The organism is Gottfriedia acidiceleris (assembly GCF_023115465.1).
GTDB classification, from domain to species: Bacteria; Bacillota; Bacilli; order Bacillales; family Bacillaceae_G; genus Gottfriedia; species Gottfriedia acidiceleris_B.
On the sequence record NZ_CP096034.1, the window covers coordinates 3,459,385 to 3,517,055 of the forward strand.

The 57,671-nt window shown below is 34.5% G+C and carries 42 protein-coding genes, 2 pseudogenes and 1 riboswitch (2 of these 45 only partly in view); of the genes and pseudogenes, 11 read left to right on the forward strand and 33 right to left on the reverse strand.

The window, feature by feature from the left end; translation table 11 throughout:
* Both MY490_RS16425 and MY490_RS16430 read left to right on the forward strand, forming a co-directional pair.
* Positions 1–303: the 3' end of a GerAB/ArcD/ProY family transporter gene (locus MY490_RS16425; RefSeq protein ID WP_248266642.1), read on the forward strand. It extends 795 nt beyond the left edge of the window; the window shows 303 of its 1,098 coding nt (coding positions 796–1,098); the start codon falls outside the window, past its left edge; it ends in the stop codon at positions 301–303.
* On the forward strand, positions 300–1,424 hold the full coding sequence (locus tag MY490_RS16430) for a Ger(x)C family spore germination protein (RefSeq protein ID WP_248266643.1): 1,125 nt from the start codon (positions 300–302) through the stop codon (positions 1,422–1,424). Before MY490_RS16425 ends, MY490_RS16430 begins: the two co-directional genes overlap by 4 nt.
* Before the next feature lie 124 nt (positions 1,425–1,548).
* Here the strand turns inward: MY490_RS16430 and MY490_RS16435 are convergent, their stop codons facing one another.
* The 5 genes from MY490_RS16435 to MY490_RS16455 all read right to left on the reverse strand — a co-directional run bounded on the left by MY490_RS16435 (position 1,549) and on the right by MY490_RS16455 (position 12,535).
* Positions 1,549–5,109 (reverse strand): S8 family serine peptidase, encoded by a 3,561-nt coding sequence (locus MY490_RS16435; RefSeq protein WP_248266644.1) that lies wholly within the window; start codon positions 5,107–5,109, stop codon positions 1,549–1,551.
* Between the two features lie 726 nt (positions 5,110–5,835).
* Complete coding sequence (locus tag MY490_RS16440; protein ID WP_432707017.1) at positions 5,836–6,867, reverse strand: C40 family peptidase; 1,032 nt, start codon at positions 6,865–6,867, stop codon at positions 5,836–5,838.
* Between the two features lie 21 nt (positions 6,868–6,888).
* On the reverse strand, positions 6,889–7,974 hold the full coding sequence (locus MY490_RS16445; RefSeq protein WP_248266645.1) for a dipeptide epimerase: 1,086 nt from the start codon (positions 7,972–7,974) through the stop codon (positions 6,889–6,891).
* Positions 7,975–8,124: 150 nt separating this feature from the next.
* The gene (locus MY490_RS16450) at positions 8,125–8,442 is read right to left on the reverse strand and encodes a DUF3870 domain-containing protein (RefSeq protein ID WP_248266646.1); all 318 of its coding nucleotides are present in this window, start codon (positions 8,440–8,442) and stop codon (positions 8,125–8,127) included.
* A 505-nt stretch (positions 8,443–8,947) separates the two neighbouring features.
* On the reverse strand, positions 8,948–12,535 hold the full coding sequence (locus MY490_RS16455) for a bifunctional 2',3'-cyclic-nucleotide 2'-phosphodiesterase/3'-nucleotidase (RefSeq protein WP_248266647.1): 3,588 nt from the start codon (positions 12,533–12,535) through the stop codon (positions 8,948–8,950).
* Positions 12,536–12,666: 131 nt separating this feature from the next.
* On the opposite strand from MY490_RS16455, the gene MY490_RS16460 reads away from it, so the two are divergent.
* On the forward strand, positions 12,667–13,569 hold the full coding sequence (locus MY490_RS16460; RefSeq protein ID WP_248266648.1) for a LysR family transcriptional regulator: 903 nt from the start codon (positions 12,667–12,669) through the stop codon (positions 13,567–13,569).
* 219 nt (positions 13,570–13,788) lie between these two features.
* Complete coding sequence (locus tag MY490_RS16465; RefSeq protein WP_248266649.1) at positions 13,789–14,970, forward strand: Ger(x)C family spore germination protein; 1,182 nt, start codon at positions 13,789–13,791, stop codon at positions 14,968–14,970.
* A 746-nt stretch (positions 14,971–15,716) separates the two neighbouring features.
* Here MY490_RS16465 and MY490_RS16470 read toward each other — a convergent pair.
* From MY490_RS16470 to MY490_RS16505, 8 genes are all read right to left on the reverse strand, one after another.
* A complete protein-coding gene (locus tag MY490_RS16470; protein ID WP_248266650.1) occupies positions 15,717–16,424 on the reverse strand; it encodes a hypothetical protein in 708 nt (235 codons plus the stop codon).
* A gap of 304 nt (positions 16,425–16,728) precedes the next feature.
* Positions 16,729–17,718 (reverse strand): aldo/keto reductase, encoded by a 990-nt coding sequence (locus MY490_RS16475; protein ID WP_248266651.1) that lies wholly within the window; start codon positions 17,716–17,718, stop codon positions 16,729–16,731.
* Between the two features lie 75 nt (positions 17,719–17,793).
* Complete coding sequence (locus MY490_RS16480; protein ID WP_248266652.1) at positions 17,794–18,378, reverse strand: histidine phosphatase family protein; 585 nt, start codon at positions 18,376–18,378, stop codon at positions 17,794–17,796.
* 259 nt (positions 18,379–18,637) lie between these two features.
* Positions 18,638–19,594: an ATP-grasp domain-containing protein gene (locus MY490_RS16485; RefSeq protein ID WP_248266653.1), complete on the reverse strand. Its 957-nt coding sequence runs from the start codon at positions 19,592–19,594 to the stop codon at positions 18,638–18,640.
* 15 nt (positions 19,595–19,609) lie between these two features.
* Complete coding sequence (locus tag MY490_RS16490) at positions 19,610–20,659, reverse strand: LLM class flavin-dependent oxidoreductase (RefSeq protein ID WP_248266654.1); 1,050 nt, start codon at positions 20,657–20,659, stop codon at positions 19,610–19,612.
* A 145-nt stretch (positions 20,660–20,804) separates the two neighbouring features.
* A riboswitch (SAM riboswitch) is annotated at positions 20,805–20,911 on the reverse strand.
* A gap of 153 nt (positions 20,912–21,064) precedes the next feature.
* Entirely contained in the window at positions 21,065–22,156 is a 1,092-nt protein-coding gene (locus MY490_RS16495) for a Ger(x)C family spore germination protein (protein ID WP_248266655.1), read from the reverse strand.
* A complete protein-coding gene (locus tag MY490_RS16500) occupies positions 22,153–23,244 on the reverse strand; it encodes a GerAB/ArcD/ProY family transporter (protein ID WP_248266656.1) in 1,092 nt (363 codons plus the stop codon). Before MY490_RS16500 ends, MY490_RS16495 begins: the two co-directional genes overlap by 4 nt.
* Positions 23,245–24,609 (reverse strand): spore germination protein, encoded by a 1,365-nt coding sequence (locus tag MY490_RS16505; protein ID WP_248266657.1) that lies wholly within the window; start codon positions 24,607–24,609, stop codon positions 23,245–23,247.
* Between the two features lie 364 nt (positions 24,610–24,973).
* Between MY490_RS16505 and MY490_RS16510 the strand changes: the two genes are divergently transcribed.
* Positions 24,974–25,525, forward strand: a complete 552-nt coding sequence (locus MY490_RS16510) for a DUF3231 family protein (protein ID WP_248266658.1) — start codon at positions 24,974–24,976, stop codon at positions 25,523–25,525.
* 104 nt (positions 25,526–25,629) lie between these two features.
* On the opposite strand, the pseudogene MY490_RS16515 reads toward MY490_RS16510, so the two are convergent.
* The 6 genes and pseudogenes from MY490_RS16515 to MY490_RS16540 all read right to left on the reverse strand — a co-directional run.
* Positions 25,630–25,830, reverse strand: a pseudogene (locus MY490_RS16515) (MerR family transcriptional regulator); the annotation flags it as partial.
* 154 nt (positions 25,831–25,984) lie between these two features.
* Positions 25,985–26,749 (reverse strand): ABC transporter permease, encoded by a 765-nt coding sequence (locus MY490_RS16520; protein ID WP_248266659.1) that lies wholly within the window; start codon positions 26,747–26,749, stop codon positions 25,985–25,987.
* 2 nt (positions 26,750–26,751) lie between these two features.
* Positions 26,752–27,510: an ABC transporter ATP-binding protein gene (locus tag MY490_RS16525; protein ID WP_248266660.1), complete on the reverse strand. Its 759-nt coding sequence runs from the start codon at positions 27,508–27,510 to the stop codon at positions 26,752–26,754.
* A 66-nt stretch (positions 27,511–27,576) separates the two neighbouring features.
* Positions 27,577–27,924: a DUF1048 domain-containing protein gene (locus tag MY490_RS16530; RefSeq protein ID WP_248266661.1), complete on the reverse strand. Its 348-nt coding sequence runs from the start codon at positions 27,922–27,924 to the stop codon at positions 27,577–27,579.
* 18 nt (positions 27,925–27,942) lie between these two features.
* Entirely contained in the window at positions 27,943–28,320 is a 378-nt protein-coding gene (locus tag MY490_RS16535; protein ID WP_348983770.1) for a DUF1048 domain-containing protein, read from the reverse strand.
* A 1-nt stretch (position 28,321) separates the two neighbouring features.
* Positions 28,322–28,645, reverse strand: coding sequence for a PadR family transcriptional regulator (locus MY490_RS16540; RefSeq protein ID WP_098231526.1), 324 nt, complete (start codon positions 28,643–28,645; stop codon positions 28,322–28,324).
* A 719-nt stretch (positions 28,646–29,364) separates the two neighbouring features.
* Between MY490_RS16540 and MY490_RS16545 the strand changes: the two genes are divergently transcribed.
* The 3 genes from MY490_RS16545 to MY490_RS16555 all read left to right on the forward strand — a co-directional run bounded on the left by MY490_RS16545 (position 29,365) and on the right by MY490_RS16555 (position 31,356).
* Positions 29,365–29,700, forward strand: a complete 336-nt coding sequence (locus tag MY490_RS16545; RefSeq protein WP_248269405.1) for an ArsR/SmtB family transcription factor — start codon at positions 29,365–29,367, stop codon at positions 29,698–29,700.
* 21 nt (positions 29,701–29,721) lie between these two features.
* On the forward strand, positions 29,722–30,675 hold the full coding sequence (locus MY490_RS16550; RefSeq protein ID WP_248266662.1) for a cation diffusion facilitator family transporter: 954 nt from the start codon (positions 29,722–29,724) through the stop codon (positions 30,673–30,675).
* A 165-nt stretch (positions 30,676–30,840) separates the two neighbouring features.
* On the forward strand, positions 30,841–31,356 hold the full coding sequence (locus tag MY490_RS16555) for a DUF421 domain-containing protein (RefSeq protein WP_248266663.1): 516 nt from the start codon (positions 30,841–30,843) through the stop codon (positions 31,354–31,356).
* Between the two features lie 597 nt (positions 31,357–31,953).
* Here the strand turns inward: MY490_RS16555 and MY490_RS16560 are convergent.
* The 6 genes from MY490_RS16560 to MY490_RS16585 all read right to left on the reverse strand — a co-directional run bounded on the left by MY490_RS16560 (position 31,954) and on the right by MY490_RS16585 (position 40,128).
* Positions 31,954–32,337: a YidH family protein gene (locus tag MY490_RS16560; protein WP_248266664.1), complete on the reverse strand. Its 384-nt coding sequence runs from the start codon at positions 32,335–32,337 to the stop codon at positions 31,954–31,956.
* Positions 32,338–32,372: 35 nt separating this feature from the next.
* Entirely contained in the window at positions 32,373–33,644 is a 1,272-nt protein-coding gene (locus tag MY490_RS16565; protein WP_248266665.1) for an MFS transporter, read from the reverse strand.
* A 134-nt stretch (positions 33,645–33,778) separates the two neighbouring features.
* A complete protein-coding gene (locus MY490_RS16570) occupies positions 33,779–35,683 on the reverse strand; it encodes an alkyl/aryl-sulfatase (protein ID WP_248266666.1) in 1,905 nt (634 codons plus the stop codon).
* 37 nt (positions 35,684–35,720) lie between these two features.
* Entirely contained in the window at positions 35,721–37,238 is a 1,518-nt protein-coding gene (locus MY490_RS16575) for a long-chain-fatty-acid--CoA ligase (protein ID WP_248266667.1), read from the reverse strand.
* A 96-nt stretch (positions 37,239–37,334) separates the two neighbouring features.
* Positions 37,335–38,543 (reverse strand): iron-containing alcohol dehydrogenase, encoded by a 1,209-nt coding sequence (locus tag MY490_RS16580; RefSeq protein ID WP_248266668.1) that lies wholly within the window; start codon positions 38,541–38,543, stop codon positions 37,335–37,337.
* Positions 38,544–38,610: 67 nt separating this feature from the next.
* Positions 38,611–40,128: an aldehyde dehydrogenase family protein gene (locus tag MY490_RS16585; protein ID WP_248266669.1), complete on the reverse strand. Its 1,518-nt coding sequence runs from the start codon at positions 40,126–40,128 to the stop codon at positions 38,611–38,613.
* Positions 40,129–40,420: 292 nt separating this feature from the next.
* On the opposite strand from MY490_RS16585, the gene MY490_RS16590 reads away from it, so the two are divergent.
* Positions 40,421–41,329: a LysR family transcriptional regulator gene (locus MY490_RS16590; protein ID WP_248266670.1), complete on the forward strand. Its 909-nt coding sequence runs from the start codon at positions 40,421–40,423 to the stop codon at positions 41,327–41,329.
* Positions 41,330–41,586: 257 nt separating this feature from the next.
* On the opposite strand, the pseudogene MY490_RS16595 reads toward MY490_RS16590, so the two are convergent.
* Positions 41,587–41,730, reverse strand: a pseudogene (locus tag MY490_RS16595) (alpha/beta hydrolase); the annotation flags it as partial.
* A 235-nt stretch (positions 41,731–41,965) separates the two neighbouring features.
* Between MY490_RS16595 and MY490_RS16600 the strand changes: the two are divergent.
* A complete protein-coding gene (locus MY490_RS16600; RefSeq protein ID WP_248266671.1) occupies positions 41,966–42,523 on the forward strand; it encodes an NADPH-dependent FMN reductase in 558 nt (185 codons plus the stop codon).
* 138 nt (positions 42,524–42,661) lie between these two features.
* Positions 42,662–43,306, forward strand: coding sequence for an isochorismate family cysteine hydrolase YcaC (gene ycaC / locus MY490_RS16605; protein WP_248266672.1), 645 nt, complete (start codon positions 42,662–42,664; stop codon positions 43,304–43,306).
* 221 nt (positions 43,307–43,527) lie between these two features.
* On the opposite strand, the gene MY490_RS16610 is transcribed toward ycaC, so the two are convergent.
* The 7 genes from MY490_RS16610 to MY490_RS16640 all read right to left on the reverse strand — a co-directional run.
* The gene (locus MY490_RS16610) at positions 43,528–44,235 is read right to left on the reverse strand and encodes a response regulator (RefSeq protein WP_248266673.1); all 708 of its coding nucleotides are present in this window, start codon (positions 44,233–44,235) and stop codon (positions 43,528–43,530) included.
* Positions 44,232–45,833 (reverse strand): DcuS/MalK family sensor histidine kinase, encoded by a 1,602-nt coding sequence (gene dcuS / locus MY490_RS16615; protein WP_248266674.1) that lies wholly within the window; start codon positions 45,831–45,833, stop codon positions 44,232–44,234. The genes MY490_RS16610 and dcuS overlap by 4 nt, the downstream gene beginning before the upstream one ends.
* 273 nt (positions 45,834–46,106) lie before the next feature.
* On the reverse strand, positions 46,107–47,816 hold the full coding sequence (locus MY490_RS16620) for an NAD-dependent malic enzyme (RefSeq protein ID WP_248266675.1): 1,710 nt from the start codon (positions 47,814–47,816) through the stop codon (positions 46,107–46,109).
* Between the two features lie 230 nt (positions 47,817–48,046).
* Positions 48,047–49,015 carry a 2-keto-3-deoxygluconate permease gene (locus tag MY490_RS16625; protein WP_282439805.1) on the reverse strand — a complete coding sequence of 323 codons (969 nt, stop codon included), beginning with the start codon at positions 49,013–49,015 and terminating at the stop codon, positions 48,047–48,049.
* 222 nt (positions 49,016–49,237) lie between these two features.
* A complete protein-coding gene (locus MY490_RS16630; protein WP_248266676.1) occupies positions 49,238–49,471 on the reverse strand; it encodes a hypothetical protein in 234 nt (77 codons plus the stop codon).
* A 155-nt stretch (positions 49,472–49,626) separates the two neighbouring features.
* Positions 49,627–56,844: an immunoglobulin-like domain-containing protein gene (locus MY490_RS16635; RefSeq protein ID WP_248266677.1), complete on the reverse strand. Its 7,218-nt coding sequence runs from the start codon at positions 56,842–56,844 to the stop codon at positions 49,627–49,629.
* Positions 56,845–57,558: 714 nt separating this feature from the next.
* Positions 57,559–57,671 carry the final stretch of a S8 family serine peptidase gene (locus MY490_RS16640; protein WP_282439806.1) on the reverse strand. It continues 3,433 nt past the right edge of the window, so the window shows 113 of its 3,546 coding nt (coding positions 3,434–3,546); the start codon falls outside the window, past its right edge — the gene reads right to left on this strand; it ends in the stop codon at positions 57,559–57,561.

Below are 57,671 nucleotides of genomic sequence, written 5' to 3' on the forward strand. Positions count from 1 at the left end.
CAAAGTCTAGATATTCTCTTTATCACAATCTGGCTATCTGTGACGCTTGTAACAGCTTATATTTACTTATTTTTGTCCGCCCGTTATTTAGCATTTCTCGGTAAAAAAGAAAATCGTAACCACCCACTTTTAGTATGGATAATAGCAATTGTATGCTTCGGGGCAGGACTATTCTTCTCAAACAGACAGTGGATTCCCAAATTTTCCGAGTATCATAATATAGCAACAGAATTTATGATTATGGGCGTACCTTCATTACTTCTACTAATATCCTTTGTAAAAGAAAGGGTGGCGAAAAAATGAAAAAAGTCTTATCTTTAATTCTATTATTGCCACTATTGACTGGATGTTGGGATCGATTGGAATTAAATAAGCTTCATTTAGTTGATGTAAATGGTTTTGACCTGGACGACAAAACAGGTGAAGTTAAAGCATTATTCCTCGTTACGAAGCTTAAAAGCACTGGACAGGGAACTGGAGATCCAATCTCAGTAATGAAGGAGCTAAAAGGACCAAGTGTAGCAGAAGCAATCGGAGAATGGGAATTTACTGATCAGTCACCTTTTATAGGGATTAGTACGAGGGTCTATTTGATAAGCCAGAGCTTTGCAATGAATCATCCAGTTTCCGAACTTGATTTTTTACTCAGTGCTCCATATTCATCTATTAATACGCCATTAATCGTAGTTGATGGAGATTTGTCAAAGATAATGAAAACATCATCAAGTCACAATAAAGAGTTTACAAAAGAATTGAATGAGTTTATTATCTCAATGGAGAAGAACAGAACAATTCCAACAGTTTCAATGATGAATTTTATCCAATCCCGCAATGAACCGTGCTCTGATTTAGCGTTACCAATGTTAAGTCCTATTAATTCTGACTTCGAATTAAGTGGTGCCTTATTATTCCGCAATGGTTCACCTACAGGGAAAAAACTTGATAGAGATCAAGTTAAAATGATGATGTTACTAGAAGGTGGAAACACAGGAAGGCAAAGATTTACAGGAAATTTCTTAAAAAAACATGGTGATAAATCATCTTCTGATATGTCGTTCAAAAATAATTATGGGTTTACGGTCAAAAGAAATTTTTCAAAAATCATCCTTTCCAATACGGCAAGTAAATTACCGAAAATTAGTATTAAAGTTCAGTTACAAGTCAGTGCTTTCGAGCTTGGAGAAGAAGGACATAAGTTAAAGCCTAATTATGCTCGAGTGGAAAAAGTTCTTAATAAACATTTTGAAGAAATGGCTATGGAAACGATTAAGACTATGCAATCAGCAAACTCAGACGTTCTAGGGATTGGAAAGGAATTAAAAGCATTCCATCCAAAAGTTTGGAAATCTTTAAATTGGAGAAAAGATTATCCACGAATATCGATTGAACCGAAATTTGATATCAGCCTTCTTAATTCGAAATAACTTAAACTAGAGTCCAAACTGTTCTAAAACAAACAAAGAACCAAGAATACAATCGTATTCTTGGTTTTTATTTAAGGGGAAATGATGTTGTTAAATCTAGAAATTATCTAACAGCTAACTAAAGTTATTGAACAACTGTTACTGTTTTAGGTGTCGATGTTACTTTAAAACCATCCTTTGTCACAAGGTCTAATGTGATCGAATATGTGCCATTTGGAAGGTTTTTATCAGGTACCCAGTTTGCATGCAATGTATGTTCATTTTTCAAGTAGGATGTTTCAACAATTTGCCCGCTTGAATTTTTCACATTAATCGTCCAGTCACCTCGGTTATACGCATATCCATTAATTTTTACTGGTTTGTTTTGGTTAACACCAACAGTCGGAGATACATTCCACGTTTGAATAGCCATAGTATATTTAATATAACTTGGATCTCCCCAAGTAGTCCAAGATACATTTCCTGCATAATCAATTCCTAAAATAACAATGCTCTTCGGTTCGGTATTGACAATTTGAGATTTTGCCTCAAGGCTCGGTGTATAGGATACTCCATTTACATAAATTACGGCAGAATTATAGTCACTTGCATTATCTTCCGCATTCCAGCTAACTTCATATTTTCCATTCTTTGGCGTAACTTTAATATCTGAAATTTTTGGAGGAATGGAATCAACGATCATTGGCATTTTTACAATCTGTGGTCTTGCGTTTGGATAATCCAAAGTTGTTTTTAACACATATTGGTAGGTACCGTCTGGAACATATTGTCCAGTTGACGGGTCTTTCATATCCCATTTATAACCGTCATAATTATAAACCCCATATGACATTATATTTTTACTAAATTTAAATGGCTGCCCAGTTCCTGAATATTCACTAAAGTCTCCTAAATATTTAATGAGGTTTCCATCTTTATCTTCAATAGAGGATTCAACTTTTTCTAAATTACGTAAGGCTGTGAATCCCGCAAAGATTCCATTATTAATATAATTTGGCGAATAAGCAATATGATTCAGCTTAAATCCTTTTCCAGTATATCCTAACGGCGCACCACCTTCTGTCATATCATCCCAAAGTGCAGTATGTCCTGTAAAGTTATCATGATCCCAAGCCGGTGAATCGATATTACGTAGTTCATCCCATTTTCCATAGAATCCCATATAAGGTATAGATAGAGAAACAGCTTTATCTTGATCCTTCGATACTGGTACGAGACGAACAAATCCTTCTACAAAACTATTTTTCTTTAAGGAATCTGGTAATGAAACATTAACCGTCAGCATTTTCGTTTGACCTGGCTTAATTTTAACTAAAGCACCTGTTTTGTCTGAAACAATATTATCATTGACAGTAACAATTGCACCACTAATACGTTCGCTTGTTAATGATAAATAGTCTCTTGGTTCTGTTTGCCCATCACCATTAAAATCAAATTCTTTCGTTTCAGTTCTGTCTTTTAATAAATCAACATAGACATTGTATTCAATATCAGCACTATTATTTTTCCCTTTAGGAGCGTCAAATGCTACCATATTTAATTTAAAGCTTGTATTTTGTCCAATTTCCTTTAATGCAACAGCTCCAGCTTTTTCTAACGGTGTGTTTCTAGCTGTGACAATAACTGGTGTATTGATCGCATTTTGAATTTTCATTAAGCCAGAACCTTGAATACGTGGTGAATAAGGAACTTCACCGTTTGTTCTTGGATCAATGACAACATTAGCTGTATTCATTAAAGCCAGTTTTGCTTTTAAAACAGTATCTTCTGAATGTGTTAATCCTTTTTCATAAAGTGCTTGTAATAATAAAGCCGAGCCACCTGCAACATGAGGTGTTGCCATCGATGTACCACTCATCACTTCATAACTATTACCTGGTATAGTAGAATAGATATTTCCACCAGGAGCAGAAATTTCTGGTTTAAAATCTAATGTATGTGGAGCACCCATTGATGAAAAATAAGACATCGTGTCTTTTGCTGGATTATCTACATAAGTGCCACCTTTATATTTTAAACTTAAATATTGACCGCTTGGCATATTTTGCATTTTGTTTAATAAGGCTTCACCTAGAACTTTACTTGTTGAAGCAGTAGGTACTGCAGTTGGCGTTACTGGTAGACTAGTATAATCTGACCAACCCGCTGGTGGAATCATAATAATAGCCTTTGCTCCAGCAGCCTTTGCTGTAAATTGGATGGATGAAACAGTACTATATTGGTTTAATAGTTTTACTACTGCAATATAGCCAGTTTTACCTTTAGGATAATTTGTAGCACTCTTTCCTTCACCCACATATACCATATCATAGCTCTGATCTGCTATTAGATTATTTGAAACCTTAAAATTATAAGAAGGTGCAAATTGAGTTTGATCTCGGAAAGGTACTGATAGACCACTTTCATCACCTAATGCATACACATGCATTTTCGTATTTTCATAAGAAGCAACTGATAATGCATATGGACTCACACCTGGTGCGCCGACTGTTCCAATATCAGGATCTTGTGCATATGGTCTTAATGTAGATGGAACTAATAAATTCTGCGTACTGTATGCTGAATTTCCTGCTGCTACGACTACTAGTGTCCCCTGTTCTGTCGCTTCGCGGATCGCTTTTTGAATTGGATCATACTCTTCATCAACATAACCCGAATCTGTGCCCAAGCTCATATTAATAACATCTGCTCCCATGGTGACAGCATGCTCTATACCAGCAATAATATCATCCTCGTAGGCTCCGCTTGCATTATCTGAAAATACTTTCTCAGCTAAAAGCTGAACTCCAGGTGCAATACCAACTACTCCATCCTTCGTTTCGTCACCATTTGCTCCAATTGTTCCAGACACATGTGTACCATGCGGGCTTCCTTTTGGACCAGGAATAACATTCGTATCGTTGTCTGCCCAGTCATAGCCTGTTGGAACTTTATCAGAGTACCAAATTTCGTTTACATCGGTCTGTGCCATTTTTTGATTCATTTTATCTTGAGTCCATCTTTCTTTTGCTTTCGCATCATCAGATAGTTTCATATCTTTGTGGGTATAATCAATCCCCGAATCAACAACTCCAACAACAAGTCCTTCACCTTTATAACCATATTGCTCCCAAACTTTTTGAGCTTGTACTAATTCCTTACTTGCTGCCATATTTTCCTTGTATGTTCTAGCCACAGAAACATGTGTAACCCCTGGCATAGACTGAATCTCTTTTATATTTTTGTACTCTGTTTCTACGCTGAATCCGTTAAATCCTTCAAAATAACGATGTTTAACTTTCATTGTATCATTCGATTTAGATTTTTTTTCTTTCGTTAATTGATCGATAACTGAGTCTTGCTTTTCTGTATATAAAGCTTGTTTATTTTGAGCTGTAACCTCGTTTTCCGAAGGCTCATCTACTTGTACGATTAAATGAACAAGTTCGTCTGGTTTATAGTTATTTGTTTGAGCATCTTCATTTTGAACATCTTGATTTTGAGTATCTTTATAAAGTGAGTTTTCTTGATCAGTATCGGTGTTCCTTTGGACGACAATTGGAGTTCCTTGTTCTGCAATTTCGTCTGTCGGATTTTGGAATGATATATCATTATTTTCTGCAAAAACTGAAAAAGATGTAAAAATCAATGATGTTAAAGCTGCTGTGGACATAACTTTGAATGCTTTCAATGTTCCATTTTTCATTACTAACTCCCCCAAAAATTTAATCTATATTTATATGGCATTTTACTATTTTCTTATTTTTTGTGGTTACCAATAAATACTAATTAATTGTACTTGCCTAATAAATAAACTTGTATTGGGGGAATTCCTCTAATTATTTCTCCTTAGTTCATTAGTCGTAATTTTCAATAGTTCATTGATGTAAATGTAAAATAAAGACGAATTTCATGGTGCTTTTTTTGGAAAAACGCGAATTCCTTTGTCGGAAAATTTCATTTTTTCTAAAAATACAATATAAAATCCGAGTGAAAATTGGGGAAAATTAAACGAAAATACATTTAATTTGTAGAATATTCAAATTATTCAACAGTAAAATAAGGAAAAAGTACTACTATAAGGAAGATTAAACGACATTAGTATTTAGAATTTTATTACAAATTCATTCGATTGAAGGCAGAAATAAAAGATGGTCTATTCCACCTTTTCTTTTAATTTCTCATAAAGGGAAATGATATTAGGTTGCTCTTCATCTCTTTCCCTCTATCCTATGGGACAAGAAATTTTTCCAACTAAAGAATATCTTCATTAATTGAATAATTAGCAGAGAAAATGCAGAATAATTCTAGTACATAGAATTTAAATCTTAAGAAACTACTAACATTACGAGAAAAATATAAAAACCATGAACAAGTGCAATTGTTCATGGTTTTTCAACTTACTTTCATCAGTAGGATGCAATTTGTTTGATTATTCTTCCCAATAGCGACGAGCACCTGAGAATTCTTCAATATAACCAGGAGTGTTTAGTGGAATGATTTCAACACTTCTAGCAGCATTAGGAGCCTGAATCATCAAACCATCACCAATATACATTGCAACGTGATGTACTGATCCAGTTCCATTGTTACTCGCAAAGAATAAAAGATCACCAGGTTTAATCTCATCTTTTTTTACTTCTTTTCCGCTCTTAGATTGAGGGCCTGAGTCTCGTGGAATTGTTATACCATATGACTTAAATAAGCTATATGTAAATCCTGAGCAATCAAAACCAAATCCTGATACACCAGCCCATAAGTAGCGTAAACCAAGGAACTTCTTCGCCGTTTTAATTAAGTTTTCAGGCGTTGCCTTTGGAAACTGATTTTCATTTTGATAGACTGCCACGTCTTCTTTTTTAATAAATTTATTTCCATCATCTGGTGTTGCAACCATTACGATATCTCCAAAATCTTTAACGACAGGTAAGCGTGTATTAAAGCTAATCTCCATAAACTTATGATTTAAAGCTTTTCCATCATACAACCAAGCTGTTTGACTTGATACCATAATAAACGGGGTATCCTTATAATTCTCTAAACGATCATCCGTCGTTAATTGTCTTTTCGGCATCCATCCAGGATAGCCTAATGTATTACGTGGTGTAGGCTGGCCATCTACAGCAACCTTCACCCAATCCCCCGACTCCTCTAAAATCGTTACTTTTGTACCGTATACTGCTTGCGTTTCTAAATAACTTGTTAGCCAACGTCGAACCTCAGTATCTTCCATATTAACTGACCATTGACGCGGATCAACTGGATTGCTTAAAGATGGCGCATCAATATCTCTAACTTGGAACCTACCGTTTGTTGTCCACTGTGTTGAAACAGACACATCAACGTAAGCTGTCTCCCCTGGAGTAAGTTCTTCTTGTGAGTTTGCTAATGATTGACTTGTCATCGTAGAAAGTAAGGTACCTGCAACACATAAACTCAATATTAAATTTCTTGTCTTTTTCATCGTAAAACTCCTCTCCCTATTTTAACGAAGACTTTTGGATAATCTTCGGCGAAGCCCTAAACCAGGTAGGGATGATAATTGAACTTCATCCCCAATAAAATCAATTCCATCAAAATCTTGATTCTTCAACCAAAGTGGCGCATCCAAATCGATTTTTTGAATATTCGGATGGGCAGTAGCAATATGTGCTGCCGCAAGTACTGAGACAGAAGTTTCCATCATACTTCCTATCATGCAAGGAATATTCGCTGTTTCTGCAAAATCTGCAATTTGCAGTGCTCTTCTAATTCCCCCTGTCTTCATCAACTTAATATTTAGAAGATCAACTGCATTCTCTTTAATTAGTCGTAATGCGTCTTGCGGAGAAAATAGACTTTCATCTGCCATGATTGGTGTATTGACGTTTTGCTTAACAAATTTGAGCCCATCAATATCACCTGCATGTACGGGTTGCTCAATTAACTCGATTTTAGAATTCAACTGTTCTAGTTCTTTGATAATCGAAACAGCTTGTCTTGGAGTCCATCCTTGGTTGGCATCCACTCGGATTGTGACGCGATTACCGACTTTTTCACGGATTGCCATGATACGTTCAATGTCAGTCGACCAGTCTTTTCCGACTTTGATTTTCAATATTGAAAAGCCATCCTCGATTATTTGCATCGCATCCTGACACATTTGATCCACCGTTCCAACACTAACAGTCATATCGTTTTTTAATTGATTTGTCCTTCCTCCAAGATATTGATAGAGCGGAAGATTAAGATATTGACATAATGCATCATACAGTGCGATTTCCATAGCTGCCTTTGCACTTGTATTTGCCACACAAGAGCGTTCAATCAATAGAGAGAGTTCATTAATATTTCTAATATCTCTTCCTAGTAGTAGTGGTGTAAGGACAGTCTTTAAAATCGCTTCAATACTTTCTTTTGATTCTCCTGTAATAGCCAATGTTGGTGCTGCAGCCCCTACTCCGACAACCCCATCTTCTAGCTGGACATATACAAAAATGTTTTCTATTTCAGTAGCTGTCCTCAGAGCTGTCTTAAATGGCTTTTTTAAAGGGAAAACTTCTGTTTGCACTTGTATTGATTGAATAATCATCGTTTTTGTCCTTTCCTATTCGATTAAAGTTAGTTCCAAGACCTCTAATTGATTCAAAAATCTTGTATTAAATAAAAAATCCAGCTATTAGAAAGGAACATTCCCTACTAATAGCTGGATTTCATCTACGAAAATAGATAAAGCAGCGGTTTAAGATTCAATTATTTGTGTATATTTTATATGTGCATTTTTAAAGGCTACTGCCAGAGCTTTCTGGGAAGAACCAAAATAACGTGTATTAATTTCTTGTATTACTCCATCCACGTCTAACATTGATTGACCAACAAATAGTTGTTGCACAAAGGATGAAGTTAAAGAAATTGTAGCTGAACAATCGGCATCAACAATTAAATGACTTGTCCGATCGACTACCAATCCAATAAAAAAAGCATTATATTTCTGCATAATTGGATTATTAGATGAAGTCTTTGCATCTCCAATAAGATAGATCGTATTTTTATTGTACAATTTATTTCCTCCCGCAAAACAGGTATTCCGTGCATAAATCTAACCGATGAGGAAAGAATTGGCAACGGCATATGTATTCGCTTACAGTTTATATTAATATACGAAACTACTTTTGACAATATATTATGAATATTCTGTTTTAAGAAAAGTACTTGTGAACTATATTCAGACTCTTACTTTTTTACTAGAAATAGGTTTCGAGCGTCTATTGACTAATGAAAACCACAAGGAAAATTATCCTCGTGGTATTTATTTTTTTCTTTTTTGTATTTTGCTAGTATCGAACTACCCCAAAATCAAATAAATTCTGAAAATGGCAATTAAAATTAGTAAACTGCAATTAAAATTAGAGATGCATGTACACTAAAAAAAGGACACACAGCAAACTATTAAAGTATTATTACTATTATATCTATTTAATTCAAGCTTAGTCTCTTTAGTAAATCATTAGACTAAAAAAAACTGTCACAAGTCAGTTGTACTGATTTGGACAGCTCTTTTTTTGTTAATTTACTTTTTGAATTCTTCCTTCAACTTCATAATTGAAAGGTCTTGGAAGTGATTTAACATAATCTACAGTTGCTTGAAGATCCTCTGGTCCTACTTCTAAATCAGTAGAACGTTCTCCAATACCATATTTTACATTTCCGTACATATAGTTGTTTACTACAACTGAATATTCTTTGTTCGGATCAATTTTACTACCGTTTGGTAAAAAGATATCTACTACCTTTTTAGTAGATGAGTCCCATGTATATTTAAAACCAGCGATATGGAAATCTAAGCCCTTATCAGTAATTTGATTATTTAATACTGTTTCAATGTCTAGACCGCTAAGCATTACTTTATTTAAGACATTTCCAAAAGGCTGAATTGCGAATAGATCACCAAACGTAACTTGACCAGCGTTAAGTTGCGCTCTAACACCTCCACCATTCATCATTGCGAAGTCGGCGTTCATCGCTGCCTTCATTCCATCTGCAATTAAGTTACCTAGTGCAAAATCACCATAAGTTTCAGAAGATGGATATCCTTTTGGTAAAGTTTGCATTGAGTCTCCAACAATCTCAGCTTTAATTGGCATAATTAAATCTTCATATTTTTTCATGATCGCAGAAACTGTTGGGTCTGGTGTATAGTCTTTTTGATAAACAGTTACTACTTCTGCTTGCTTCTTAACAATCTCACCTGTTACTGCATCTAGTTCTAAGTCAACATCTGAAAATGCAGAGCCATATGAATAAGCTTGTACAATTAATTTATTATCTACTTCTTTATTAACAAACACATGATTATGAGCAGCAAAGATTACATCTACTTCATCATCAACTTTTTCTGCAATATCAGTTGCATCATATAAGTCTGCTTTACCTGTTTGAAGAGTAGGATTATGTGCTAGTACGACAATTGCTTCGATGCCTTGTTTTTTTAGAATTTCTGTATAGTGGTTAATTGCCTCAACCTCATCACGGATCTCAAGCGTTTCGTTTCCTTTTCGAACGATCATTGATGGCGTTTCTTGTGTAACAACACCGATGAACCCAATTTTTTTACCGCCAACTTCTTTGATTGCATATGGTTGAGTGATTAATTGTCCAGTTGAAGTATCGTACGCATTAGCAGCGATTACTGGAAAGTTCATTCCATCATATCCCTTTGTACCCTTTGGATGTTCACCACCATTAATCATACGCTTTAATTCAGCTATACCTTCATCAAACTCGTGATTTCCAACTGTACCAACATCAAAGCCCATTGCTTCCATAACTTCTACAGTCGGTTCATCTTGGAACAACGCAGAAATCAGTGGGCTACCACCAATCATGTCACCAGCGTGAACTAGTAATGTATTAGGATTAGTTGTTTCACGTTGTTTCATAGCAGCAGCTGTGTATTCCATACTTCCTGCTAGTACTTCTTGTCCATTAAGCGTAACTTTTGTATCCGTATCAAGTTGTCCGTGAAAATCATTTAATCCAAGTAATTGAACTTTAATATTTTCTTTTGGAGCAGCCCCTAAATCTAATTTAAAAATTCCAAAGCCAGCATTATCAGTTTTATTTGTAAATGAAATCTTACTGTTAGGCTTTATAAATTCTTCCGCTCTTGGTGAAGTCGTAAACGTTACATTGACATTTCCGCTAATTGGTGCAATCGACCAGTTATAATCTGCAGTTGGTGTGATTGTTTTCGATTCAGAAATGTAATCCATTAAGATTTGACGATTTTCATCAGCAGAATCTACCACAAGCTCGCTACCTTTAACACCTGGGAAATTACCACCGCCACCAGCACGATAGTTATTTGTTACGACGATGAATTCTTGATTTAGATCAATTGGTTGTCCATTATAAGTTAAATTTATTACTCGACTTGAATTACGATTAACTAGATTTCCGTTTATATCATACTTTGCTGGTTTTGTTACATCAATTTGGTAGTTAACACCATCAATTACATCAAAGTTATAAACAGGGAAAGCAGGATTTAATAATGGTTGTTCTTCTGTTTTATTTGGATCAATTTGATTATATTTACCTGCCGTCATTTCAATCCATTCTTTAACAACAGAACCTTTTACTTTAATTGCTTTTAACGTATTATCATAAAGATATAGATCGCCTGCACTTCTTATCGTAAGATCGCCTTTTTTAATCTCCGTATATTCAGCTACACCATTACGTCCAGCTTTGAATGGAGCTCCTACTGATAAAATTGGTAATTCTTTATATTCAGGTTTCTTTTCTGCAATATATTTTTCTACAAACCATTTTTGTGCATTTGTAACAACTTGAATCGATGGATCATCTTGTATCAATGAGAAGTAACTATGAATATCATCGGTAGTTGTTCCGATTGGAGTATTTACATATTTAACTGTTGCATCATGATTTGGTTTAACAGCATTTACGATTTCTTGATCTGGAGCTACTTTACTTTCTGTTTTAGTTTTACCTGTAGCAGGATCCTTTACATCAGCCCAAATTTCTCTAGTTGAAGATTGAGAATTTACTACTGACCATTTTCCTTTTTCTTTTTTAAGTGTTAAATCAATTAATCCTAATGAACCACCACCGTATCCCGCTTGAACAGCAGGTACGCCATTAATTGTTCCTTTTGAATTATCAACACCTGGTAATGGCTTTTTATCTGCATCTAAAAATAATGCATCAAGAGTAGCCTCTGATTTTGCTGGAAACACCTTATGTGTATGAGAAAACGTAATTGCATCAATACCAGGTACTTCACTTAATGAATAAATAACATCTTCAGTATTTTCTTTATTCGCATTAAATCCTGAATGAGTCATTGCAACAATTACGTCTGCACCGTCTTTTCTCATTTCAGGTATGAATTTTTTAGCTGTTTCTACTATATTTTTCGTAATAACTTTTCCATCAAGATTTGCCTTGTCCCACTCATTAATTTGCGGTGGTACAAATCCAATAAAGCCGATTTTAATTTCTTGCTTCTTCCCTTGTTCATCAATCATTTTTTTCTTAATGATTTTATAAGGATTAAATTTGTTCTTATCATTATTAGGATTTTGATCGTGATCATCTACGTAAACGTTTGCATTAATGTACGGAAAATCTGCATCATTATATGCTTCGTTTAAAAAGTCTAATCCATAGTTAAATTCATGATTACCTAAAGTTGCAATATCATAACCCATTATGTTCATTGCTTTAAATACAGGATGAACTTCTCCTTTTTTTAATAGGTCAATTTTTGCTTCATATGTTCCGAGTGGTGTACCTTGTATTAAATCACCATTATCGACCAAAACATTATTTTGAACTTCTTTTCGTGCTTCCTTTACTAAAGTAGCAGTCTTAGCTAATCCAACTTTTTCATATGCTGCATCCTTGTAGTAATCATAGTTTAATAAATTTGTATGGATATCTGTCGTTTCCATAATTCGAAAATTTACTAAATCCTTCTCATCTTTATTCTTAGATGCAAGCACATTTACCGGTTCATCCTCTTTTGGTGTAGCATACGCCGGCATACTCATAACTGACATGCTTAATAAAGATAAAGCTAAAGAAAATGATAACACTTTTGAATTTGTGCGATTTTTTCTCCCCATTTATATTCCCCTTAAACATTTTATTAGGATTTAATTAAAAAACATCCCCGAAAATTATTATAAAATTAAAATAGGTTAAAATATATTTAATTATACTTAAACAAAGTTAACGATTTCTTAAGGAGCGAAAAATGAATTTAGACCATCTAGCTTATATTGTTGATGTTTCAAAAACGAAATCACTATCCATGTCAGCGAAGAACTTACATATTTCTGTTTCGGCAATCTCTCAGGCAATTAATAATTTAGAAGAAGAATTCGGATTTAAAATTTTTACCCGTTTACGACAAGGTACGATTCCAACATCTGAGGGAGAGAAATTAATTGAAAAATCCCTTAATGTGCTAGCACATGCTGAAAAATTAAAACAGTTAGCAATAAACAACAATGAAATACAAAAGGAGATTACAATTGCTACTGTTCCTGGACTAATGCATTATATCGTAAATTTAATTAAACTAATTAAAGCCGAAAATCCAAAGTCAAAGATTAGGGTTCACGGAAAAAATTCTTTAGAAATTTTGAATGATGTAAAAGAAAATAAATTACGTTTTGGTTTAATTTGGATTTATGATGAATTGATAAAAAGGAATAAAGAATTGGTCTTCGATATCTTTCAAGAAGTTAAAATAAATGTGTGTGTTAGTAAAAATCACATACTTGCTGAATATAAGCAAGTAACAATTGACGATCTAAAAAATGAAGCGTTTGTTGTGAATGATGAACAATATTTGAAATGGTATTATGATGAATTCTTAAAAGACAAAACAGAAATATTGTTTACAACAAATAATATCGATAGCATTAGAAGTGCTGTCAATGAAAATATTGCGATTACAATTGGCACAGACTTTGTTGTACAAAATGAACCACTCATTCAATCTGGGGAAGCTATTGCAATCGAACTGATTAATCCTTTTCATCGTCCTTTTTATGTTGGATGTATTCGAAATGTGAATCTTCCTCTTTCAGAATCAGATAAAAAGTATATAAATGAATTAAAAAATGAATTTGAACGTAGAAGCAATCGTTAAAAGCCAGTAGATAAATTGGAAATGACTAGTTCTGATCTAAAGCATGCACAATTTAAAAGGGTAATCTTAAAATGAATTTGTTTGTTTTTACTTCGGACTTCAGAAATTGGTACATTAAGTAACAAAAAATGGAAAAAATATACTATGTACATGAACCTCTTGAGTAATTGAAATTTGATATTAAGAATTAGAAAAAAGACGATTATTGGAGAAAAAAATGTGAAAAAGAAATTTTTTATTTTATTTCTGATTGTAAGTATGCTTTTAGGTGGTTGCTCTAACTATAAAGAATTAAATCAAGTATCTATTGTAGTTGCAATGGGGGTTGATTACTTCCCAAAAGAAAAAAAATATCATGTAATCACTCAAATTTTTAATCCTAGTGCAATTGCAACACAGTCAGGTTCTCAAGGTGTTCCAGTAATTGCAATAGATGAAAAAGGTAAAACCATTTCAGAAGCTGTTCGAAATGCGTCTAAGAAGGGATCTCGACAAAATATATATTCTCATGTTGCTCTTGTCATAATAGGAGAAACATTAGCAAAAGAAAAATCATTGAATAATATTTTCGATGTATTTGAAAGAGACTCTAAAATTCGTGTAAATATTCCAGTTATTATTGCAAGAAATAAAAGTGTTGATGAAATAATGAATAACATAGCAGCACTTGATAAAATATCTGCTAAATCAATTGTAGGTAAAATTAAAAATACATCAACCCTTTTAGGTGAAAATCAAGAAACATTAATGCGCGAGGCAATTTCTGCAATTTCTAGTAGTGGAAGGGAACCAGTAATAAATGGCGTGAGCTTAGAAAATAAAAGTGGAACATCACAAACACTTGAAAATGCTAATAAAGTCAATTCTAGTTATGATCGAATAAATGGCACAGGGATTTTTAGAGATGGAAAATTAGTTGGTTGGTTAGATGGACCACCGGCAAAATCAATACAAATTATTGATAATCTGATTAAAGAAACGAATGTGCAAATACCATGTAATAAAAAAGAATATGCTTCGATGGAGCTAACTCGGGTAAAATCTAAGACGGAAATTAAAATCAAGGATAATATTCCAATAATAAATATAAAAATCAAATCAATTGGCCATATTGACGAGGTATTTTGTAAAGCCAATTTTGATAAAGCAAAAAATCTCAATAAATATGAAAAGTTAGCTGAAAATGTTATAAAACAATCAATAGAAACAGGGATTTCTGAAGTAAAAAAACTCGGTGGAGATGCATTTGGATTTGGTGAAAAATTATACATGGTTCATCCAAAAATTTATAAAAAATATGAGGGTAATTGGAATGATACATTTAAAAAAGCAAAAGTTACAGTAAATGTTGACGTTCAAATTAATAATGTCGGAATGAGAAGGAAACCTTATCCTTATTAGGAGACGTATCTTCTGGAATGGATGATGATTTTGAATAAACTACTATGTTTTGCAAATCTGTAAGCCAATAGTTTTCATGATTGTAAAATAAATTCAAATTTTAACAAATCAATTCTTATTGAACAAACGCATGCGTGTGTTCAATAAGGGTTCTTAATTTCGAAACTACAAAGGCCTTCTGTATTATTCAGTGGCTTTTCAATGTAATGCAATATAATGCAATCAATATTAAAAAGTTCGAATACAACACTAAGTTAACAAACTTCGTCAAAAAGTAGTATATTTCATTATTATGAGGAGGTTTTACTACTATATCTCTACTAGTCATGTCCTTCCAAACATAGTGATACACTTAGAATTATTTCTTCTAATCAAAATCAAGAAATTTGTAGATATTTCCCGGGAATTTGTAAAAATTTGATATAAAATAAAATCTATTAATAAAAGCATTATTTAAAGTTGAAACAAACTATATCAGTTAACTTATATATGAAAAAGTCCAATATCTATCGGATACCACGTAGTGATACATTCGTTTGCTAGATTACTTTTAATGTGCTGTATCGTTTAAAGACTTTTTTGTATCGGATACAAATTTTTACTATTAAAAAGATTTTTGATTTAATTGCAATCTGTATCAGCCAATGGATACGAAACAAAAAGCCGATACAACCTTGTGGAAGTATCGACCTGAAAGTACTAATTAAGTATTCATTTTCAAAAGTTTAAATCAAATTTTCACAAGACTATTTTCTAAATAAAGAGAAAAGCCATCCCCATTTTTCTTTAGGCTTCTGTATCACAACTTCTAAACGTTTATTAAAATTATCCTGTGATCGCCATTCTTTTCTCTGTTCTTCTCGCATGTTTTGTATTTCTTCTTGTAAAAAATCAATTTTATGTTTTTCTTGTTCCAGTAATGTCTCGTACTGGATTTTTTGTTGTTCGGCTAATTTTTCAATTTTGGTATAAGTTTTTTTGGATGAATTCCCAATATTTGCGCTTATATCATGATGATCTTGTTGAAGCCTAGAAACCGCCGTTTTAAGTTCTGTCATATCATTTTTCAATTGAACATTCATTTCACGTGCAGCTGCGAGTTCACTAACTAAAAACCTTAAAAACTCTTTTAATTGATTTGGGTCATGTGGTAAATTTTCATATGTATCGGATATCGCAATTTGAGTTTCATCAAAACCTTCTAATCTTTCTTTTTGTTGAAATACGAGGTCTTTTGCAGTATCTTCCAGGGGCTTTTCTGAATCGCGTAACGCTATAAGCACTCTAATATCGGATTGAACAAATATACGCCGATCGCCATCTTTCAGGAACTCATATCCATTGCGCTCTAATATTTGGCCATACTTTCGAACAGTAGGTGTTGCAATACCCAGTTCTTCTGCTACTTCTTTGGAAGAAAAAGCTCGTTCATTCGGTTGTATATCACTTCGCATAACGGACCTCCTTTTTAACAAATATGAAGGATTTTTTGGCATATTGCAACAAATATCACTGTGATACAAAAAAACAAGTAATGATTTCCTACTTCAAAAGTTTTGAGGATAGCGCTATTTACAAATGCATTTTCCAATAAAAAGGTTAGAAACGGCAAAAGTTACAATTTGGATATCTATGAATTGTTCTACAAGTAAATCTATACTTTATAATCTAGAGCTATTGATAGTGAAATAACCTAAAAAAACTCCCTTTTCACACTTAAGGAAAATAGGGGATAAACTCATTATACTAAAATTGAAATTAATTAGAGCCTAAAGCACCAACTACCGGATGTGGAACATAAGGCTCTTCCAAATACGCAACTTCTTCAGCCGATAAATTAACCGACAATGCACCAACTGAATCTTCAAGATGTGAAATTTTAGTAGCACCAATAATAGGAGCAGTAACTGGTTCTTTTTGTAGTAACCAAGCAAGTGCAATTTGTGATCTTGATACCTGATGCCTTTCTGCTAATTCTGCAACTCGTTCCACTACAATTCTGTCTGTATTTTCAGTTGCACCGTATTTAGATTTTTGAACTTCATCTGTATCAGATCGAAGTGTAGATTCTGACCAATTACGTGTCAATCTACCTGATGCAAGTGGACTATATGGAATTACTCCAATTTTTTCTTCTTTACATAGGGGTAACATCTCCCGCTCCTCTTCACGGTATATAAGGTTCAGATGGTTTTGCATCGAGACAAATTTGGTCCATCCATTTTTCTCTGCAACATGTAGAGCCTTTAAAAACTGCCATGCATACATAGCGGATGCACCGATATATCTTACCTTACCAGCCTTCACTAAATCATGAAGTGCCTCCATTGTTTCTTCGATTGGTGTGTTATAATCCCAACGATGAATTTGGTATAAATCCACATAATCTGTTCCAAGACGTTTAAGGCTTTTATCAATTTCATTCATAATATGCTTTCTGGAAAGTCCTGAACCGTTTGGACCTTTGTGCATTGGGAAATAAACTTTTGTAGCAAGTACTATTTCGTCTCGATTGGCATAATCTTTTAACGCTCTACCAACAAATTCTTCACTAGTACCATCTGAATAGACATTCGCCGTATCAAAAAAGTTGATACCTAAGTCTAGTGCTTTTTTAATGATTGTACGGCTACTCTCCTCATCGATTACCCATGGATGGATCCAACGCTTTGCATCTCCAAATCCCATACAACCAAGGCAAAGTCTAGAAATTTCTAATCCTGTATTTCCAAGTTTTGTGTATTTCATTTTTAAATCCTCACTTTCAGAAATATGTAATCTATTAATCTTAAAGTTTTGGTTGAACAAGCTCTCTAAATCAAACTATACATGGACTATATCACTAACATTATGATTGATAATCTCTACTAATTTAAATTCCCTGTTCTCATATTCAAACTTCAAGATGCAACAATTTCCAATTCGATCTTGTTGTGAAATAGAGCTTTTATGTTCCCAGTACCTCATAAAGTTTCTCAATGCTGCTCCATGAGAAACAGCTAATACCACTTCATTATCTTCTTCCATTATTTTTTGACATGTAGTAGCCATTCGTTGTTGTAGTTCTTTTTGGTCTTCTCCGCCAAACTTAACAAAAAAGTCGCCATACGGTAATGGTGGATTTAAATCTTCACTTTCACCTTCAAACGTTCCGAAATTCCATTCTTTTAATCCTTTTAACCTTGTATACGGCAATTCTGTCACGATCTCCAGCGTATCACTCGCTCTTTCTGATGTAGAACAATAGGCATGATCGAAAATAATATTTTGTTCTTTAAAGTACTTTGAAGTAGCCTCTGCCTGTTTAATTCCTAATTCTGTTAGAGGTGAATCACACCACCCTTGAATCTTCCTTCTTTTATTAAATACTGTTTGTCCATGTCTCATTAAATAAAAAGTCTTTTTCATTTGGATCCCCCTTTTGAATCTTAAAAGTACATTTTAAAAATCAAGTGGAACGAATTCAATTGACCTTTTTAGCCTAAAAAATTACTAAGAACTTACAATCTAATATTATCAATATATTATTATTAATCGTTAGCATATTCCTCTCATATAATTGCCTAATACTCTAAAGTTCCAGAAAAAATTTAACTAACTGACAACAAAAAAGCCCAAACCTTAGTTATATTTAGGTTTGAGCTTTTGGGTTATTCTAACAATCTACTTAAGACGTTGCTGTTGCAGTGTATTTTTCTTCCAAAGTCTTCTTTAAAAATGCTGCTAATTCGAGCATTCCGAATTTTCCAGCTTTTTCTTCTGCATCTGAGTTATAGTTCGTATTTGTATTAATATCGTAAGTAAAAATTGTCCCTTCAGCATTTTTGATAAATTCGATTCCAGCAACTTGAACATTATTTTTAGCTAGAACCTCTTTATATTTATTTATAATTTCGTCCTCAAAGCCTTCAATGATTTGGAATTTAGGCTTCTCTTCTACTTCTTCTCCTACTGGGCAGAATAAATCACCAATTTGGCATGCATCCGCTGGGCATAGTTCAAACCCTTCTGAAGTATCTACTTTAACAGCATAAACAAAGTTTCCTCCTACAAATTCGCAACGAGTGATGTAGCTTTCAGGTGATTGGATATATTCTTGAATAAGTGTAATACCATCGACTGGTTCTTCAAAAGTCGGTCCATCAACATAAGCTTTTAAAGCATCAACACTATGGAATAACTGGACACCTAATCCTTTACCAGCACGATTGTGCTTCGTAATAAATGAATGTCCTTCAAAGCTATTAGCTGCTTTAAGAATGTTTTCTTTACCGACAGCTGCAATCGTTTTTGGTGTTTTAACACCATATTTGTTTAACTCTAAATATTGTAAAACCTTACTAACTTCTAGCTTCAAGGCATTCGTTCCATTTAAAACCGTACGACCATGCGCTTCAAGCCAAGCTAATACTTGCCCAGTAAATTCAGCAGCAAAACGATGATCACGTGTATGAGAAGAAGCACTCATTCGGCTATAAAAGATCCCTTCTGGTGGTTCTGTTGATAAATCTACCGTACCTTCATCTAAATGCCATTCCTCATAAGGAACTCCAAGCTCCTCTAATCTTTTTGTTAAATGGATTGTCCACTCACTGTTTTCATGTATTACATATACCTTACTCATTTTAATATCCCCTTTCTAGCTTTTTATTAAACTACGTTTTTGTTCTACTAATGGCATAACCTGCTTTGAAAAGCGTTCCATTTCCTCTAGTTGAGGTGAAAATTGTAATAATAATAAGTCTAAGTCAGCTTCTTCATATTGTAAAATTCGGTCTGCAATTTGCTCTGGTGTCCCTACTAGATTTGGTCTTAGACCACGATTTGAAACTGAGTAATCTTGTAATTGTATTTGTTGCTCTAATTGTGATTTTGTCGTGAAGTCTTTAAAGCCAGCATAACCGCTTGAATCTTTCACAGTCGTAATTTTTTCAAGCTCAGCCAAAGCCTCTTCTTCTGTATCTCTACAAATAACATAAGCAGCCATACCGAAAGAACTTAAAGGTGCATTGCCAGTTTGTTCACGACGTACCTTCATATCTGTTACTTTCTGTTTAATTTCTTCAACTGTTCCACCGTGCATCACATATGCGTCACATTTTTCAACAATTGTTTGCTTGCCTTTTTCACTTTCACCACCTGCATAAAGAATCGGATTTGGTCTTTGAACAGGTTTAGGAGCAAGCTTCGTACCCTTTAAATCATAAAATTTTCCTGAATAATTGAATGTTTCTTCTGTCCATAAGCCTTTTAAAACATCAATAAACTCCTCTGTACGAGCATAACGATCATCATGTTCTGTAAAAATACCGCCATATTGACGAGCTTCTTCTGCCCACCATGCAGAAACTACGTTTAGCGTAAAACGGCCGTTACTGATTTGATCGATATTAGCAGCCATTTTAGCTGTTACGGCTGGATTATGAAAACCTGGACGAATCGCGGTCATAATTTCAATTTTTTCCGTCACTGCAGCAAGTGCCGCTGCTGTTGACCAGGCTTCAAGTGAATCATGCTCTGGACCTTTAATATCGTTTAAATATAATTCAGCGATTAAAGTAGTCGAGTATCCCCATTTTTCAGCTGATTGAATGACCTCTTTAGCATAATCAAATGTTGGTGGCATGCTTTCGTCATCCACATTACGTAACCATCCTCCAAAAATCGGTAACCAAAAACCATATTTCATTTCTATTCTCTCCTTTATCATTAAAATTATCTAGTTTTCTCATTGGTTAAGTTGGGATTATATTTGTTTAACCTCCTGCGTAAATAAATAAAAAATAGAAAAAGCCTCCTTCATTCAGAAAGAGGCATCGGAAACAATTGTTTTCGACTTATCTATCAGAATGATTTCATTCTGCAGGAAGTGGCACCGTTCCTTAAAAAGGAGGTTGCCGGACGTCATAGGGCCTGATCCCTCGGTCACTCTCGATAAGTTTGAATTATGTAATTTCTTTAACTGAATCTTAAATCCTAGTAAACAGATTGTCAATAATGGAATTTAAACATTTTTATTAAGACAGCGCTTTCATTGTTGTATTTATTAGTAAAGATAAAATTTTATAATTATTTAATTAACATTCAATCGAAGTTAATACATAGTACCAGTTCCCTTTAAGTTCACTTCTGATTTTACTCGAAATTCAAGTTTCGGATAAATTTCTTCCCACTTATTTATTTCTTTTTTTGTCACTCCGTATTTTGCTTGAAAGTTTAACCCAAGTCCAAGTGGATCAACATTTAATTCCTGTAGCCGTTCTAGAAATTTTTTTGTTCTTGAGCTCATAAATATTGATGCTATTTTCTCATACTCTTTCAATTCTCTATTTTGATGTATTGATTTTTTAGATTCCTCAATAAATCCTTTTACCTTTATATGAACGTCTACATATGGCTTTTTATTTTTGGGCACAACGATTTCCATGTCAGTTTTCGTATTTCCAGCACTTACGTAAAATTGATTTTTTCCTTTTCCAACATTAATTAGTGTTGTTTTTTCTGGATTTAAAAGCTCATTAAGTAATCTTGTTTCATCGCGATTTAATACAGCTTTAAATTTTGTTCCTTTAAAAACTGCGGAAGTATTAATTTTAAAGGAACTATCGAACGGTTCAAGAATAGGTAAATATGGATCTATACCGTTTTCCTTCAATCGCATATAATAATCATTAAGTATCTCTGTCATTACATATGGTGACCTATTTAATTCTTCATTAAAAGCTAACACAACAGCGTTACCCGCTAATCTCTCTGATTTAACCTTCCATGATAAAGCTTCTTTTGCAGATGGTTCTCCTACAGCTACATAAGCAACTCCTTGAATATCTGGCCGTTTAATAAACCACTTCATCAAATCAATTTGGTTTACAACTAGTAGCTCTTTATCGATAGCGATTATCCTACAATGAGCAAAATCCAATTTTTTATCTACTAAAGATTGGATTATTCTAATTGCCTCAGAAACTGAAGTTGATTTTTGAGAGATAATTTGAAAATTAGACCTTCCTGCTCCAACTTGTGCTGAAGGGATGGCTAATTTCACTGACACAAGGTAGACGCCATTTTCATCTGTTTGATCGATTCCTATGCCTACGACAAAAAAACGTTTATCAACATCGAGTAATTGGCAACCAGACATAAAACTTAATTCCATAATTAACAATAACGTTAAAATACGTTTCATGCTCTTTGCCTCCGAGATAAGAAAAAAATTAAACCTACTAATATGACTTCAGCAGGAAAACGGATATTTTGCCATATTTTAATAAGATCAAATAATTCTCTTTCGTTAGTAATCATCTGCAAAATCATCGTAAGGACTCCAAAAAATAGTAAGATCATATATCCATAAAATTTCCTTTTTTTAGCAGGTTTCAAATTATAATTAAAGAACATTCCTTCAAATAGTTTTAAACCAACATGCCATGTTAATATGCCAAAGAGCAGTGATAACAAAAGGAATATATAAAGCATCAAATATAGCACTCTTTCGATAAACCCATATTCCATCCTAAGAGAATCAGTTATGAAAATCCAAGGAAACACTACATCATTAACTCCTTTAACACCTAAAAAAGCAATTGGGACGAAAAATGTAAAACTAATTACAATCAATCCGATTAAAGGTAAAATCCACAAAAATCTAACAACCTTTTTAGTATCAAGATAACGATTGAGGATAACTAGATTTATATAGCCTATAAAAAAATAAGTAGAAGCCGAAAGAGAGCTATAATTAGGCATTTGCCAAAAGTAATGGAGTATTCTTTTAATATGGACGAAATAAAAATATTTGCTTGCCATAGCTTTATAAACAATGAAAAAAACAATTGGAGTAGCTATAAGAACCATTATTTCAATAACGTTGAGTATTGATTTTGTATGATTATTTGCTCCAAAAATAACAATAACTAGAAAAAAAACTAAAACGTATTTCATATTCAACTCAGTAATTAAATACAGTACAGTTATATAAGTGAAAGAAATTAATACAAAAGCCCCGGCAGCCAACCACATTACGCCTAAAAATGCTAAGTAAGTGTTTTTTAAAAGCTTGGGTAATCTATTGTTAAAAATTTCGGGCAATCCTTTATTAGGAAATTTACTTATTCCAATCGTAAAAAAGTAAATAAAAATTCCACCAACGAAAACACCCAACAACATCGATATAAGAGACCCATTAAAACGCTCGCCAATTAAAACCATTGGTGCATTGATAATAATGTTCAACATCATTGTTAACAGTACAGTATAGTAAAAGTGACGAGTCAACTAGCTTTGCCCCTCCTTTGGGTTCTCAGAAATCGTTTCAACTTTGTCGGAAGATCCCCATGCAATCGCTAAAAAAGGAGTCCCAAAGCTTCGCTTATTAGCTAAATAACATATAAGTACAAGCATACCTCCAACTAAACCGACCATTCCAAATAGAGTTGCTAATAAAATCAGTGGGTATCTAATACATCGAATTGAGAAACTCATGGAACTAATTGGTATCGTAAAGTTAGAAATGGCGACAAATGCTGTAATAATAATCATGATGGAACTTACAAGTTGTGCTTGTTGTGCAGCTTGACCAAGAATAAGTCCACCAACAGTCGTAGCTGTTGGGCCAATTACTCTTGGTAGTCTAATACTAGCTTCAACTAACATTTCAACAGCTAACATCATAAAAAGCACTTCAAAAATTGATGGATAAGGAACTCCTGCCCTACTACCCGCAATCGTCAAAGTAAGTTGTGACCTTAATATTTCCGGATTATACGAGGTAATCGCAACATAAAAAGCAGGTAACACCAATGTAATAAAAAGGGCTAAATATCGTATTGATTGCAAAAGTTTTTTTATCCAAAATGAATGGTATAAGTCATCCATTGAGGAAATAAAATCAAAAAATACTGTAGGCGTACTTAAAGAGAAAGGTGTTCCATCCATAACAATAATCACCTTACCTTGGGCAAGATTTAAAACAGTTCGATCAGGTCTTTCTGTTATCATCATAGTAGGAAATAAATGCATCTTTTTATCAGAAAGTTTACTTTCTAATTGACCAACTGCTTGAATTACATCAACCTTTACCCTCTTGAGCCGGCTTTTTAATTCATCAATTACCTTTTTATCTGCATAATCAACATCATAAAGTATTCCTATATTTGTTTTTGTGATTGTTCCAACTGTTTGATATTCAATGCTTAATTTACTTGAAGGATATCTTTTACGAATTAGCGCTATATTTGTACTTAAGTCATGAGAAAAAGCTTTTTGTGGTCCATGAACTGAAGTTTCTACTGAAGCTTCTTCAGATTCAGTATTCAACGCACGCATTGCATTAAAAGAATAAATCCCATTAGATATGAAAATTAACACATTACCTGAAATTATATATTCACCTAAATACCTTTTGTTTTGAATCGACTCACAATTAGATAAGGAGAGTAAGTGTAAAAGAAATTTACTTTCTTTATCACAAAGCATAAGTGGTTGGATTATATCAGTTTTAATTTTATCTGCGTCACATAAATCTTGAAGATAAATTAAACAAATTTGCTGTTCGTAATATTCAAAAGCATGGACAACTAAATCTTTTGACGCCTCAAATTCTTGCTTAAGCGCATTTATTACTGCAAGTTGACTCCTCATCGTATGCTTCCCTCCTTATATTTTCTTTTCATATTTTTTTAGTATATCAAATTAAAGTCTATCCATTCTTATCAAATTCCTGTTTTTCCCTTTTTTGGATATATTTAAATTAGCTATTTTTTCTTTTTTTAAATGCCTTGAACCTTATTAGTATGCTAAATTCAGATTCTTGCTTTTTTCTATACGAATTAATATGCAAATGTTAAATTGCGAATCTAAATCTATCCATTAAACTTTATTAATAAAAAACACAAAGTAAAGCTTCTTAAGTAATCGCCTATTAGCTTATTTAAATTAAATAGTATAAAATACTCAAATGGTTCAATAATAATTTTTGTACCTACCTCTTTATAAGGAGATTAGTATGAATTTATTTGAGAAGGGAAGTAAATTTATAATGGGAGTATTAAGTGGAAATCCACAAAATGAACCGTTACATTACGGAGAAGTTTACGGACTATGGAGTCACCTATCAGCTACTAAAGCGGGTGTAGATACTTACCAAGTTTATATTAACCATACTGGCGATGAAGAATTAAGAGCATTTTTAAAACAAGTAATTGAAAGTTCAATGAAACCTGCAATTAAAGAAATTGAAGAAGTACTTCTACATAATGATATTGCAGTCCCTCCTACTCCAGCGGAACGACCAGAAGCAGATTTGGAACAAATTCCAGCTGGTGCTAGATTTCAAGATGCTCAAATCGCTTACATGGTTGCTGCTGGAATAGCTGCTGGAGTTACAGCTGATGCTACATTAATGAGCCAATCAATTCGCGAAGATATTGGTATTATGCTAGCTAGTTTCGGTGCAAAAAAAGCAAAAGATGGTGCAGCACTACTACAAATCATGAAAACAAAAGGCTGGTTAGTTCCACCACCACTTCACTTTGAAACAAAACAACAACAACATTAAAAAAAGTCCACCTATTAATTAGGTGGACTTTTTTTGTTTACGGTAGTGCGCTTATGCTAAACATCAAATTTTATCTACACAAATATGAATATTAGGGGCTTCTGTTACTTAGTAATGAAAGTCCCTATTTTTTTACTTTTAAAAATATCTTCTGTTCCTGCTTCCAATGCCGTCTTGTAATATGAACATTTATGCTGGATTATTTCCATTGTTCTTTTTAATTCTTCCATCTGTACTTCTACACTAGCTTTTCTTTCCAAAAACATGTCATATCTTTGTTGTAATGTGGAGTCCCCTTCTGAACACGTTAATTTGGATTACTTAAATTGAATGAATGAAAACAAAATATGTTAGAAATAAAATTAAGAAATTAATAACAACCCCCAACACCTTGAAATTGTGTAAACCAAGAAAAAGTACAGACTGAAAGAATTCCCCCCCACCCTGTACTTCTTCATTTTATTTCATTCGTTTTTTATATACCTTCATCGAAATTACATAAAACATAATCCCAATTCCAACTAGCCATAACAATGCTGTTACAATTGCACCATAATCCGGCTGCCCAGCTAAAAGGGAACGTACACTTTCGGCAATTGGTGTCATTGGCTGATTTTCGGCAAAAACTCGAAGTTTGCTACCCATATTATTTGTTGGAACAAAGGCAGAACTAACAAACATTAAGCCCATTAGTAGATAAGAGAACACGCTCGCACCTTCATACGATTTGGACATTAGCCCGCATGCTACTGCAATCCAAGTGAAAGAAAATACGGTAATCAGGATCATACCAGCTGCTAATAGCCACTCCACAAAATTTGCGTGAGGACGGAATCCCATGATAAAAGAAATAAGAATCACTGCAGCAACTGATAATAAGTTTAATATTAAAGTTGAGATGACATGCCCTCCCAATATCGATGACTTGGCGATTGGCATGGAATGGAATCGATCAAAGATTCCTTTAGTCATGTCTGTGTTCACTCGAACTGCTGTATAGGAAATCCCCATTCCAATACACATAAGCAACACACCTGGAACAATAAAATTCACATAATCTACTTTATCCATTGTCATTGCACTTCCGAAAATATAGACAAAAGCAAGCATAAGCATAATTGGCATGAAAATCGTTGTAATAATTGTGTCAATACTTCGAAGTGAATGCTTCATCACCCGACTACTCATCGTAATTGTATCGCTGAAAAAATGGTTTCCACTCATTACTATTCTCCTTTCTTTCCGGTAACAGCAAGGAAAATTTCCTCAAGGTTCGGCTGTTTTTCTACATATTCCACTTTTTTAGGGGGAAGAATTGCTTTTAATTCATTCAATGTACCTTGAACGAGAATCTTTCCTTCATGTAAAATCGCAATGCGGTCAGCCAGTTGTTCGGCTTCTTCTAAATACTGGGTTGTGAGAAAAACGGTAATACCAGCTTTCGCCATATCACATATCACTTCCCACAATGCTAAACGTGCTTCAGGGTCTAGTCCAACAGAAGGCTCATCAAGAAAAACAAGTTCAGGTGAGCCAAGTACTGTCATTGCTAAATCCAAGCGTCGTTTCATACCGCCTGAATAAGTAGCAAGAGCACGATTACCAGCTTCAACTAAATCAAAACGTCGTAGACTTTCTTCCACCGCTTCTTTCCGATTAGGCAAGTGGCGAAGTTTTGCTACTAGATCGAGATTCTCACGTCCTGTCAAAATATCATCTACTGCAACGTTTTGTCCGGTTAGACTAATTTTCTCACGTACTTGTTGTGGGTTTGTTTGAAGGTTGGCATTACAAACTTCAATTTCCCCTTTATCCGCTTGTAATAATGTAGTCAAAATTTTAATTATAGTTGTTTTACCGGCACCATTAGACCCAAGTAATGCGAAGACAGTGCCTTTTTCCACTTCAAAATCTACACCTTTTAGAACCTCAATTTCTTTGAAAGATTTTTTTAGCCCTTTCACTGAAATTGCTGTATTGCTCATAATCATTTCCCTCCCATATATGAAGTTGAAAGCGCGTTTCACTGCGTCCTAGCGCCTACAACTGTTTTAGCTATTTTTTTTACCCACACGATCTAGAATGCTTTTGTTCAAATTATTGCGTAACTTATCATCCCATCTTTTTGCTTGATCTGTAAGTCCATTAGCAAATGCTGTTAAGTCTTCACCTGTTACTTCCAATACGTCTTTGCCATCTGCCGCACCAGCTTCAAACAAATCAATGAGATCATATTGGATTCTCAGCATATCCATGCCACTTCCAGAGGCGAAACTCCACATATAGTTGCAGATTGTTTTGTAGGCTTCTGAGTAGTTTCCAGGCAAAGCTTCTACACGCGCCATCATTTCTTTGTACTCTTTTTTGTCATCAAGTATCTTTTTGATAAAATTTATCATGATATTTAACCCCCAAATTTATTTTTTATTCGTCCATATTTTTACTTGCTGTTCTACTCTACTTTCAATGTCTTTTTTCAAATCTACTTGCCTTCCTAATATACTTGCCGATTCTCCATCTAGTTTTGAGATAGCCATCAATTCGTCAGCAAATGCCGCCACGTCTTCACCCGTAACATCTAGCACATGCTTGCCTTCTGCTGAACTTGCTTCAAACAGTTCATACAAATTGATAATTTCTTCACCAAATCCATATCCGAAATTCCACATGTATTTTTGAATCTTTTTGAAAACAAATGCGTAATCTTTCGGAAGGGCATTCACTTTTTTCATAAATGCTTTATATTCCTTCTTGCTTTCTAAATCGCCAATGATTAGCTCTATAAATTTCTTCATTTTACTTCTCCCCTTTTAAGCTATTTATTTTTGATGAAACAAAATCCCATTTTTTCCAAAATTGCTGTAATTCCTCATGCCCAGCTTCGGTTAATGAATAAAACTTACGAGGCGGTCCCATTTCAGAACGTTTTTTCTCAATATTTACTAATTCCTTCTTTTCCAGCCTAATCAAAATCGTGTAGACTGTACCTTCGACAACCTCTGTAAAACCTAAATCATTAAGCAGACGAGTAATCTCATAGCCGTAAGTATCACCTCGACTAATGATTTCCAGTACACAACCTTCTAACGAACCTTTGAGCATTTCTGTTAAATTTTCCATGACTTACACCTCCTCTATTCCTTGGTTAAATTAGTTTTCGGTCTATATTGAATAGATAAAACCAAATTTCATGCTAATTAGTAATACAGATATTCAGTATCACCTAGTACCAGTTAAAAAAAATATCTAACAGCCTATAGATCAAGGATTTCATATGATAATTTTTACATGAGCTATTTTTAGCTATTTAGCGTGACTGATATTCAGTATCACCTAGTACCAGTTAAAAAAAATATCTAACAGCTTATAGATCAAGGATTTCATATGATAATTTTTACATGAGCTATTTTTAGCTATTTAGCGTGACTGATATTCAGTGTTACTTAGTAATAGTATATTGTATTACTAAGTAGAGGAAATGTGAACCGTTTTTTTAAAAAAATTTTATAAACATTCCTAACTATTTAGTATCACAGATATTCAGTATTACTTAGTACCACTACATAGTAACACTATATAGCTTAATTATCAAGTTGTTAACAAAAAAATTAAATGTTTTGTTTTATCATTAAAAGTAATTAGCAATTTAAATAAAATATTACCTTTTGTGTAAAAGTTTATACTTCCTGGTATAAGCTTTTATAGTAATCACAAAAATAGAAATAGAAAAATAATTGACTTATATGAATACTTGCTCATATAATGATATTAAACATATGAATTCTTGCTCATATATACATATATTTAACATGACAGATTATAGGAGGAAACTCTCATTGATGAATGATAATATTCAACCATGCGAACAAAATCTTGAAAACAAACAACATTTAGATGAAGAAACATTGTTTGTAGTCTCTCAAACATTTAAAGCTTTAAGTGACCCAACTAGAATACGGATCTTAAATTTATTATGTACGAAAGAACATTCAGTTAATGAGATTGCAGATATTTTAGATTTAGGTCAATCGACCGTTTCACATCAATTGCGATTTTTAAAAAATTTACGATTAGTCAAGTTTAGACGTGAAGGTACTAGTCTCTTCTATTCACATGACGATAACCACATTATGAATTTATTAAAACAGGCAATTGAGCATGCTACACATACTTAATGTCAATTTTAATGAGGGGGAATGAAAGTGGGACATAATCATGAACATACTCATACTCACAATACAAATAAAAAAGTATTACTAATTTCATTTATCATTATTACAGGGTATTTGATTATTGAGGCAATTGGAGGTTATCTAACGAATAGTCTTGCACTATTATCTGATGCTGGTCATATGTTAAGTGATTCAATCTCACTAGCAATCGCGTTAGTGGCATTTAAATTAGGTGAGAAAGCAGCAAGCAAAAGTAAAACCTTTGGTTATAAACGATTCGAAATACTTGCAGCAGTATTAAATGGTGTCACATTAATTTTGATTGCACTCTATATTTTCTACGAGTCGATCAAGCGTTTCACAAATCCACCTGAAATAGCGTCAACTGATATGCTAATAATTAGTGTAATTGGTTTATTAGTTAATATACTGGTGGCCTGGATTATGATGCGTGGTGCAGACACCGAAGAAAACATAAATATGCGCGGTGCTTATTTACATGTCTTAAGTGATATGCTTGGTTCAGTTGGTGCGATTATTGCAGCACTACTAATGATTTTCTTTCGTTGGGGCTGGGCAGATCCTTTAGCGAGCGTGATTGTTGCTGCTTTAGTATTGAGAAGTGGCTATTATGTCACAAAAGCTTCAATTCATGTGTTAATGGAAGGAACACCAAATGAAGTCAATTTAAACGAAGTGATTCAACTAATAGAAAAAACAGATGGGATTGAAAGTGTACATGATTTACATCTTTGGACGATTACAAGTGGTCTAAATGCCCTTTCTTGTCACGCAGTGGTGGATGACCAATTAACAATTGAAGAGAGCGAAATTATTTTACGCAAAATTGAACATGACCTTGAACATAAAGGCATTATGCATGTCACAATTCAATTAGAAACTGCTGCTCATAAACACGATAATTCAATCTTATGTCAAATAAAGAACGAACCATCCCCCCATTATCATCATCATTAATAGAACTATAAAAGAGATAGATAGAATCTATCTCTTTTTTGTTTTCTTAATAGTTCACAAAAATGTGGAAAAAGCCACGTCGGGTTGATTACTCTTACTGTTTATAAATAATAATGAATATTCTCCCATTCATTTGGAAAATTAAGTAAAAAAGGATGATTTTATATGCAACTTGATTTCGTTTGGAAAGCAGCTCTAATTGTAATCATAGGATCGCTTCTATTAAGAATTGCAGGAAAAAACTCAATTTCTAAATTAACAGTTTCTGAGCTTGTATTAATGAGTACTATTGGTCCATTACTAAGTCGTCCTATTGAAAACAAAAGTCTTTGGACAAGTATTGGCGTTGCTTCCATTCTTATACTAACCGTAATTGCGTTTCAGTTCCTTAAATTAAAATCAAAATCATTTGAATCGTTATTTACTGGTAAGTCTACGATTATTATTGAAGATGGGGTCTTAAATATAGAGAATTTGAAAAAGGCACGTCTAACAACTGAAAATGTAAAAATGCGTTTATACCAGTTAGGCATTAATTCTTTTGAAGATGTAGCTTCGGCTTCAATCGAAGCAAATGGTCAAATTGGATATAAATTAAAACCAAACTCACAGCCCGCAACTAAACAGGATATTCAAAATTTAGTGAGATTAATTGAAACGACAATTCTTAAATCTAATTGAAGTTAATCTTTACTAGTTAATGTTGGTTAAATAAAAAAGGTCTGTTTTTAACAGACCTCATGCTGTTGAAAAACTACCTTGTCAATTAATTATCAAATTTTCGTGAAAGGAGTAGAGTGATGTTGATTTCCATTACAGGATGCTCGCTTTCCATGGGGCGAGATTCTTTAGCCTCCTCGGCAAGCCTGTGGGGTCTCAGCCTTCCCGCTTATCCCATAGGAGTCGAACATCCCTCCATTCCAATCAACTTATTCATCAAAAAATGTCTGCGATAAACCCTAATCAAATAGCCTTTCCTTAGAGTAATCTAACTTTAATCAGATTGTAGATCAATTAATATTGAACATTTATTAAACTAAACAATCGAATTTGTTTTCTAAAAAAGGCTTATAATATTTTTAACGTCTAAAAAAAGCATTTCTATTGTTATTGAAATAATGAAATTGCTCAAACATATTAACATTTATAACCATTAAAAGATCATTCAAAAAATGCTAATTTATAATTATGAAATGTTCACTTAAAGTCCGTTTTCCCTATTGACGATTTTATATTTCAACACTCTGAGGTCTGTTTTTAACAGACCTACTTTTAAAACTATCCCCAAACATCTAAATAATAAGCACCAAAAATAAGAAAAATGAGAATTAAGGCAATCGATAAATAAACAACTAAAATTCTTGAAAATCTAAATGTTTGATTATTAATATCATTTCCTTTAATAAAATAACTTATTGTTGAAATGAGTAAGGCAACTATTCCAACAATTATTGATGATAACCCTATTATCTTTGATAATGCATCTCCCATTTTTGCATTAGAAGTCATCGTTGAAAAATGAAGATTAGTGATTAAGAAGCCTACTCCCATTATCGTTATGCTTGTTCTTACCCAAGCAAGATAAGTTCTTTCATTTGCTAAATGCTGTTGTATATATTTAGAATCAATTGTTTCATACTGTTTTTCTAACGCGTTATTCATATTCATACCTCTGCATCTAGTTATTTCTTAAATTATTAAAGGTTTACTAGCTTATTCCCCTTTTCTATTGAATCTTGTTGCTTTCGGTTTCCGAAAAGGAATGTTAAAAATGCTGCAATTACCATCGTAATTGAGATTCCAAAAACTGCAATGCTATATCCACCTGCTGCATTTACTCCCGTATTTTGTATAAGCTTTCCAAAAATAATTGGGGTAATTATACCCGATGAAGTCATTATTCCAAAATAAGTGCCTGTCATAACTCCTCTACGGTGTGGAAGTATACTAACCACTATAGCTGGGCTAAGTGTGTTCACTGTGGCAACCATTGTATTTACTAATGAAAGTAGAATAATAATTGTAACCACCCCATTCATAAGTGGGTATAAAGAATACAACATACCTGCTATTAAAACACTAATTGTAGAAAATAAAATGCGCGATTTCCATATATTTTGTGCCTTTTTATATAAACGATCTGAGATTATTGATAGTCCAATCGCTGAAATAGCCCCAATTAATCCAGAGACAGCAATAACTAATGCAGACTGTTGTTCTGATAACCCTTTTACTTTTATTAGATACGATGGATTAAAAGTAAGCCCAAAGACAATAAACGAATAGGCTATAAATGCAATTAAAGTCGTAAATATAAATTTAGGAGATCGCAATGCCTCCCATACTTCTTTTCTATTATTCTTTGTTTTGTTTTCAATCGTACTTACTTCGTATTGTTCAGAAATAGTTGGTTTCATTCTACCTAACCATATCCAACAAATAAACCAGAGAAAGCTAAAAATACCAGAAATAAAAAATGCATTTCTCCAACCATAAATTGATATTAAAGAAACGATGATAGGAGCTGTTACTGCTATTCCAACAACATTTCCAAAACTAATAATGGATATAGCGAATCCACGTGATTCTGGTTTAAACATTTTACTTATATGACTAATTGCGGTTGCCATATATGCCCCTTCACCTGCACCTAATAAAACTCTACTTAAGATTAGAACAGGTAGGCTTGATGCAAACAAAGCCATAGATTGTGCGATTGTCCATACAATGGCCATAATAGCAAGCGATTTACCAGTACCTATGCGATCTGAAAAAGAGCCACCTACTATCCCAAATATTGAAAATAACCAATAAAAACTACTTCCTAAAATACCAAACTCTGTAGAGGTTAAGTTCAAGTCTTGGGTAATATGTATACCAGCTAAACCTAAGATTGATTTGTCAGCAAAATTAATAATAGCCATTAGAAAAAGTGCAAATAAAATAATCCATTTCGCCCAACTTTTCATCCAAGCTCCTGCCTCTCGTAAAATTCAAAGCTTTTTTTCATTAAAAGGATTTACATTCATACTTTCTGAAAATAGCACCTGCTATGTTTTTTTATGCTAAGCATATTTAAGCAGGTGCTTATTTTCACTATTACTTAGGGAATAACGATATTTATATAACGGTCGAAATCATCTAAAAGTGATAAAAATTCATTCAATTTCGTTTGGTTACCTGAAATGATTAAGTTACCTGCAGTTACTCCTTGTTCTGTTGAGAGTAGACCTAGAACAATTCCGTAAAATGTCATTTGATCAATTATTAATGATACATCTGCATGATCAGCTAATTTATTTTCTTTAAAAAACAAAACAGAGTTCTCTAAATAAATCGAATATTTTTGGTTAGTATTTGATAATGTTACATTCATTGTTATATTTTTACCTTCTGCTTTTGGACCATTTAATTTAACTGCTACTAGTTTTAAGAATTCATTTACAGGCATATTTTTAATAACTTCAGAAACATCTAAAGGTGAATTATCTTTGTAAATTCCATTTCTAAGTTCGAATGCGCCAACAAGATAAATATTCCGCCAATTAGCTGACTCTGCTTGATATCCTAATTGTTCGAATGCATCTGCTAATAGATTTTTAGCTTCTGAATTTTCTGGGTCAGCCATTACGATATGTTTTACCACTTGAACAACCCAGCGATATTGACCATTTTCAAAATCAACTCTAGCTTGTCTCAAAACATTTGCTGACCCACCCATATATTCTACATATTTTCGCCCCGCTTCTACTTGCGGTAATGGATCTAAATCGGAAGGATGAGCACTATAAAAGCCTAAATAATAATTGTAAACACCCTTTGAATTATGCTTCAAAGTACCATAATATCCACGATTCCCCCAATAGGTATCTAATGCTTTTGGGAGTTTAATTGTTTCAGCTATTTCATCCATTGTATAACCGAGATTTGCTAAACGCACAGTCTGATCGTGTATATATTTATATAAATCGCGTTGAAGTTTTAAATGTTCTATTACATTATTTTTCTCCCAAACTGGCCAAGCATGAATCATAAGTAATGCATCAATATCTTCCGTTTCAAATAGATCAATCGTTTTATCTAAGGCATTTGCCCAAAGTAAAGCATCTCGGGTTTTTGCCCCCCTTACTGTATAGATTTGATGCATTAATTTATTTGCGTTCTCTGAAACGAATAATACTTTGTAATCTTTTATATAAAAATGCATTTCAGCTGGTGCTTCTGTATTTGGCGTTAATAAAAACTTAAATGTTATACCATCGATTTCCATCAATTGGATTTCGTTTACTATTTCAACGTTTGGTTCCACAAAACTGGTCTTCCCTGCAGTCATTGTTGGTCCAATACCTACTGATACAGAGCCCTGCGTACCATCTGATAAATTTTTACCAAACTGATACTCCGCTCTACGCGTCATAATCGTACCTAAGAGTACATTTTCACTTAACGCTTCATTTGTAAAGTATTGAGGAACTACGATTGGAATAGTTGGATTTTCAGCATATTTTAGTACTGCTTGAATTCCGCCAAAATGATCAGCATGGCTCTGACTTATGATTACGGCTGTTACTGGCTTTTGTGGTCTATGTTTATAATACAATTCCATAGCGGCTTCAGCAGATTCATTACTTCCTAACGTATCAACGACAATCACTCCATTTTTTCCTTCAATAAAAAAGTTAGTAACCATTGATTGTCCACGAACTTGATATACTCCTTCTACAACTTCAAACAAACCAGATATAGCCTGTAATTGCGCGTTTCTCCATAAACTTGGATTTACAGTCTCAGGTGCAGTGACATTTAAATAGTCCAGCTGTTCTATGTCCCAAACAACTTCACCAAAATCATTTTTAATAATCTTTGCTTCTAATGGTGCAATAAAACCTCTGTTTGCATCAATAAAGTCCTGTCGATCATCAAAATTTAAAGTATCATAGACTGCTAAATTAGCATCTTTTGTAAAAGAAGTTGCGGGTTTTGATTGAGTTAGCACTTTATTTGTCATAAGAACCTCCAAAAATTGTTATAAAAAAATTTTTTAACTAATTTACTTCCATTTTTTCTAAATTTAAATCTCTCTTTAAAATTTTTCCTGTACTATTCTTTGGTAATTCATTTTTAAATTCGATTTGTTTTGGAAGTTTGTACTTAGCAAGTTTGTCTTTGCAGAAATGCAAAATATCATCCTTCGTTATTGATTCATCATTAGACACAACGAAAGCTTTTACGATTTGTCCGTATTCCTTATCAGTAATTCCAAATACTGCTACTTCAACGATTGCTGGGTGTTGATAAATTACTTCCTCTACTTCTCTTGGATAAACATTATATCCACCAACAATAATCATGTCTTTTATTCGATCAACAATATAGATGTAACCATCGTTATCCATCTTTGCTAAATCACCAGTGTAAAACCAACCATTTTTAATGACCTTAGCTGTTTCTTCAGCCATACCAAGATAACCAATCATTACATTGGGACCTTTTACAATTAGTTCACCTATTTCTCCTCTAGGCACTTCAAATCCATTTTTATCAACTATCATATTTAATACGCCTGGGATATTTATTCCGACAGAACCTAATTTTCTTTCTCCTTTTAAGGGATTAAATGCTGTCACAGGAGCTGTTTCTGAAAGACCGAATCCTTCGAGAATAATAGTCTTATATTTTTCTTCAAACCTTTGAAGTAACTCAACAGGCATAGATGCTCCACCTGAACAACATGCGCGGATGGAAGCGAAATACTCAGCTGTATATTCTTGTAGCTGTAATAAAAAGTTATACATCGTTGGAACGCCAGCAAATAATGTCACTTGCTCATTAAAGATTGTATTGATGACCTCACTAGGACTGAATCTTGGAACAATTACTATATTTGCTCCACACATGATTGGTGCATTAATACAGATTGACAAACAGAATACATGGAACATTGGAAGAACAGCTAAAATACGATCATTTTTGTTAAAATCGACCAATTCAACAATTGATTGAGCATTTGATACTAAATTACGATGAGACAACATAGCGCCCTTTGGTTTACCGGTTGTCCCAGACGTATATAAAATGACAGCAAGATCATCTTCTATAATTAGTGGATATTCATTGTCATTTGAATTCTTATTAAGCAAATGCCTCCAACTAAGCTCTGCTTTCGTCGATTCCACATAGTACAGCATTTCAATCTGTTTTAACTCTACTTTAAGAGAATCAATGATTTGATGCATAGTAGAATCTGCAATAACAGCCTTTGCTTGGCTGTTCGAAAGAATAAATGATATTTCGTCTTTGGTAAAGATTGGATTTACAGGAACAACTACGCCTCCTGCACGTAGAATCCCATAATAAGCAGTGACAAAGTCTGGACAATTCCCTAATATCAAGGCTACTCTATCACCTTTTTTGATTCCCTCATGTATTAATTTCGATGCAAGGCATTCAACTTGGGAAAGTAATACACTATACGTGAAATTTATATTTTTAAATGTAATTGCATTATGATTTGGAAATTTCTCTGCACTTTTTTTTAAACTTTCATATAAATTCAAACTCATTACTAAGCCTCCAAAATTCTCAAGTATTAGCATCAATATGAATAAAGCTGAGGCACCATCATCATTTTTGAAGGTGCCTCTTAACTTTGATTAAAATTATGAATTCACTAAGCTGGAGCCTACAACTTCATTTGAAATTTTCGCAATAACTTCAGGTGGAATTTTAAAGAAAATTCCACACGGATCGCTATGAACTAATGCAACAATATACGCCATATTATCGACATTCACCTCAAAGTCAGCAAAGGTACTTGGCAAGCCTACTTTTTCACGGAGATTACGTATAAATAATACAACTTCTGCTAAACATGCTTCTGGGGAATCTGGTATATTTTTTAGGCCTAGTGCTTTTGCAAAATCATTAATTCGTTTTAAATAAAATGGTGCTAGTGATTCCATTACATTTGGTAATAAAACTGCATTTGCTAGCCCATGTGGAATTCCGAATTTTGCTCCAAATACATGTGCTATATTGTGTACTGGAATCGCATTAACTGAGAGACTGAAAGCAGAAATTGCCATTGCACTAGCCATTAACATATTAGATCGCGATGCAAGATTTTCTCCATCATGAACAGCTGTAGGCAAATTTTCTACAATCATTCGAATTGATTGTAGTGCGTATGCATCTGTCATTGGGTTCGATTGAGGAGAGAAATATGCCTCAATTGCATGAGTTAACGCATCAAATCCTGTAAATGCAGTAATTTTTGGAGGCAAACCAATTGTAAGTTCTGGATCTAAAATCGCCATATCAGGGCTTATAAATGTATTCAGGATATTCGTTTTAATTCCAACCTTTTCATTAAATACTACAGCGATTGGTGACACTTCCGCTCCAGTACCAGCAGTTGTTGCAATTGCAACGTGTGGAATTGGAATATACTGAGCTTTTGGCCAAAATTCCATTACATTTCCTACAAGAAGTTCTTCACGAATGTCATGAACTTTATTATGTAGCATCCATTTAATTGCTTTTACTGTATCTAAAACACTTCCGCCACCAACAGCAATTAATGAATCTCCATTACATTCTTTATAGAATTTAGCTCCGCGGTTTATGATTTCACCTTTAGCATCCTGTTCTATGTCCTCAAAAACACCTACTAGCTGTACATCGCTAGGTATTGTCTCAAATAACTCCTTAATTTGATCCGTAATTCCTGCTTGTGTTATTCCTTTATCAACATAAAGAACGGCTCTTTTACCACCAAGTCCTTTAATCATTTCAGGTAACAAAGAGCGAGCTCCAGCTCCACTGTTTACAACTGTTCGAACCGAAAACTGGAAAAATGACGTTATCATGAAATCACCTTCTCTTTTCTGTTTAAGTTTTTTTAATAGATCTATATTCAATTGTTTTTTGTAATTTTTATAATAAGATGCCATACCAAGGTTTTTGACTTAGTTCAGGGGTAAGTGAGCAATGAACATGCTTTACTTGCGTGTACTCGTCTAAAGCATATCGACCAAGCTCACGACCAAATCCACTTTGTTTATATCCTCCAAATGGTGCATCGCTTCTTAACATATGCCAGTCATTGATCCAGACTGTTCCCGCCTTTAATTCTTTTGATATTTGAAGTGCTTTATTTACGTCTTTAGACCAAATACCAGCTGCTAACCCATAAATCGTATCATTCGCAATTTCAATTGCTTCCTCAATCGTCGAATATCGAATGACACAAAGAACAGGACCGAAAATCTCTTCTTGAGCGATTTTCATTTTATTATTAACATCCGCGAAAATCGTTGGTTCAACAAAATATCCATTATCATATCCCTTACCTGTTAAACGTTTACCACCACAAACTAAACGAGCTCCTTCCTGGATTCCAGCATCAATATAAGATAAAACAGTTTCTAGTTGTTGTTCTGAAGCCATTGGCCCCATTCCAGTCGTCATATCAAGCTGGTTTCCAATCGTAATTGAAGAGGCTAAACTCGCTAATCGCTCAACTACTTCCTCATAGATTGAATCATGTACTAAAAGGCGTGTTCCTGATTCACATAGTTGTCCAGAGTGAAGACAGAAACCGAATAAACTACCTGGAATAGTAATATCTAAATCAGCATCAGGTAATACGATCGATGGTGATTTTCCTCCTAATTCTAGAGTGACTCTTTTAACTGTTCCAGATGCTAACTCCATAATCCGTCTTCCTACTTCAGTAGATCCCGTAAATGCTACCTTATCTACATGTGGATGAGTTGCTAGCACTTCACCAACAGTAGCTCCTGGTCCTGAAACAACATTGAAAACTCCTGCCGGGATTCCAGCTTCAGTAGCTAATTCTGCTAGTTTCAAAGCAGAAAGTGGTGTATTTGAGGCAGGTTTAACAACAATTGAGTTCCCCATTGCAAGCGCAGGTGCAATTTTCCACATTGCTAAAAGCATTGGTAGATTCCAAGGTGTAATCGCAGCTACGACACCAATGCCTTCTCGCCATACTTGATTGTTGCTAGGTCCTGGAAAAGGTAGTATTGGCAAAGACTCAACAAATGGATACTCAACAGTAAATTTCGCTGTTTGCTGAAGTAAATCTACTAAATATAAAATATCCAAATTGGAAATTCTTCTTACAGTAGCTCCAGAACTAACAGATTCCAAGAATGCAAGTTCCTCCGAATGTTCGACAATCTTATTCCCGAAATTAATTAAGATTTGAGCTCTTTCTTTTGGTGATTTTTTTGACCAAACTCCCGAATCAAAAGCATTACGAGCAGAAGTAATAGCTGTTTCCGTATCTTCTCTCCCAGCTTTAGCTACCAGAGCGATCACTTCTCCAGTTGCTGGATTTTTCACACTAAACGTTTCACCACTTTTTGCAGGTGTCCATCTACCATCAATATAAAGCGGAAATTCTAATAATTTTTGAGTTGTTTGCATTTAAAAACCTCCTAAAATAGTTATCAAATTAGTTAAGTAGGAAATACAGTAACACCTGAACTCCTTTTGAGAAAACGCTTGCAAATCTAAAGGAATTTTTAGAAAATAATCTTAAGGACTTGTCTTAGTTTAAAAATTGAGAATTATCTGAATTAATTGTATAACTTCACATTTACTAAGTAAAATTAGGATTTGTAATACCTTGTTAGCATTTTTTAATATCTAAAAATAGAGGTTATTTATTATCCAAACGTATTTCTAATATAGTAATCTTTAAAGAGGTGGTCACCATATGCACATTCAAAAACTTAAGATACTTTCTGAGGTCGCTAAAACTGGATCTTTTTCTATTGCAGGTCAAAATCTTCATATAACCCAATCTGGTATTAGTCAGGATATTAAAAAAATAGAAGATGAATTAGGAATAAAAATTTTCGATCGCTCTCGATATGGGGTTGTTTTATCACATGAAGGGGCAAAAATTGTAAATAAAGCAAATGAGGTATTGTTAAAATATGAAGAAATGATTGAAGAGGCAAGAATAATTCTAGAAATACATTCTGGAAATCTAAGAGTTTCTACTATACCTGCTTTCTTTACTTATTTATTAAAACCATTAATAGAATTTAAGAATTTATATTCAAATTTAAACATAGAAATTTTAGAAAATATAACTGAGTATACAGTTGAAGCGGTTCAACAAAATAAAGCAGAGATTGGACTTATATGTATATATGAAAATATTTTGAAAAATATTGAGCTTTTAAATTTTGAAAGGATTCTTGAGGGGACACTAAAGGTTTATGTAAGTAGCGATTCTCCTTTTGCTAAAAAGAAAAAAATTACACCAGAAGAAGTCCTTCAGCAGGCAGTAGTATTATACAATGGTGATTATATCAATTGGTTTGTTCATAATTTTCAACTTAAATTTGGAAAAATGAATATTCTTATATCATCAAATCAAACGGAAGAATTATCACGATTAATCTCCGAAGGATTTGCAATTGGTTTTGCTCCAGATTTTGCTACTAAAAGTAATCCTTATGTTATTGAAAATAAAATTGTTGAAATTGATCTTATAAACTATGAACCTGTTAATGTTGCACTTGGCATTATTCATGGAAAGAATCGAACTCCTTCAAAAATAGAGAAACACTTAATAAATTTTATTAAATCCGAATTAGAATACTATTTAAATTAGAAAACATTATTTATAATTTCTACTCAGTTATAACAAATATCCTCGTGATAATAATTATATTAAATAGTCCATCGAATCAGATAGATTCTCTGGACTATTTTTATTTTTAATCTTTAAATTCTTAGGACATAAAATCACCCGAATACTAGACACTTATTTTAAGTGTCTAGTATTCGGGTAACATTTCAATTTTGACAGTCCTTTATTATTGAACTAAGCATAAGTCAAGGTAATAAGGAATTTCTTATTCATTTTAATTAGTCTTTTAAAAATGTTAGTAACGCTTCATTAAATTCTTTTTGATGAGTTGCGTTTAATCCATGCGGACCACCCTTATTAAAAACGAGCTTACTGCCAGGAATGGACTCATATGTACGTTTTCCACTTAACTCAAAAGGTACGATTGTTGCTTCTCTGATCAAAAAACTTTTTATTCCAAACCATTTTAAAATATTTTAGTATGTTTAAGTTTATTCTATTCGCAACTATTAATATTATAAAATTATTCCAAAAACATTAAATCAATTAATATAATAAACTACAGTTTAAATAGTCTGAATATTAGGTATAAAGCCACTTTTTTTACTTTGGAATATTATGGTAAAATTAGGATGATTTTAACAAGGGAGGGTGCATATGACTAAGACAATAGGTCTTATTTGTGGTAGTTTACGTAAAAACTCTTATAATCGAATCATTGCTCAATCATTAACAGAGATGGCTGATTCCCATCAATTTCGTTGGATCGAGATTAATGATCTACCTTTATTCAATGAAGACTTAGAAACAAGTGTTCCGGAAGCAGTGACATCATTTAAATCTGCTATCCAGGGCGTTGACGGTATCATTATTGTAAGTCCAGAGTACAATTCTGGAATTCCAGGCGTATTAAAGAATGCATTGGACTGGGCATCAAGACCTCGGGAATCAGCTGTTCTTAGTAGAAAACCGGTTGGTTTAATTGGTGCAACTCCTGGTGGATTAGGTACTGTTTATGCTCAAATACAAACCAGAGAAATACTAGAAGCTATGCAAGCTCATGTACTTCCATTTCAAAAAATGCTGATATCCCAAGTACATGAAAAGATTGATTCCGATCATAAAGTACTTACTGACGAACATACAAAACGATATCTTCATCGTTATTTACAACAATTTATCAATTGGATAGATAAAGCTTCTTTATTAGATTAATAGAAGAACCAAGTATTTTTAAAAATCAGTCTAACTTTTTTCCGATTTAGAAAAACTGATTGTAACAAACGAAGAAAATTTGATAATATTCCAGTTTTAAACTTTCATCGATTACTTAATTTTTAGGAGGAATACATAATGTCTGATCTCTATTCTCGTATTAATAAAGATGATGCTGTCGTTCTTTTAGTTGATCATCAAACTGGTCTCATGGCTGGACTAGTGCGTGACTATGGTGTTGATGAATTCAAGAACAATGTTTTGGCTCTTGCTCACACTGCTAAGTTTTTTGATTTACCTGTTATTTTAACAACAAGCTTTGAAAACGGGCCTAATGGACCACTAATGCAAGAATTAGTTGAGCTTTTTCCTAACGCCCCAAAAATAGCTCGCCCTGGACAAATTAATGCATGGGATAATGATGATTTTGTAAAAGCAATCGAAGAAACTGGAAAAAAACAACTTATTATCGCTGGCGTAGTTACGGATGTTTGCGTTGCTTTCCCAGCTCTTTCTGCTATAAAAGCTGGTTATGAAGTATTTGCTGTTACTGATGCTTCAGGAACTTTCAGCAAACAAGTTGCAGATGCCGCCAATACGCGTATGGCACATAGTGGTGTGCAACTTTTGAACTGGTTTAGCGTAGCGTGCGAATTACAACGCGATTGGCGCAACGATGTTGAAGGTTTTGGTACTTTACTTGCTAGTAATCTTCCAGGTTATCAAAATATAATTGGAAGCTATATGGCAACTCAGCGAAATCTGAGTAAACAAAATGTCTGAATTTAGCGCAGCGCTGATTTAATCAGCGCTTTTTTTATTAGATGTAAAGTTGTCATTTAGGATGAGCCAACTCTCTTATGCTTTAATTATGGTTAATCTGTAAAATGGTAGTGCAGGCATAAGCACCCACGCTACCATTTTAGAATGAATCTATTAGCTATTACTTAAGCAAATTATATAAGCGAGAACCAAAGGCTTCTACACTAAATTGGTATAAACACTTACAGAAAGTTTTTTATTAAGTACTCGTTAATTTTGTTATATTCATGCTGGTAAACTGGTCTTCCGATGGTCCCATATATAACCTTGACATTAAGGATTCCTAAATCCTTTAAGAAGTTCAGATACTTTCTCGCTGAGACCCTTGAAATGCCCACAACATTTGCCACTTCTTCGGTTGAAAACGGCACCTCCTTCAATCCCTGAACTGCTTCCCATACTTGCTTTAAAGTATCCTTAGTTAACCCTTTTGGGAGCTCTTCAACTATTGCAGTTTCATCCCTATGTAAAAGATAATTATCGAGCTCTTGTTGGCTGACAGCTTCCAGTTTATCGGTAAACCGGGTCTTTTGCTGATAGCTGACAAGAGCAGCATTGAACCTTTCAAATTCAAAAGGCTTTATTAAATAATCGACAACGCCATACCTTAATGCCTTTTTGATTCGCTCTAGATCCGATGCTGCCGAAATAATGATTACATCGACTTCAAGTTCATTTCTCCGGAGGTATGTCAATAGCTCTAACCCCTGTTTGCCCGGCATAAAAATATCCAGAAGTATAAGCTGTATATCTTCTTTTCCAAGTAAAAGGATCGCATCATCAACTGAATTAGCTACCGTAGTCAAACGGAAACCACCAATTTTTGAAAGGTATCGTTTATTGATTTCCGCCACCATAGGGTCATCTTCAACAATCATTACATTGATCATGCCTTTTCATCCTCTGCTTTATAAGGTATATACACCGCAAAATTCGTTCCCTTTCCCGGCTTAGAAGAAATGATTAGGTCCCCTTCTAGTCTTTCAATAGCCTGAGCTAAAAGATATAGTCCGACCCCGCGGTTATCTCCTTTCGTAGAGAAGCCTTTATCGAATATTTTATTTTGTATTGCGTTCGTCATTCCCATACCTGTATCCTTAACTTCGATTGTTAAAATATCCTCTGCGTAATCAAGCTTTAAGTCAACTTTCTTGACAGGACTGTTCGCTATCGCTTCCATTGCATTATCGACAAGGTTTCCAATAATCGTTATGAGTTCTTGGGTGATTCCCGGGTTCAAAGGCTGGGGGATCTTATTGGAACAATCAAATGATAGTGTTGCACCTGATTCTCTTGCAAAGCTTAGCTTGCCAATCAAAAATCCTGCTAGAACCGGATCCTGGACATTCTTGGTTACAAAGCCCATTTCCATTTCCCGATGGTTAACGGTTTCACTCACATAGTTCGCAAGTGTATCATATTGTTCGGTACGGACAAGGCCAAGAATAACATGCATCTTATTCATGAATTCATGGGCATGGGCACGGAGGGCATCCGCATAATTGCGCACACCTGTGAGCTGTTCGGCCAATAACTGAACTTCCGTTTTATCACGGAATGTAGCGATTGCCCCAACCGGTTGATTACCCACTACTACCGGTACCCTGTTTACCAAAATAGTAACTCCATGCAAATCTTGTTCCTGATCAACCTCAGTTTCTCCAGACTGCAAAATACGGGTTAAGCGGGTCTCAGGCAAATAATCTTCTATTTTGAGTCCTTTTGGATTCCCTTCTAGGCCGGCTTTTTTAAAAAGCTTTTGTGCTGCCCTGTTTACAAGGGTAATTTTTCCTTCTTGGTCGATGGCTATAATTCCCTCACGCACCGATTGGAGCATGGAACTCCGCTCTTCAAGCAGCTTTGCAATAGCGAACGGCTCGAGGCCCAATAGGATTTTTTTGATAAACTTAGCCAAGCCCACCGCACCGGTTACCCCGATTAATATTCCGATTATTGTCCCAATCATCATCCCCATCCGACCTTTATGTACAGCATTCGTTACGTTTTCCAAAGAAATCCCTACCGCAACAGCGCCAACTTGTTTTCCTTTTGAATTCTTTATTGGTGTAAATGCTCGCATGGACGGGCCCAGAAACCCCTTTGAGATAGATATATATTCTTTCCCTTGAAGGACTGGTCCTTCATCTCCTCCCCTGAATCTCTTTCCAACTTCACTGGGATCTGGATGGGAAAGCCGGATTCCTTCCATATCCATGACGACAACAAAGTTAACATGCGTTAAATCTTTTATTTGATTAGCAATAGCTTCTACTTCTGTCGAATTTATTTTCCCCTCAAGAGACCCAATCACTTGCGGGTTAAGAGAAACTATCTTTGCAATATTGAGTACCTTTTCTTTCTGTGTCTCTTCCACACTGGAGGTAATTCTCTTACTGATTAGCAAATCGGTTATACCTAGTGACAAAGCGACAACAAGGCATACAAAAATAATGATGATGGCTTGTAAACTAAATCTGCCCTTTTTCATAATCTCCTCCAGGTTATCTGCTTAATGATAGTATGAATAAGGTTTATCCATTACATACTAAGAGACCGCAAAGCTCTCTGGAAGATCTTTGCAGTCTCTATAATAAATCAACTTAATAGTAAAATTTCACCCGCTACGATTTGATTAAGCAAGGTATAGTAAAGCAATAAAGATGGAGTCAACGAAAACTATTGCTCCATCTTTATTTTTTATCCAATATTTAGGCTCTGTTTTATTAGTAAGGAATAACTCTTATTGGCTTCCCTTTGACTTCTATACTTTTATAGCTACACTCTTAATTTCTTTATACTCAGCTTTCCACATAGCATCTTCTATCGAATTTTCAACATCTTGAATCTCTGTTCTTGCAATACCTTCGTGTATAGCAGCATAGGCTACTTCAATAGCTACGTATTTTGAGACTTCATGTAGCATTTCAATAGATGGCAGCAGGGATGCTCCAGGTTTACTTGTGTCAGACATACTTGCAACCGCATAAGCAGCAGCTGCAAACATTCCTTTTGAGATCACTTCAGCTTTTGCAACAATCGCCCCCAAACCTAGACCAGGGAAAACAAATGCGTTATTTGACTGTCCAATTTCATAGGAAACACCTTTGTATTCTACATTGGCAAACGGGCTGCCGGTTGCAATTAAAGCCTTGCCATCGGTCCACTTAATCAGGTTTTCCGGCACTGCTTCTGTCAATGCAGTCGGATTGGACATAGGCATGATGATAGGTCGTTCTACGTGCAAGGCCATTTCTTTAATAATTTCTTCAGTGAACGCACCGGCTTGTCCAGAAGTACCAATCAGGATTGTTGGTTTCACCCTTTTAACTACTTCCATTAATGAAATGATCCCTTCCTCATTCTTAGCCCAGTCCTTAACTTCATCCACCTTTCTTGCATAAGGCTTCTGGAAGTGCAGAACATCTGGTGTTTCATCTGTTAGTAGACCCCGATAGTCTACAGCCCAGAAACGATCAAAGGCTTCTTCCCTGGTCGATCCTTCTAGAACCATGGCATCTGCCATTTGGTCTGCGTTACCGATGCCGGCAGCCCCTGGTCCAAAGACAATAATGCGCTGGTCCTTCAAGGATTCTCCTGTTACTTTCAAAGCAGACATAATAGCAGCAAGAGTAACTGCACCTGTCCCCTGGATGTCATCGTTGAAGGTAAGGAATTTGTCACCATATTTGTCCAAGATTTTTCGCGCATTAACGTTGCCAAGGTCCTCCCAGTGAATGAGAACCTCTGGAAAGAATTTTCTTGCATTTTGAACGAATAAATCAATGAATTGATCATAACGATCACCTCTTACACGTGCGAATTTGTTGCCAATATACATAGGATCTTCAATCAAAGCCTGATTGTTCGTGCCAACATCTAACACGATTGGTAGAACTCGGGTTGGATCAATACCAGCTGCAGCCGTGTACACTGCAAGTTTACCAATCGCAATATTAATACCGCCTATCCCTTGGTCACCAATACCAAGAATGCTTTCAGAGTCCGTCACGACAATTAAATCAATACCATTACTGGATTTTCCAAGATTATTAAATGCTTTTTCAATACCCTCAGGATTATCAATGGAAAGGTATAAGCCATCTGAGCGACGGTATCTATGGGAATATGATTGGATTGCATCACCGACAGTTGGAGTGTAGATAATTGGGAGCATTTCTGCCAGGTGTTCTTTCAAAAGACGATAAAACAAGACCACATTACGGTTATATAAATCATAAAGCAGCCCGTTTTTGAATAGATTGGTCGTCCGCATCGAATATTGTTCATAGACCCTATTAACTTGTTCATCAAGGGTTATTACTTGTGGCGGTAACAGACCTTCAAGTCCAAGTTCTTCCCTTTCCTCTTTCGTAAAAGCTGTTCCTTTATTCAAAAAAGGATTGGAGAGAACTTCTTTTCCTTTTAATGTAGTTAAAATAACATCCTCAGGTACACTCTCAAGTACATTCATGGTGTTTCCTTCCTTCTATCTTAAATTAGCTATTTTAGACAATACCGAAACCATGTTAATAAAATTTTCCTTATCTCACTATTTTTTTAATTAAAAACCCTTTTTAGTAACTAAAAAAAGCAGAAAGTGAAACCCCTGACTGCTTTTTCTTTGTTTCTTTTTCAAATTGACTTCAAAGCTTCATAAGCATGATGGCATGGCCAAGATTACAGTAAATTTTTACTTTATTGTCATGATGCTCTTGCAATTGATTTATTAGCTTTTTTCTTTTCGGACATTTTAAATACATAATTAACAATAATAGGACAGATTATTGCAGATATCACACATGCTGCTGCAACTTGCGCAGTAGCTCCTGGTGCAATTGCAGCTAAGGTTGGATCTGCTGCTGCAACAACAGCTGGTGTAGCTACAGCATTCCCTGCAGTTGAACCTGTTGCTAAACCAACGATAGGATTTTCTTTAAATAACTTTAATAGTACATAAGCTCCAATTCCAGTAAATGCAGCTATTAATCCTAGTAATATGCCAGGACCTCCCGCTTTTATAATTGTTGAAAGATTCATTCCTGCACCTAATGGGAATGAGAAGAATGGGATTAATAATAATTTACTGCTTCCAAGGAACTTTCTCATTTCAGAATCAATATTTCCTAAAATCATTCCTATTACGATTGGAATTAATACTCCAATAAGTGTTTGAAAAGGAATTGAGGCAAGACCAGATGCACCTAATGCAACTAATGTGAAAAATGGACCATCTTTTAAAGAAAATAAAGCATATGCGCCTACATCGGTTTCGTCACCATATGATGAAGCAAGCGATGCATATAATCCACCATTTGCATTCAATAACGCTGCTAGGATAGCTAATGGTGATAAGCCTAATATTCCGGCTGGCCCAAAAAGCATTGCTACAGTTAAACCTATACCTGCACCCACTATAAATTTTCCAGTTAATAATATTGCACCTTTTTTTAATGCCTTCGGTGCTAATTTGAAATTAATTTGTGAACCAATTAAAAACATAAAACATGCCAAAATGGTAGATGATGCCTCTTTACTAAATAATGCAGTTGTAAAACTGCCTATTTGTAAAAATTGCGGGAAAAAGGTATTCGTCAATACTCCTAAAAAAAGTGGAACAACCATCAGACCACCTGGAATTTTATCTAGCGTTTTCTTAATTGGAATTTGCATTTTTACCCCTCCTAAAATAGTTATATAATCTAATGAATCCATTATTTTACCAATTGTTCAAATAACTGAAGAAAGCGGTTCCATTTTTCTTGCGCATTATGTTCTATGTTTTAATCTCCCTTTGTTTTATTACCTGTCTATCATATTCCGATAAAAAGTATTTTCATAGTTTATGAAAGTTTAATCATCCTTTTTGTAAATAAAAAAAGTAAGCAGTTTCAATTACTGCTTACAAAATTTTTTTAATAGGTGTTTACAAATACTAATACTTATGAAAAGAATAATTGAATCAGCAGCCTCTTCAATTGGGGAATTATTGCTGTCAATTATTCCTACTTTTTTAGGGATGCCAAGTGGAATGCCACTGATGATTTCACCTTCTTCTTTTGATTGGGTCAACCGTGTATCCATAACTCCAAATGCGATTGCATTGCAATTGATGCTAAACTGCCCCATTCTTTTTGCTACTGACTAAATTAAGATTTGACTTCATATTTGTACTATAAATATGAAATTCACAACCTAAAATTGCATATTGCTAATAAAATGAAAAGATGTCTCAAATGATACGAATCATTTGAGACATCTTTTTTTTATTACATTGAAGTACTTTACTTAAATTTTATAGTTCGTTTTATAGAATGACTTTTATTTCCGGCTTGATCAATTGCGTATAGGGTAATAGTTTTTGTACCTTTACTTTGTTTTGGTAATTTCACATAAAATGTACCCTTACTTGATACTTTTGCTTTTGCAACAGCTTTATTCCCTATTGTTACAACAATTGTTGAATAAGCTTCTGCTTTACCTTTAATTTCCACACCATATTTGGAACTTACACTCAAGCTTGAGATGACCGGTGTATTTGGAGCTGTACGGTCTAACACTTTTGTTTTAGATGCAGCGCTCTGATTTCCTGCACTGTCTTTTGCATAGACTGTTAGAATTGTGCCTGCTTTTTGTTTACTTACCTTTAAACGATATACTCCCTTTGTATCTGCTTTTCCAGTTGCAATTATCTTGTTTTGATTTTTAACAATAATAGATACGTTTGCTTCGCTCGTACCAGATATTGATGTATCGTTGTTATCAATCTGATTAATCCTTGGTGCATTAGGTGCCGTACGGTCTAATACTGTCACAATTGATGCTGCGCTTGTATTTCCCGCTTGATCATTTGCATATGCGATTAATGCTGTACCAGCTTTTTGTTTACTTATTTTAATTCGATATACCCCTTTTGAATCTGCTTTTCCTGTTGCTAGTACTTTATTTTGTACGCTTATCGTAATCGATGCGTTTGCTTCGGTACTACCTGATATTGATGTATCATTGTCATCAACTGGATAGATCCTTGGTGCATTCGGAGCCGTACGATCTAATACGATTACTGATTTACTTTGTAGACCTTGGACATATACAGTTAAAACTGTGCCAGCTTTTTGTGGGCTAATCTTTATGACAAATTTTCCATCGGCATTTGTTTTTCCAGTTCCTACTACAAGTTCTTTATTCTTCACAATAATATTTGCATTAGCTAGCGTAGTTCCTGAAATACTTGTGTCATTGTCATCAATTGTGTTGATTGTTGATACTGGTGGTTCTTCGTAATTTTGTCTTAATATTGTCAGATAAAATTCTCTCGTCGTGCTCGCATTTCCTTTCTTAATAGTTGCAGTTAACGTAACAGGACGATTACCAAGCTCAAATTTAGGTCTTGTTACTGTACCATCATTTTTTATGAAAGAAGGATTACTTGAAGACCAACTAATTGTTGTACCATTCGTCCCTTTTGTTAGTAAATTCAAGTTAGATGTTACAGAATTTTGATCTGTATTATCGTTCTTAATTAAATTCCAAACGACTGATGATTTTGCTGCCAAAACGGCTGGTTCGTCATTATTATCTTGACTTCTTACAAAGAAATAAAACGTTTTTCCAAGTCTAGCATCACCTAATTTGATATAGGCGAATACTGCAATGTACTGGTTTTGAGCAGATCTTGTCACTTTCCCGTCATTTGCAATCACATCTGGCATGTCCGATTCCCATCTAATTTCGACACCGTCTTTTCCAAAAGTTGTCGGGAACGTTAAATCCTTTGTGACGTCCAAATCGCTTGTGTTTTCGCCAAGTAATTTGTCAGTTGTTAACCCTTGATACACACGTAGTACCTTTGTTCGATCTGCGTGTTGTGTATCTCTTAAAACCGTTAGATGGAAAGTTTTATAGAATGTACTGCTGTTTCGTGTGAATTTTGCAACAAGCTCCACGTGTGCATCATTTTCGTCAAATAAAGGTAGGTACACGCGCCCTTGATTTGTAATATGCTTTTGATCATCAGAAGTCCATGTAATTACTGAACCATTTGATCCTCTAGTTGGTAATGATAAAGATTGTGATACATCACCTTGTTCTGTATTACCTGCTCGAATAACATCCCAAGTAATTGATGAAGAATCTTCAGCAACAGCCTGTGAATCATTTTGAGTTTTGGCATTCACTTTTAGGTTGAACGTCTTAACAGCAGTAGCAGCACCTACAGTTACAGTAGCTGTTAGTGTGATATTCGTATCTTTATCTACTCGATATACCTTCCCATCGTTTGTGATGATGTTCGGATCACTGCTTTCCCAGCTAATTTCTGCTTGATTATTTTTATCATAGGAAGCTAGCACTAAATTAGTCATTACATTCGTTTGCTCTGTGTTACCACCTTTTATCTTGTCCCAATTCAACTGTTCCGCTGCTTTTGTTGCTTGAAGTTGATCAGCAGCTTCTGCAGCACCAAGACGATAGACTACCACATTGAAAACTAATGGATGGTTCCCTGCAAATGGGTGACTAGGATTCACACCAATTGTACTTCCACCATCTATTTCAAAAAAGTTTGCGCCAGGTTTTAACTCACCCGTTGGCATACTGAATGATTTCACACCAGGTTCATTGTTATATTCTTTTGGAATATTTCCGCCAGTTTCTTCGTTTAACCCATCGTCATATGGACCACTTCTCCATTCTGATGTTGGATCAAATAAATTTTTATAGAAATTATCTTCTCCCGCTACTCTTCGATTCCAATCAACCCATTCAGCGTAGAAATTCATGCCAACCGCAGTTATCGACCCTTTTACTTCATACGTTGAATCATAAGTAAAGAATGTTGCTGTACCTGTTGAATCAATAATCGCGTTATCAAATTTCACTTTTGGGATATACGGATTTTTGATAACAGGTACTTGAATCGTTGTCTCGTGACCTAAATAGTCAATCATCGTTACCGGGAACGTACTTTCACCTTCTGGTATGCTGCCCGGATCATTATAGCCAACAGGACCATTAAAGGCATATACATCTCCTAAGGGCAAGTCCCACTCTGGTATAGCATTAGGGTAATAAGATGTTGCTGCTTTTCTTTGTTGATTTCCAACTAATAAAATTGGTGCTAAATCCGGATTCGCTGACCATGTTTTATTATTTCCATAAGGCGTTACAAGATAGCCTCCAACCCATGGATCGAAACTTTCTACATGGTAAGTCTTATTGTATTGAAGTTTTATTTCTGAATTTCTACTTGCATCTTTATATGGAACAACCTCAATCGGAAGTTCAGTGTCTGTTTCACTATTTTTTACAATTACTTTATCGGCTGCAACACTTACATCAAACGTAATCGTGTTTGCATTTCCCATATAATCGGTAGTTGTCAATTCGATTGAGTGATCACCATTTGCTAACACAACTGGATATCGGAACGTTTGTTCAGATCTATCTAAAGTTGTTATACTGCCCATTGATTTTTTAGTTCCACCATCAACAGCAACTTCTACTTTATAGCCTCTTGAATTTGCTATTTCATCTTTCACTGTCGTATTTAACATTAGAGAAACAGGATCCCCGCTTTTTTCTACGAATGCTTTCATTTTATTCGCATTCACTGAAATCGTTGGTGCCACTGTATCTACAAATGTCTCGATACCAATAGCTGGAATTTCTGCATCATTCCAATGTTCACCATCAGCTAAACATACATACTTCACAACATACTCTCCTGCAGGTAAATCGTTTGGAACGGTATATTGTCCTTTAATCGAATACTCACTGTAGTCTCCATATGCTGGTTTTTCCGTCATCACTTGATTTAGATCAAGATCGATTGGATCTCCAACAATCGTATTATTCTCGTAATAATCTTTTAAAAGGACCGCTTGAATTTTTTTCACAGCACCTGTTCGTCCAACTGCATTAAAGTTCAAACTAAAATTATCGCCAGGTTTTACGTTAGCAGTCCAGTACATACTAGGAATGTTGTCGCCTAAAGTAGCTGAATACATATCAATCCAAACATGATTACTTGTTTTATTAACGATAACGGTATGATATTCACCAAAATTTCCAACTTTATCAATTGGAGCAATAGTGATGATGTTTCGTCCTTCATTTAATCCAGGTACTTTTAATTCATATGTGCCATCTGCATTATGCTTTACATCTGATTTATAAGTAGTAAATGGCTCGCTTCCATTTACGGCTAGATATACACTACCGTCAACATCACCAGCATCTCCATCATCCATCGTCCAGCGCACAGTATAGCTATCTTTATTCGTCACTTCTGGATGTGTTTTTTCATCATAGTCAGCAGATCTTAATAAATTTAATTTCGGTGCTGTAGCATCCTTATACATAGGAATATAAACTGTCGGTTGCGGTTTTGCATTTGGTGCATCTGCTGTTGCCGTAACCGCAAAGTAATACTGACCATCAGGAACAGGTAGTCCTTGATTATATGCATACCAAACCCAGTTTTCTGAAACCTGAGAAGGTAAGCCACCTGAATATGGATCATTTTTGACATTCCATTCTTCATCTGCCAAATGAGTCACAAGATTATGTTCTTTATCAACAACATCTATTTTTATGTTTCGTGCGCTTCGAAGTAAAGCAAGCGCAGGTACTGGCGAAAATTGAGGACCAAAAGCATAATACTTGTCACCTAAAGCGATTTGAGCCGGTGTATGTGGTTTACCGAATACCTCCTCGTACCCAAAATAAAAAGGACCTGTTTGAATGGCTAATTGTGTCCCAAATCCTGACTGAGTCCACACATCTGTAGTATCTGGTGTATCGATGATTTTTGGCTCATCCCATTTCCCGTAAAAACCATTATATGGAACGTTCAATGTTGGGTTATTTGAATCTGTCGGTGTTAAATAAATATAGCCCTCAACAAATGTATTTTTTACTGTAGCATCTGTTAAAGATAAAGTAACAGTTACTCGCTTAGTTGAATTTGCTGGAATTGTAATTTCTTTTAAATCAAATAATAATTTTGCATCATCTAAATATCGGCTACGAATATTATCCGAATTTGTCTTAAGCTCGTCTTTTAAAACATCCGTCATCACATTTCCATTTAATTTGTAAGTTACAGCTTTATCTGAAAGATTTGAAGCAGTTAGTGTAAATGTTGTATCTTTGCCTATTTCTTTCAAACTAATACTACCAGTACCAGTTGAGCTAGTAACAACCACAGGAGTTTTTACAGCAAGGTCTGGGCGAATCATCCCTGCGCCCTGTCTTCTAGGCTGATATTCAGTCATATAGTCACTACGGTCAATTGAATTATTACTATTAACATAATCTCTTTTTGCTGGAATCGATGTATTCATAATTAAATTCTTCGATAAACCCGCAAAAGCTCTTGTTCCCGGTTTAAATCCTTTATCAATTAAAGCTTGCATTACATCTGCAACTGCACCTGCCACATATGGAGCCGCCATAGAAGTTCCATCTTCGCTCTCATAAGCATTGTGTTTATTCGTATCAGCAGTTCTAACTGATGATACAATCGCATGACCAGGAGCCATTACTTCTGGTTTTAATAATAAATCACTCGTTGTCCCCCAAGATGTGAAATCGGTTGGTTGCCCTGGGTTTGATTCAGCGAATGCTGAGCTTACTTTCTCATCAGTAATTTTAAACTTGATTGACTTCTGAGTTGTTGCATCTAATGGTCCAATAACAGGGCCACCTCCACAAGTGCTAAGTGGACCAATTACTGGACCATCACCGCCACCACATGAAAGTATATCGTCTAATGCCTTTCCATCATCATAACTAATTAATGAAAACGGAATCGATCCAAATCCTTGAGGTTCTGGTACTGGTTGAGAAGAACTTCCGTTATAAACAATTACTCCAGCAGCACCTTTTTGTTTCGCATTTGCTACCTTTTCTGCGAAACTGATTGTTCCGCGCTTGATTAAAACGATCTTACCTGTCACATCTAATCCATCGTAATCTGATGGTACGCCAATACGTTCTTTTCCACTACTGTCTTTTCCTATCGAAACTAAAGAATACTCTTTATTTTTGTCTGCTGGCCAATTCCAGTCATCGAGACCTTCCCCAGAAATATCATTATCAACTTCATCTGTATGAAATATATACGTATGTTTTGATACAATATTATTTGCAGCTGCAACTGTAAATGAATCTGGATAAACACCTGGATTACCAATCTTATTTAAATCAGGAGTTTGTCCAATTTTTATTGTTTCACCAAGACCACCAGATCGATCTGAGTATGCATTAGATGCATTTCCAGCCGCAACAACGACAACATGTCCCTCATCTGTTGCATTTCGAATCGCAATTCCTAATGGATCGTTAGGATCTCTTGTATCGAAAGAAGAAGATGAGCCTAAACTCATATTAATTACATCTGCTCCTAATGCAGAAGCATGGTCGATACCTTTAATAATATCTTCTGTTAATGCACCAGCTTGATAGTCAGAGAACACTTTTTCGGCAATAATTTGTGCTTCTGGCGCAACGCCTTGTATAACAGGACCAGATCCAGCTGCAATCCCTGCCACGTGTACACCATGTGAGCTTGTTGCATTATTTGGATCTTCCACTCGTGGGATAGTGTCATCATTTTGATCAGCCCAATTGTAGCCGTCTATTACTTTTAGTGAAGTTGTGCCATCTAGGCGTTTAAATTTCCCCTTTTTAATTCTTGCTTTACTCATATCTTTCGGATCTGGGAATGCTTCATGCGTATAGTCAACGCCGGTATCAACTACTGCAATGACCATCCCTTCCCCTTTATAACCAATCGGTTTTCCTAAAGAAGAACCATTCCAAAGATTTTTAATTCCTGTCAAATCATGCTGCTGATTAACAGCTGGTGTAAATGTTTGTTGTAGTGTAACAGCTTGTACATCTGGTAATGATCTAATGTAATCTAGATCTTCAAATTTGATATTATCGATACTAAATCCTTTAAATATATTTTTAAATTCGTGCTTAAATTCTAGTTTATTACTACTCTTCGTTTTACTATTTGATAACTCACTTATGATTTTGTTTTTTGTCGTTTTAATATCTTCTTGAACACTAATTGCAGCATTGCTTAAAGACATTTTATTAACTCCAACATGATTAGCTGAAGTTAACTCAGAAACTGTTTGACCTTTAAGCTGAACAATGACCGAAACCTTCTCTTCTGGCTTATGAGCTTCCATATTCGACAATTTCGCCATATCTGCTAGTTTCTTTTTCTGATCCCTTTTAATTGCGGCCTCAATGCTTTTTTTACCCTTCTCATTCAAGGCATCTAGATCTTTTTGAGACAAATTAGCTGTATTCAAGCTTCCTTTACCATTCGTAACAAATATTCCAGATTTTGGTTCGGATTCTTTGGCTAAAAATGGATTTTTCCCACTATTTTCCTCAGCAAATACAAAATTCATGTTTGACATGACTAGGCCGAAGACCGCCATATACGACATTTTTTTCAACACTCTTTTTCTATACTTCATATTTCCTCCCCCATTGACTGAACAATCTATTAGTGAAGTTCACTTGTTCAATCGAAATTCAAGTTATAAACCTAATTATTAAGAATTTTCTTAATAATAAAACTTATTGGTTTTATTGTACTTAGGCTTATATTTGCTGTAAATTGGGGTTAATTTTTCTTTACTGAAATAGAATATTTAAAGAAAAGACCAACAAAGCTTCATTCTCACGTTCAGATTTTGTAGTAAAATGTAGAAATTTAAAAGAAAATGTAGAATCAGGAAGTGAATAGAACATAAAAAAAAAATTTCTATTTTAAACTTGGGGGAATTCGCTATATAAGATAGTAAAAACTTGTCTTGTCAATTTACGATTGTTATAAATAATTTTAGGATAGATTTGAATTTTTTTTTACGTTCATAACTTACTAGAAAAACAAAATAGTAGGTAATTGAATAGAGAATAAAAGTAAAAGAGTTTGTGCTTCTTCAGACTCGTTATTATTCATACGTGGCACAGACGATAACAGAGGTGCTATCTGCAAAAGTATTCGCCGATTATTGGGATATGGTTGATGATCTGTTAAATTCGATGTTGATTGCATACCTCATGAGATGAATGTAAATTCCACAGTCAAATTGGAAGCATGGGATTACCTTCCAAGTAAAGATCAAAATGGTGAAGCAACAAAAAATACAAGCCTAGCTCTTTTAAAGCCGGCTTGTACTAAAAAATTAACGTTTTACTGTAATTTTTTCTGAATCTGTTGTAACTTTAAATCCATCCTTCGTGGTGACACCTGCAGAAATATAATACGTACCATCTGGGATATTTGATTCAGGTGTCC

Bases quoted from the DNA above. Each gene is read 5' to 3' on its own strand.
- MY490_RS16430 (WP_248266643.1), top strand. From the start codon at position 300: ATGAAAAAAGTCTTATCTTTAATTCTATTATTGCCACTATTGACTGGA.
- MY490_RS16435 (WP_248266644.1), bottom strand. From the start codon at position 5,109: ATGAAAAATGGAACATTGAAAGCATTCAAAGTTATGTCCACAGCAGCT.
- MY490_RS16440 (WP_432707017.1), bottom strand. From the start codon at position 6,867: ATGAAAAAGACAAGAAATTTAATATTGAGTTTATGTGTTGCAGGTACC.
- MY490_RS16445 (WP_248266645.1), bottom strand. From the start codon at position 7,974: ATGATTATTCAATCAATACAAGTGCAAACAGAAGTTTTCCCTTTAAAA.
- MY490_RS16455 (WP_248266647.1), bottom strand. From the start codon at position 12,535: ATGGGGAGAAAAAATCGCACAAATTCAAAAGTGTTATCATTTTCTTTA.
- MY490_RS16460 (WP_248266648.1), top strand. From the start codon at position 12,667: ATGAATTTAGACCATCTAGCTTATATTGTTGATGTTTCAAAAACGAAA.
- MY490_RS16470 (WP_248266650.1), bottom strand. From the start codon at position 16,424: ATGCGAAGTGATATACAACCGAATGAACGAGCTTTTTCTTCCAAAGAA.
- MY490_RS16475 (WP_248266651.1), bottom strand. From the start codon at position 17,718: ATGAAATACACAAAACTTGGAAATACAGGATTAGAAATTTCTAGACTT.
- MY490_RS16480 (WP_248266652.1), bottom strand. From the start codon at position 18,378: ATGAAAAAGACTTTTTATTTAATGAGACATGGACAAACAGTATTTAAT.
- MY490_RS16485 (WP_248266653.1), bottom strand. From the start codon at position 19,594: ATGAGTAAGGTATATGTAATACATGAAAACAGTGAGTGGACAATCCAT.
- MY490_RS16490 (WP_248266654.1), bottom strand. From the start codon at position 20,659: ATGAAATATGGTTTTTGGTTACCGATTTTTGGAGGATGGTTACGTAAT.
- MY490_RS16495 (WP_248266655.1), bottom strand. From the start codon at position 22,156: ATGAAACGTATTTTAACGTTATTGTTAATTATGGAATTAAGTTTTATG.
- MY490_RS16505 (WP_248266657.1), bottom strand. From the start codon at position 24,609: ATGAGGAGTCAACTTGCAGTAATAAATGCGCTTAAGCAAGAATTTGAG.
- MY490_RS16510 (WP_248266658.1), top strand. From the start codon at position 24,974: ATGAATTTATTTGAGAAGGGAAGTAAATTTATAATGGGAGTATTAAGT.
- MY490_RS16520 (WP_248266659.1), bottom strand. From the start codon at position 26,749: ATGAGTGGAAACCATTTTTTCAGCGATACAATTACGATGAGTAGTCGG.
- MY490_RS16525 (WP_248266660.1), bottom strand. From the start codon at position 27,510: ATGAGCAATACAGCAATTTCAGTGAAAGGGCTAAAAAAATCTTTCAAA.
- MY490_RS16530 (WP_248266661.1), bottom strand. From the start codon at position 27,924: ATGATAAATTTTATCAAAAAGATACTTGATGACAAAAAAGAGTACAAA.
- MY490_RS16535 (WP_348983770.1), bottom strand. From the start codon at position 28,320: ATGAAGAAATTTATAGAGCTAATCATTGGCGATTTAGAAAGCAAGAAG.
- MY490_RS16540 (WP_098231526.1), bottom strand. From the start codon at position 28,645: ATGGAAAATTTAACAGAAATGCTCAAAGGTTCGTTAGAAGGTTGTGTA.
- MY490_RS16545 (WP_248269405.1), top strand. From the start codon at position 29,365: ATGAATGATAATATTCAACCATGCGAACAAAATCTTGAAAACAAACAA.
- MY490_RS16550 (WP_248266662.1), top strand. From the start codon at position 29,722: ATGAAAGTGGGACATAATCATGAACATACTCATACTCACAATACAAAT.
- MY490_RS16555 (WP_248266663.1), top strand. From the start codon at position 30,841: ATGCAACTTGATTTCGTTTGGAAAGCAGCTCTAATTGTAATCATAGGA.
- MY490_RS16560 (WP_248266664.1), bottom strand. From the start codon at position 32,337: ATGAATAACGCGTTAGAAAAACAGTATGAAACAATTGATTCTAAATAT.
- MY490_RS16565 (WP_248266665.1), bottom strand. From the start codon at position 33,644: ATGAAAAGTTGGGCGAAATGGATTATTTTATTTGCACTTTTTCTAATG.
- MY490_RS16570 (WP_248266666.1), bottom strand. From the start codon at position 35,683: ATGACAAATAAAGTGCTAACTCAATCAAAACCCGCAACTTCTTTTACA.
- MY490_RS16575 (WP_248266667.1), bottom strand. From the start codon at position 37,238: ATGAGTTTGAATTTATATGAAAGTTTAAAAAAAAGTGCAGAGAAATTT.
- MY490_RS16580 (WP_248266668.1), bottom strand. From the start codon at position 38,543: ATGATAACGTCATTTTTCCAGTTTTCGGTTCGAACAGTTGTAAACAGT.
- MY490_RS16585 (WP_248266669.1), bottom strand. From the start codon at position 40,128: ATGCAAACAACTCAAAAATTATTAGAATTTCCGCTTTATATTGATGGT.
- MY490_RS16590 (WP_248266670.1), top strand. From the start codon at position 40,421: ATGCACATTCAAAAACTTAAGATACTTTCTGAGGTCGCTAAAACTGGA.
- MY490_RS16600 (WP_248266671.1), top strand. From the start codon at position 41,966: ATGACTAAGACAATAGGTCTTATTTGTGGTAGTTTACGTAAAAACTCT.
- ycaC (WP_248266672.1), top strand. From the start codon at position 42,662: ATGTCTGATCTCTATTCTCGTATTAATAAAGATGATGCTGTCGTTCTT.
- MY490_RS16610 (WP_248266673.1), bottom strand. From the start codon at position 44,235: ATGATCAATGTAATGATTGTTGAAGATGACCCTATGGTGGCGGAAATC.
- dcuS (WP_248266674.1), bottom strand. From the start codon at position 45,833: ATGAAAAAGGGCAGATTTAGTTTACAAGCCATCATCATTATTTTTGTA.
- MY490_RS16620 (WP_248266675.1), bottom strand. From the start codon at position 47,816: ATGAATGTACTTGAGAGTGTACCTGAGGATGTTATTTTAACTACATTA.
- MY490_RS16625 (WP_282439805.1), bottom strand. From the start codon at position 49,015: ATGCAAATTCCAATTAAGAAAACGCTAGATAAAATTCCAGGTGGTCTG.
- MY490_RS16630 (WP_248266676.1), bottom strand. From the start codon at position 49,471: ATGGGGCAGTTTAGCATCAATTGCAATGCAATCGCATTTGGAGTTATG.
- MY490_RS16635 (WP_248266677.1), bottom strand. From the start codon at position 56,844: ATGAAGTATAGAAAAAGAGTGTTGAAAAAAATGTCGTATATGGCGGTC.